At 52.2% G+C, this 57,671-nt stretch carries 47 protein-coding genes (2 of these 47 cut by a window edge); 19 read left to right on the top strand and 28 right to left on the bottom strand.

The genetic code is table 11. The annotated features are described in order from the left end of the window. On the top strand, positions 1-453 hold the 3' portion of the coding sequence (locus tag FHD02_RS09615) for a DUF2057 family protein (protein ID WP_137361072.1). The gene continues 210 nt to the left of window position 1, outside the view; only the last 453 of its 663 coding nucleotides appear in the window; its start codon lies off the left edge, out of view; it ends in the stop codon at positions 451-453. Positions 454-546: 93 nt separating this feature from the next. Then, on the top strand, positions 547-1,005 hold the full coding sequence (mgsA, locus tag FHD02_RS09610) for a methylglyoxal synthase (RefSeq protein WP_137361073.1): 459 nt from the start codon (positions 547-549) through the stop codon (positions 1,003-1,005). A gap of 32 nt (positions 1,006-1,037) precedes the next feature. On the opposite strand, the gene helD is transcribed toward mgsA, so the two are convergent. Continuing rightward, entirely contained in the window at positions 1,038-3,092 is a 2,055-nt protein-coding gene (gene helD / locus FHD02_RS09605) for a DNA helicase IV (protein WP_220393830.1), read from the bottom strand. A gap of 125 nt (positions 3,093-3,217) precedes the next feature. Between helD and FHD02_RS09600 the strand changes: the two genes are divergently transcribed. Together FHD02_RS09600 and yccS are read left to right on the top strand one after the other, a co-directional pair. Beyond that, on the top strand, positions 3,218-3,664 hold the full coding sequence (locus FHD02_RS09600) for a YccF domain-containing protein (RefSeq protein WP_038639436.1): 447 nt from the start codon (positions 3,218-3,220) through the stop codon (positions 3,662-3,664). Positions 3,665-3,682: 18 nt separating this feature from the next. Next, positions 3,683-5,836: a YccS family putative transporter gene (yccS, locus tag FHD02_RS09595; RefSeq protein WP_137361075.1), complete on the top strand. Its 2,154-nt coding sequence runs from the start codon at positions 3,683-3,685 to the stop codon at positions 5,834-5,836. Here yccS and FHD02_RS09590 read toward each other — a convergent pair. Further along, complete coding sequence (locus tag FHD02_RS09590; protein ID WP_137361076.1) at positions 5,814-6,428, bottom strand: TfoX/Sxy family DNA transformation protein; 615 nt, start codon at positions 6,426-6,428, stop codon at positions 5,814-5,816. The two genes, yccS and FHD02_RS09590, sit on opposite strands and share 23 nt — an antisense overlap. A gap of 216 nt (positions 6,429-6,644) precedes the next feature. Here FHD02_RS09590 and sulA point away from each other — a divergent pair, with 216 nt between their 5' ends. After that, positions 6,645-7,154, top strand: coding sequence for an SOS-induced cell division inhibitor SulA (sulA, locus tag FHD02_RS09585; RefSeq protein WP_137361077.1), 510 nt, complete (start codon positions 6,645-6,647; stop codon positions 7,152-7,154). Positions 7,155-7,511: 357 nt separating this feature from the next. Beyond that, positions 7,512-8,558, top strand: coding sequence for a porin OmpA (ompA, locus tag FHD02_RS09580; RefSeq protein WP_137370497.1), 1,047 nt, complete (start codon positions 7,512-7,514; stop codon positions 8,556-8,558). Positions 8,559-8,655: 97 nt separating this feature from the next. On the opposite strand, the gene matP is transcribed toward ompA, so the two are convergent. Beyond that, the gene (gene matP, locus FHD02_RS09575; protein WP_042314187.1) at positions 8,656-9,108 is read right to left on the bottom strand and encodes a macrodomain Ter protein MatP; all 453 of its coding nucleotides are present in this window, start codon (positions 9,106-9,108) and stop codon (positions 8,656-8,658) included. Between the two features lie 185 nt (positions 9,109-9,293). On the opposite strand from matP, the gene FHD02_RS09570 reads away from it, so the two are divergent. Both FHD02_RS09570 and fabA read left to right on the top strand, forming a co-directional pair. Then, positions 9,294-11,054, top strand: coding sequence for a Lon protease family protein (locus tag FHD02_RS09570; RefSeq protein WP_137370464.1), 1,761 nt, complete (start codon positions 9,294-9,296; stop codon positions 11,052-11,054). A gap of 68 nt (positions 11,055-11,122) precedes the next feature. Further along, entirely contained in the window at positions 11,123-11,641 is a 519-nt protein-coding gene (gene fabA / locus FHD02_RS09565) for a bifunctional 3-hydroxydecanoyl-ACP dehydratase/trans-2-decenoyl-ACP isomerase (RefSeq protein WP_003035875.1), read from the top strand. A 115-nt stretch (positions 11,642-11,756) separates the two neighbouring features. On the opposite strand, the gene rmf is transcribed toward fabA, so the two are convergent. From rmf to rlmKL, 6 genes are all read right to left on the bottom strand, one after another. After that, a complete protein-coding gene (gene rmf / locus FHD02_RS09560; RefSeq protein WP_003035871.1) occupies positions 11,757-11,924 on the bottom strand; it encodes a ribosome modulation factor in 168 nt (55 codons plus the stop codon). A gap of 246 nt (positions 11,925-12,170) precedes the next feature. Further along, positions 12,171-12,734: a membrane integrity-associated transporter subunit PqiC gene (gene pqiC / locus FHD02_RS09555; protein ID WP_137370463.1), complete on the bottom strand. Its 564-nt coding sequence runs from the start codon at positions 12,732-12,734 to the stop codon at positions 12,171-12,173. After that, positions 12,731-14,371 (bottom strand): intermembrane transport protein PqiB, encoded by a 1,641-nt coding sequence (pqiB, locus tag FHD02_RS09550; RefSeq protein WP_042314193.1) that lies wholly within the window; start codon positions 14,369-14,371, stop codon positions 12,731-12,733. The genes pqiC and pqiB overlap by 4 nt, the downstream gene beginning before the upstream one ends. 4 nt (positions 14,372-14,375) lie before the next feature. Continuing rightward, the gene (gene pqiA / locus FHD02_RS09545; RefSeq protein ID WP_061381846.1) at positions 14,376-15,629 is read right to left on the bottom strand and encodes a membrane integrity-associated transporter subunit PqiA; all 1,254 of its coding nucleotides are present in this window, start codon (positions 15,627-15,629) and stop codon (positions 14,376-14,378) included. Between the two features lie 15 nt (positions 15,630-15,644). Continuing rightward, positions 15,645-17,552 (bottom strand): ABC transporter ATP-binding protein, encoded by a 1,908-nt coding sequence (locus tag FHD02_RS09540; RefSeq protein WP_042314196.1) that lies wholly within the window; start codon positions 17,550-17,552, stop codon positions 15,645-15,647. A gap of 12 nt (positions 17,553-17,564) precedes the next feature. Then, the gene (gene rlmKL, locus FHD02_RS09535; RefSeq protein ID WP_061381847.1) at positions 17,565-19,673 is read right to left on the bottom strand and encodes a bifunctional 23S rRNA (guanine(2069)-N(7))-methyltransferase RlmK/23S rRNA (guanine(2445)-N(2))-methyltransferase RlmL; all 2,109 of its coding nucleotides are present in this window, start codon (positions 19,671-19,673) and stop codon (positions 17,565-17,567) included. Positions 19,674-19,771: 98 nt separating this feature from the next. Between rlmKL and FHD02_RS09530 the strand changes: the two genes are divergently transcribed. Next, on the top strand, positions 19,772-20,878 hold the full coding sequence (locus tag FHD02_RS09530) for a YcbX family protein (RefSeq protein ID WP_137361081.1): 1,107 nt from the start codon (positions 19,772-19,774) through the stop codon (positions 20,876-20,878). On the opposite strand, the gene zapC is transcribed toward FHD02_RS09530, so the two are convergent. Together zapC and pyrD are read right to left on the bottom strand one after the other, a co-directional pair. Continuing rightward, on the bottom strand, positions 20,875-21,417 hold the full coding sequence (zapC, locus tag FHD02_RS09525) for a cell division protein ZapC (protein WP_042314201.1): 543 nt from the start codon (positions 21,415-21,417) through the stop codon (positions 20,875-20,877). The two genes, FHD02_RS09530 and zapC, sit on opposite strands and share 4 nt — an antisense overlap. Before the next feature lie 165 nt (positions 21,418-21,582). Beyond that, positions 21,583-22,593, bottom strand: a complete 1,011-nt coding sequence (gene pyrD, locus FHD02_RS09520; protein WP_061381849.1) for a quinone-dependent dihydroorotate dehydrogenase — start codon at positions 22,591-22,593, stop codon at positions 21,583-21,585. A gap of 242 nt (positions 22,594-22,835) precedes the next feature. On the opposite strand from pyrD, the gene ssuE reads away from it, so the two are divergent. The 5 genes from ssuE to ssuB are packed head-to-tail and all read left to right on the top strand — an operon-like array spanning position 22,836 to position 27,087. Then, positions 22,836-23,411, top strand: coding sequence for an NADPH-dependent FMN reductase (gene ssuE / locus FHD02_RS09515; RefSeq protein WP_042309410.1), 576 nt, complete (start codon positions 22,836-22,838; stop codon positions 23,409-23,411). After that, the gene (locus FHD02_RS09510) at positions 23,404-24,378 is read left to right on the top strand and encodes a sulfonate ABC transporter substrate-binding protein (RefSeq protein ID WP_137370462.1); all 975 of its coding nucleotides are present in this window, start codon (positions 23,404-23,406) and stop codon (positions 24,376-24,378) included. The genes ssuE and FHD02_RS09510 overlap by 8 nt, the downstream gene beginning before the upstream one ends. Beyond that, entirely contained in the window at positions 24,375-25,520 is a 1,146-nt protein-coding gene (gene ssuD, locus FHD02_RS09505) for an FMNH2-dependent alkanesulfonate monooxygenase (RefSeq protein ID WP_220393829.1), read from the top strand. Before FHD02_RS09510 ends, ssuD begins: the two co-directional genes overlap by 4 nt. 11 nt (positions 25,521-25,531) lie before the next feature. Then, a complete protein-coding gene (gene ssuC / locus FHD02_RS09500; protein ID WP_220393828.1) occupies positions 25,532-26,323 on the top strand; it encodes an aliphatic sulfonate ABC transporter permease SsuC in 792 nt (263 codons plus the stop codon). Then, a complete protein-coding gene (gene ssuB / locus FHD02_RS09495) occupies positions 26,320-27,087 on the top strand; it encodes an aliphatic sulfonates ABC transporter ATP-binding protein (protein WP_087857551.1) in 768 nt (255 codons plus the stop codon). The genes ssuC and ssuB overlap by 4 nt, the downstream gene beginning before the upstream one ends. Positions 27,088-27,183: 96 nt before the next feature. On the opposite strand, the gene pepN is transcribed toward ssuB, so the two are convergent. Next, positions 27,184-29,796: an aminopeptidase N gene (pepN, locus tag FHD02_RS09490; protein WP_220393827.1), complete on the bottom strand. Its 2,613-nt coding sequence runs from the start codon at positions 29,794-29,796 to the stop codon at positions 27,184-27,186. Positions 29,797-30,061: 265 nt separating this feature from the next. Here pepN and pncB point away from each other — a divergent pair, with 265 nt between their 5' ends. The 4 genes from pncB to aspC all read left to right on the top strand — a co-directional run bounded on the left by pncB (position 30,062) and on the right by aspC (position 35,884). Next, a complete protein-coding gene (pncB, locus tag FHD02_RS09485; RefSeq protein ID WP_042309421.1) occupies positions 30,062-31,264 on the top strand; it encodes a nicotinate phosphoribosyltransferase in 1,203 nt (400 codons plus the stop codon). Between the two features lie 166 nt (positions 31,265-31,430). Further along, entirely contained in the window at positions 31,431-32,831 is a 1,401-nt protein-coding gene (asnS, locus tag FHD02_RS09480) for an asparagine--tRNA ligase (RefSeq protein ID WP_038639361.1), read from the top strand. Positions 32,832-33,436: 605 nt separating this feature from the next. Next, positions 33,437-34,510 carry a porin OmpF gene (ompF, locus tag FHD02_RS09475; RefSeq protein ID WP_087857554.1) on the top strand — a complete coding sequence of 358 codons (1,074 nt, stop codon included), beginning with the start codon at positions 33,437-33,439 and terminating at the stop codon, positions 34,508-34,510. Positions 34,511-34,693: 183 nt separating this feature from the next. Further along, positions 34,694-35,884, top strand: coding sequence for an aspartate transaminase (aspC, locus tag FHD02_RS09470; RefSeq protein WP_137359943.1), 1,191 nt, complete (start codon positions 34,694-34,696; stop codon positions 35,882-35,884). Between the two features lie 52 nt (positions 35,885-35,936). Here the strand turns inward: aspC and FHD02_RS09465 are convergent, their stop codons facing one another. The 7 genes from FHD02_RS09465 to cmoM form a co-directional block, all read right to left on the bottom strand. Then, positions 35,937-36,584 (bottom strand): MBL fold metallo-hydrolase, encoded by a 648-nt coding sequence (locus FHD02_RS09465; protein WP_137359942.1) that lies wholly within the window; start codon positions 36,582-36,584, stop codon positions 35,937-35,939. Positions 36,585-36,612: 28 nt separating this feature from the next. After that, complete coding sequence (locus tag FHD02_RS09460) at positions 36,613-37,161, bottom strand: YcbK family protein (RefSeq protein WP_003831948.1); 549 nt, start codon at positions 37,159-37,161, stop codon at positions 36,613-36,615. Positions 37,162-37,338: 177 nt separating this feature from the next. Continuing rightward, positions 37,339-39,090, bottom strand: a complete 1,752-nt coding sequence (ldtD, locus tag FHD02_RS09455) for a L,D-transpeptidase (RefSeq protein ID WP_137370458.1) — start codon at positions 39,088-39,090, stop codon at positions 37,339-37,341. 261 nt (positions 39,091-39,351) lie between these two features. After that, entirely contained in the window at positions 39,352-43,812 is a 4,461-nt protein-coding gene (gene mukB / locus FHD02_RS09450) for a chromosome partition protein MukB (RefSeq protein ID WP_220393826.1), read from the bottom strand. Continuing rightward, a complete protein-coding gene (mukE, locus tag FHD02_RS09445; RefSeq protein ID WP_042309434.1) occupies positions 43,812-44,516 on the bottom strand; it encodes a chromosome partition protein MukE in 705 nt (234 codons plus the stop codon). Before mukE ends, mukB begins: the two co-directional genes overlap by 1 nt. Further along, positions 44,497-45,819, bottom strand: a complete 1,323-nt coding sequence (gene mukF / locus FHD02_RS09440) for a chromosome partition protein MukF (RefSeq protein ID WP_137359938.1) — start codon at positions 45,817-45,819, stop codon at positions 44,497-44,499. Before mukF ends, mukE begins: the two co-directional genes overlap by 20 nt. Next, complete coding sequence (gene cmoM / locus FHD02_RS09435) at positions 45,812-46,615, bottom strand: tRNA uridine 5-oxyacetic acid(34) methyltransferase CmoM (protein ID WP_042309438.1); 804 nt, start codon at positions 46,613-46,615, stop codon at positions 45,812-45,814. Before cmoM ends, mukF begins: the two co-directional genes overlap by 8 nt. 135 nt (positions 46,616-46,750) lie before the next feature. On the opposite strand from cmoM, the gene elyC reads away from it, so the two are divergent. After that, positions 46,751-47,515, top strand: coding sequence for an envelope biogenesis factor ElyC (gene elyC, locus FHD02_RS09430; protein ID WP_137359937.1), 765 nt, complete (start codon positions 46,751-46,753; stop codon positions 47,513-47,515). Positions 47,516-47,573: 58 nt separating this feature from the next. Here elyC and FHD02_RS09425 read toward each other — a convergent pair whose 3' ends face one another. The 9 genes from FHD02_RS09425 to rpsA form a co-directional block, all read right to left on the bottom strand. Beyond that, positions 47,574-48,467 (bottom strand): YcbJ family phosphotransferase, encoded by an 894-nt coding sequence (locus FHD02_RS09425; protein ID WP_137359936.1) that lies wholly within the window; start codon positions 48,465-48,467, stop codon positions 47,574-47,576. Positions 48,468-48,632: 165 nt separating this feature from the next. Then, positions 48,633-49,379, bottom strand: a complete 747-nt coding sequence (kdsB, locus tag FHD02_RS09420) for a 3-deoxy-manno-octulosonate cytidylyltransferase (RefSeq protein WP_042309444.1) — start codon at positions 49,377-49,379, stop codon at positions 48,633-48,635. Continuing rightward, positions 49,376-49,558, bottom strand: coding sequence for a protein YcaR (gene ycaR, locus FHD02_RS09415; RefSeq protein WP_003035793.1), 183 nt, complete (start codon positions 49,556-49,558; stop codon positions 49,376-49,378). Before ycaR ends, kdsB begins: the two co-directional genes overlap by 4 nt. A gap of 108 nt (positions 49,559-49,666) precedes the next feature. Beyond that, a complete protein-coding gene (locus FHD02_RS09410; RefSeq protein ID WP_220393825.1) occupies positions 49,667-50,842 on the bottom strand; it encodes a winged helix-turn-helix domain-containing protein in 1,176 nt (391 codons plus the stop codon). A 41-nt stretch (positions 50,843-50,883) separates the two neighbouring features. After that, positions 50,884-51,861 carry a tetraacyldisaccharide 4'-kinase gene (lpxK, locus tag FHD02_RS09405; protein WP_137359934.1) on the bottom strand — a complete coding sequence of 326 codons (978 nt, stop codon included), beginning with the start codon at positions 51,859-51,861 and terminating at the stop codon, positions 50,884-50,886. Continuing rightward, on the bottom strand, positions 51,858-53,606 hold the full coding sequence (gene msbA, locus FHD02_RS09400; protein WP_042309449.1) for a lipid A ABC transporter ATP-binding protein/permease MsbA: 1,749 nt from the start codon (positions 53,604-53,606) through the stop codon (positions 51,858-51,860). Before msbA ends, lpxK begins: the two co-directional genes overlap by 4 nt. Before the next feature lie 36 nt (positions 53,607-53,642). Beyond that, positions 53,643-55,907 (bottom strand): ComEC family protein, encoded by a 2,265-nt coding sequence (locus tag FHD02_RS09395; protein WP_137359933.1) that lies wholly within the window; start codon positions 55,905-55,907, stop codon positions 53,643-53,645. A gap of 205 nt (positions 55,908-56,112) precedes the next feature. Continuing rightward, on the bottom strand, positions 56,113-56,397 hold the full coding sequence (ihfB, locus tag FHD02_RS09390; RefSeq protein WP_003035780.1) for an integration host factor subunit beta: 285 nt from the start codon (positions 56,395-56,397) through the stop codon (positions 56,113-56,115). Between the two features lie 159 nt (positions 56,398-56,556). Continuing rightward, positions 56,557-57,671, bottom strand: the 3' portion of a protein-coding gene (gene rpsA / locus FHD02_RS09385) for a 30S ribosomal protein S1 (RefSeq protein WP_003035776.1). Its footprint extends 559 nt past the window's final position; only the last 1,115 of its 1,674 coding nucleotides appear in the window; its start codon lies off the right edge, out of view — the gene reads right to left on this strand; its stop codon occupies positions 56,557-56,559.

Genomic DNA, 57,671 nt, shown 5'->3' with positions numbered 1-57,671 from the left:
AGCCACGAAGAACGTCTGTATATTTCCCCTCCGTTGGTTATCAGCTTTGATACTCAGCTCGTCAGCCAGGTTAATTTTCATCTTCCTCGTCTCAACAATGAGCGGGATGCCTCACATTTCGATGATGCACCTCGTGTGGAACTGCTGGATGGGGACGCCATGCCTATCCCCGTTAAGCTGGATATTCTGTCAATCACCTCGACGGCGAAAACCGTGGATTATGAAATGGAAACTGAGCGCTATAACAAAGCGGCTAAACATGCGTCATTGCCACAATTCGCCACCATGATGGCCGACGACAGCTCGCTGCTTTCTGGGGTGTCTGAACTGGATCGGGTGCCGCCTCAGTCGCAAACGCTGACCGAGCAACGATTAAAATTTTGGTTTGAGCAGGCCGACGCCCAAACGCGAAGTAACTTTCTGCAGTGGGCCCAGAAACAGCCTTCTTCATGACATTTATGTTCCCATACGCATTTTTTTTGTCTTTCTCTTGCAGCGTCAAGTGCTTCCAGTACTCTGTAACAAGGTTAACTTGGGAGCTGTACTATGGAATTAACGACTCGCGCATTGCCAGCGCGTAAGCATATTGCGCTGGTGGCACACGATCACTGTAAAAAGATGTTGATGAGCTGGGTGGAACGCCACCAGCCGTTGCTGGAAAAACACGTTCTGTATGCCACGGGAACAACAGGCAACTTAATTCAACGCGCGACAGGAATGGACGTCAACGCGATGCTGAGCGGTCCAATGGGGGGCGACCAGCAGGTGGGTGCGCTGATTTCAGAAGGGAAAATAGATGTGCTGATCTTCTTCTGGGATCCGCTCAACGCCGTTCCCCACGATCCTGATGTCAAAGCCCTGCTGCGCCTGGCCACAGTCTGGAACATTCCGGTCGCCACCAACGTGTCGACCGCCGATTTTATTATCCAGTCGCCAAACTTCAACGATGCGACGGACATACTAATTCCGGATTACGCCCGTTATCTGGCAGAACGCCTCAAATAATGCCCAGGCAGGCGGCAACTACCGCCTGCGTTTCAGGGTTTCCTCGTTACGGGTACATCCAGTCGCTTAAGCTCATCAACAAAACACGATGGTGTTTCTTTATTGAACAGCAACCACACCCGGTGACGTGCGCGCGTTAGTGCCACATACAGCAGCCTTCGCTCTTCGGCATCCGGAAAATCTTCAACCGGCGGGAGCAACGCCTCTTCCATAATCGACTCGCGGGCTGGCGCAGGAAAGCCATCATTACCCTCATGAAGACCGACGACAATAACGTAGTCCGCTTGCTGCCCTTTACTGGCATGGATAGTCATAAAATCCAGCTGTAGCTTAGGCCAGCGGGTAGCCGCTTTCTCCAGATTGGCCGGTTTCAGATGATGGTATCGCGCCAGGACCAGAATTCTCTCTTCTGTTTTCACAAAACCCGACAGTTTATCCAACAGCAGATCCAACTGGTTTTCATCAAGCAAGGTGACGGCTTTTTTATCCCCTGTCATCAGGCTGTTGAGCGGTTTCGTAAGCTGATGAGGATTCTGCTGGATAAACTGATTTGCGACCTCGCCAATACGGCTATTGAAACGGTAAGTCGTATCCAGATTACAGCGATCGCCCTCGCCAAAGTTTTGCTGGAACGCGGTGGTCAGAGATAGTTGCGCCCCGCTAAACCGGTAAATGGCCTGCCAGTCATCGCCTACGGAAAACAGCGTAGTCTGCGAGTTTTGCTTGCGTAGCGCGGCCAACAAGGCGGCACGCTGAGGAGAAATATCCTGAAATTCATCGACCAGAATATGCTTCCAGGGACTAATAAACCGCCCTTTTTCCAGAATAACAATGGCCTGATGGATTAACCCGGAAAAATCGACGGCATTCTCGTCCTTCAGGGCGCTCTTCCAGGCTTTGAGCAGGGGCGCCATGAGCTTTATGCGTTTACTGAACAGGTCGCGGATCTCCTCCGGGGCATTGGCAATCATCTCCGCCTGCGCTCCGCCATGCATACGCATCAGGCTAACCCAGCGATCGAGCCGGGAGGCCAAACGCCGCTGTAATTTTTCGTCGTCCCAGAAGTTACCTTCAGGTACAGACCACTGCATCTCTTCTTCTAACCACTGTCGCCAACCTTTGGCCTGCGCTTTTTTCTCGCTGCACTGCTGACGCCAGGTAGTAATGAAGAGTTTGCTGCGCGCAACGGCGTCATTTTCAAGCTTGCTAACTGTCGGGACTTTTTTGCTGCCCTGCGAAATGATATGCAGCGCCAGTGAATGAAACGTCCGCGCGGTGACCTCGTCCGTATGCAGACGTTCACGGATGCGATCATCCATCTCCTGAGCTGCTTTACGACCGAACGCCAGCAACAGAATTTGTTCAGCCGCCGCTTCGCCTCGCGCTAACAACCAACCCGCACGAGCGACAAGAACCGATGTTTTGCCGCTTCCCGCCCCTGCAAGCACCAATAATGCTTGCTCACCATTCACTACCGCGCGCGCCTGGGCAGGGTTCAGCGGCGAAGATTCAATGTGCTGGAAAAACTCGGCATGCTCCGCCAGCATCGCATCGGTATATGCCTGATTGTGCTGTAAACGACAGGCCTCAATATCCTGCAACCATGCCTGGCATTGGCGTAACGCCTCCCGGCAATTTTCAAATTCTTCCAGCCGCTTCACCGGTAGCGGCAATGCAGCAAAGGCACGGAGGATCTGCTGTTGCAATCCTGAGGTTTGGCTACGCGTCAGCCATTTATTTTCACTTGTCCGGGATGCAATCGCATCCAACTGCTGCTGTAAAACCCCCGCAGCAACGTCACTCATTTCCTGGCTCCACTGTTGCCAGAGCGCATTTAAATGATGATGGAAGCGCTGGGTTTCCGCCCACTCTGTACCGTGAAGGCGAACCACCTTTTCATCCGGGAGTACAAACTCCAGCTCGCCCCATACCAGGCCGCGTTTGCAATGAATAGCCAGCAACTGATTGAAGGGAATAAGATACTCGTGACGATCGCCGGAAACTTTAATCCCGGCATTGAGAATAACGGCCCGATCGTAAGGGTGTTGTGCCAGACGTTTTCCAAGAGAAGTTGCTTTCAGTTCCATAAGACTCAAGCGGATCCACACGAAGAGGTTTGCTTATCAGTGTAACCGCCAGAGAAAACGTGCTCCAGCCCAAAAAAACGTTACAATTGCCGAATTCACAGAAAACCAGAGTTAACCGAGGGTTTATGCGTACTGTTCTGAATATTTTAAATTTTGTGCTGGGTGGGTTCGCCACCACCCTGGCCTGGTTATTGGCTACGCTGGTCAGTATTGTGCTTATTTTTACATTACCCTTGACCCGTTCGTGCTGGGAAATAACCCGACTCTCGCTGTTTCCCTATGGCAACGAAGCGATTCATGTCGATGAACTTAATCCGGCAGGGAAAAACGTGCTTCTTAATACCGGTGGCACATTGCTCAATATTTTCTGGCTGATTTTCTTCGGTTGGTGGCTGTGCCTGATGCACATTGTCTCCGGTATTGCCCAGTGCATTTCGATTATTGGTATTCCGGTGGGCATCGCGAACTTTAAAATCGCTGCTATTGCGCTCTGGCCGGTGGGTCGTCGGGTGGTTTCAGTCGAAGTTGCCCGCGCTGCGCGTGAAGCCAATGCGCGCCGTCGCTTTGAATAATCAGGACTGATGGCCTTTATGTTAAGTCCACTGCTTAAACGCTATACCTGGAACAGCACCTGGCTGTACTACGTGAGAATTTTTATCGCGCTTTGTGGCACCACAGCGCTGCCCTGGTGGCTGGGCGATGTTAAGCTGACCATCCCGCTCACGCTGGGTATGGTCGCTGCCGCGCTGACCGATCTGGACGATCGTCTCGCTGGCCGGCTGCGCAATTTGATCATCACGCTGATCTGCTTTTTTATTGCCTCGGCCTCTGTCGAACTGCTCTTCCCATGGCCATGGCTGTTTGCCATTGGATTAACGCTTTCCACCAGCGGCTTCATTCTGCTGGGGGGGTTAGGCCAGCGCTATGCAACCATCGCTTTTGGTGCGTTGTTGATTGCCATTTATACCATGCTGGGAACGTCGCTTTACGATCAGTGGTATCAGCAGCCGATCCTGTTGCTCGCTGGTGCTATCTGGTACAACCTTCTGACGCTGACCGGGCATCTCCTGTTCCCCATCCGCCCACTACAGGACAACCTTGCGCGTAGCTACGAACAGTTAGCGCACTACCTGGAACTGAAATCACGCCTTTTTGATCCCGACATTGAAGATGAAAGCCAGGCACCGTTATATGATTTGGCCCTCGCTAATGGGCAATTGATGGCGACGCTAAACCAGACCAAAGTATCGTTACTGACTCGCCTGCGCGGTGACCGCGGACAGCGCGGAACGCGTCGAACGCTACATTACTATTTTGTAGCGCAGGATATTCACGAACGCGCCAGCTCCTCACATATTCAGTATCAAACGCTACGCGACCATTTCCGTCACAGCGACGTAATGTTTCGCTTCCAGCGCTTAATGTCGATGCAGGGGCAAGCCTGTACCCAGTTGTCCCGCTGTATTTTATTACGTACGCCTTACCAGCACGATCCGCACTTTGAGCGCGTCTTCACGCATATAGATGCCGCCCTGGAGCGTATGCGTGCGAGCGGTGCGCCTGCAGACCTGCTCAACACGCTGGGATTTTTGCTCTCAAACCTGCGAGCTATCGACGCCCAACTGGCCACCATCGAGTCAGAACAGGCCCAGGTACTCTCGCGTAATGAGTCTGAAAATCAGCTCGCCGATGACAGTCCGCATGGGTTCAGCGATATCTGGTTACGCCTGAGCCGTAATTTTACGCCTGAGTCAGCCCTGTTTCGCCATGCCGTGCGCATGTCGCTGGTGCTTTGTGTCGGCTATGCCATCATCCAGATTACCGGGATGAACCACGGGTACTGGATCCTGCTGACCAGTCTGTTTGTCTGTCAGCCAAACTACAACGCCACCCGACATCGCCTGGCGCTAAGGATTATCGGCACATTGGTAGGGATCGCCATTGGTTTGCCTATTCTGTGGTTCGTTCCCTCTCTGGAAGGTCAGTTGATACTTTTGGTGATCACTGGCGTACTGTTTTTTGCCTTTCGCAACGTCCAGTATGCACACGCCACGATGTTTATCACGCTGCTGGTATTGCTGTGCTTTAATCTGCTCGGTGAAGGTTTCGAAGTGGCGCTGCCGCGCGTCATCGATACGCTGATTGGGTGTGCCATCGCTTGGGCAGCCGTCAGTTTTATCTGGCCAGACTGGCGTTTTCGTAACCTGCCGCGTGTCATTGAGCGGGCCACTGACGCAAACTGTCGTTACCTCGATGCTATTCTTGAACAATATCATCAGGGTCGTGATAATCGTATGGCATACCGTATCGCCCGTCGTGACGCGCACAATCGTGATGCAGAGCTTGCCTCCGTGGTGTCGAACATGTCGAGTGAACCGGATGTCACGGCCCAAACGCGAGAAACAGCGTTTCGCTTACTGTGCCTCAATCATACGTTTACCAGCTACATTTCCGCCCTTGGCGCACATCGCGAACAGTTAACCAACCCGGAGGTTCTGGCGTTACTGGATGATGCCGTCTGCTATGTTGATGACGCGCTTCACTATCAACCCGCAGACGAACAGCGCGTCTACCAGGCGCTGGAGGGGCTGAAGCATCGAATTCAGCATATTGAGCCACGTCCGGATAGTAAAGAACCGCTTGTTATACAGCAAGTTGGGCTATTGATCGCCCTGCTCCCGGAAATCCGGCGCTTACAACAGCAAATTGCTGTGTTGCCTTCTAATACCCCGGTTCCGGCGTAAGAGAACTGACCCACTCCACCAGCTCCTGGCGACGGACCGCCGGGAGCGCAGCTTCATGCACACCATCGACCGCGCCTTCAAGGGCATAAAGTATTTTTACCGTCAGGGCTGGATTATTTTGCCGCAGTTTCAGCCAACACATTTGGGCGCCCAACGATCGCAATGTTCCCTCATCTTTAATTCCTGCCTCATTTAAAAGCGTCTCCAGATGAAACGTCATATTTGGTAGTTCCCGCAGACGATGTTGAGCAAAGCGACTCTGTTTTTCCTTAACTGCTGCATCCAGCGAATATCGTGATAGCGACACCAGCTGTGGCTGGTTTTGCCACAGCGCATCATTCACCTGATAGTAGTTAAGTACCACCGGGCGCCCGCGCTTTATAAATGTCAGCCAGACAGGCGGATTTTTTACACAGTACTGTACGCTCTGCTCGCAGGCCCGAAGATATAACTCACCGCTGGCGACCATCGCAAAGACCGTATCCCCAACCGTCAAACTGTAGCTGCCAAACAGTGAGCGATAATGAATGGTTCCCAGAGATGCCAGATATTCTTGTGATTTATAGATCTTTGCATAAGAAAGTTCTTTCATAAAAATCCTTTTAAATCATAACGTAAGCAAATGATTTTCAGTAGCAGATCCGTTAATGACGAAAATAGGCAACTTATTCGCATGGGGCAAGATGAATTTTATTTTTCCCGTAACTACGACTAAAAATTGCGAACCTGTTTCCGAAAATAAGGTTGATCTTTGTTGATAGCAGGGTTACTGTATATCCATACAGTAACTCACAGGGCTGGATTGATTATGTACACTTCAGGCTATGCAAATCGTTCTTCGTCGTTCTCTTCCACATCAAGCAGCATTGCGCGCATTTCATCAGAGAACGCAACCGCTGGGCTTATCAGTGAAGTAGTCTATCGCGAAGACCAGCCCATGATGACGCAACTACTGCTGCTTCCTCTGCTGCAACAGTTAGGGCAGCAATCACGCTGGCAGCTGTGGCTGACGCCCCAGCAAAAATTAAGCCGGGAGTGGGTGCAGTCAGCCGGCCTGCCATTGACAAAAGTGATGCAGATTAACCAACTCTCCCCCTGCAATACGCTGGAATCGATGATCCGTGCGCTGCGCACAGGTAATTACAGCGTCGTTATCGGCTGGCTGGCAGAAGAATTAACGGAAGATGAGCATGCCGAACTGGTAAAAGCGGCTAATGAAGGAAATGCTATGGGATTTATCATGCGTCCTGTTTGCGCACAGTCACTTGCGGGGAGACAGCATTCCGGACTAAAAATTCACTCGAATTTGTATCATTGAGTAAAATTAGGATTTATCCTGGATTTTTTTTTCATGCTTCAATTTGCCTTTGAGGTTTAATGCGTTTTTCATCCGAACGCCTGTCTGAAGCGGTTTTCAGGAAATCATCAGTGCGTTTATTAATCCATAAATGTTAAATATTATGTATACAAGCCTTTTTTTTTCATATGCCTGACGGACTTCACACTTGTAAGTTTCCAACTACGTTGTAGACTTTACATCGCCAGGGGTGCTCGGCATAAGCCGCAGATATCGGTAGAGTAACTATTGAACTGGTCCCCGGGTGAAGGATTTAACCGTGTTATCTCTCTTCGGAGATATTCATGGCGAATTTTGGATGATAACGAGGCGCAAAAAATGAAAAAGACAGCTATCGCAATTGCAGTGGCACTGGCTGGTTTCGCTACCGTGGCGCAGGCCGCTCCGAAAGATAATACCTGGTACACTGGTGCTAAATTGGGCTGGTCTCAGTTCCATGATGTTGGCAACAACCAGATCAACAACAACGGACCGACCCACGAAAACCAACTGGGTGCTGGTGCGTTCGGTGGTTACCAGGTTAACCCGTACGTAGGTTTCGAAATGGGTTATGACTGGTTAGGCCGTATGCCGTACAAAGGCAGCGAGCAGAATGGCGCTTTCAAAGCTCAGGGCGTTCAGCTGACCGCTAAACTGGGTTACCCAATCACTGACGATCTGGACGTTTATACCCGTCTGGGTGGTATGGTTTGGCGTGCAGACGCTAAAAACAACGAAGGCTTCAAAGACCACGACACTGGTGTATCCCCAGTATTCGCTGGTGGCGTAGAGTATGCAATTACTCCTGAAATCGCTACCCGTCTGGAATACCAGTGGACCAACAACATCGGTGACGCGAACACCGTTGGCGGTCGCCCGGATAACGGTCTGTTAAGCGTTGGTGTTTCTTACCGTTTCGGCCAGCAGGAAGAAGCAGCTCCAGTAGTTGTTGCTCCGGCTCCGGCTCCTGAAGTACAGACCAAGCACTTCACTCTGAAGTCTGACGTTCTGTTCAACTTCAACAAAGCAACTCTGAAACCAGAAGGCCAGCAGGCTCTGGACCAGATGTACAGCCAGCTGAGCAACCTGGATCCGAAAGACGGTTCCGTAGTGGTTCTGGGCTTCACTGACCGCATCGGTTCTGACGCTTACAACCAGGGTCTGTCCGAGAAACGTGCTCAGTCCGTTGTTGATTACCTGATCTCTAAAGGTATTCCTTCTGACAAAATCTCTGCACGTGGCATGGGCGAATCTAACCCGGTTACTGGCAACACCTGTGACAACGTGAAAGCTCGCGCTGCACTGATCGACTGCCTGGCTCCGGATCGTCGTGTTGAGATCGAAGTTAAAGGTATCAAAGACGTTGTAACTCAGCCTCAGGCTTAAGTTATCGTCTTATAAAAAAACCCCGCATCGCGGGGTTTTTTTTATCTGTGTTTTAATCAAAGCACACTACTACGTCACCCATTAAACCACCCTGCCACTACTCTTTTCCCAGCAGTGCCTGTAAATCCTGTTTTAAGGTTGACATTTTATTCGCGTACTTCTCTTTATGCTCCGCATCTTCAATCAGTTGCACAATGGTTTCAGAAAGCGTTTTACCACGCCGCTGGGCAAGGCCTGCTAAGCGTTGCCAAACCATGAATTCCAGATCGATAGATTTCTTTCGTGTATGCTGATGCTCAGCATTAAAATGCCGCTTGCGCCTCGCCCGTATGGTCTGTTTCATACGATTGAGTAGCGCAGGGTTCATGTGTTCTTCAATCCAGGTATTGACCCGAACCGGTTCATTTTCGAGGGTTAGCAATAAATCAACGGCTTCTTTGGCAGCGCTGGCCTCTACGTAACGGGTTATTAATTCCCCCTCACGATGCTTCTTCACCAGGTACTTCCACTTCCAGCCGCTTTCAAGATTTTCAAGTTGTTGATATTTCATTGCGATCTCAATGTTACCGTGTAACTCTTATCAGAATATCAGCTTTTTGAGCAACTGAAGAAAAGAATATCCAGCCTGTGAACTGCCGCGCGTCATCACTTCCGTTTCGCGGTGCTTTCCAGGTGTGTAGTGATGAGGGTTACGGTATAATCTCGTTTTTAACAACAGACTAAAAAACATCAACTTTGACCATTACGAAACTTGCATGGCGTGATCTGGTTCCTGATACCGACAGTTATCAGGAAGTATTTGCACAGCCGCACGTCACTGACGACACCGATACCTTACTTAGTGATACTCAGCCACGTTTACAATTCGCGCTAGAGCAGCTTCTGCAGCACTGGACGACGTCCTCGTTCATGCTGGTAAAAGCACCGGAAGAGCTTGAATACCTTAACCTTATTGCAACTGCTGCACATACACTGCACACGGACGCAGGACGCCTGACTGGGGGTCATTATGATATCGCTGGTCACACTATCCGCTATCGTACAGCGGAAAAAGCAGAAGACAATTTTGCGACGTTAACTCAGGTGGTCAACGCTGACTGGGTTGAAGCCGAGCAACTGTTTGGCTGTCTGCGTCAGTTCAATGGCGATATTTCCCTGCAACCAGGTCTGGTGCATCAGGCGAATGGTGGGGTGTTGGTTATCTCATTACGCACTCTGCTGGCCCAACCGCTGTTGTGGATGCGCCTGAAAGCCATTGTCAGCCACGAGCGCTTTGACTGGGTAGCTTTTGATGAGTCTCGCCCATTGCCTGTTTCCGTTCCGCCGATGCCGCTTAAACTAAAAGTGATTTTAGTCGGGGAGCGTGAATCACTGGCAGATTTTCAGGACATGGAGCCAGAACTGGCTGAGCAGGCCATCTACAGCGAATTTGAAGACAACCTACAGATAGTCGATGCCGAAACCATGACACAGTGGTGCCAGTGGGTAACGCATACCGCCACGCGCAACAATTTGCCCTACCCCGCGCCTGATGCCTGGCAGGTTCTAATCCGCGAAGCTGTGCGCTATACCGGCGAACAGGATACGTTGCCGCTTAACCCCTTGTGGATCATCCGACAGTTCAAAGAAGTGGCCTCGCTATGCGAGAGCGAAACCTGCACAGCGGAACAGTTCAGCCTGATGCTGGCGCAGCGCGAATGGCGGGAAGGATTCCTGGCCGAACGTATGCAGGATGAGATCCTGCAAGAGCAAATCCTTATTGAAACGGAAGGCGAGCGAATTGGTCAGATCAACGCCCTGTCGGTCATTGAGTTTCCGGGTCATCCTCGCGCGTTTGGAGAACCATCACGTATCAGCTGCGTGGTGCATATTGGCGATGGCGAATTCACAGATATTGAGCGCAAAGCCGAGCTGGGAGGAAATATTCATGCCAAGGGGATGATGATTATGCAGGCGTTCCTGATGTCTGAACTCCAACTGGAACAGCAAATTCCCTTCTCGGCCTCGCTGACCTTTGAACAATCATACAGCGAAGTTGATGGTGACAGCGCGTCCATGGCGGAATTGTGCGCATTGATTAGCGCCCTCGCCGACGTCCCTGTGAATCAAAGCATCGCCATTACGGGTTCTGTCGATCAATTTGGTCGGGCACAACCTGTCGGCGGTCTTAACGAGAAAATTGAAGGTTTCTTCGCCATCTGCCAGCAGCGTGAGCTGACAGGTACTCAGGGCGTTATCATTCCATCAGCTAATGTCAGACACCTGAGTCTGCAACCGGCCCTGCTACAGGCCATAGAAGAAGAAAAATTCACTATCTGGGCGGTGGACGATGTAACCGATGCATTGCCGCTATTACTAAATCTGGTGTGGGATGGCGAAGGCCAGACAACGCTGATGCAAACCATCCAGGAACGTATTGCGACAGCAACGCAACAGGAAGGCCGTCATCGTTTTCCATGGCCGCTACGTTGGTTGAACTGGATTATTCCGAACTGATCGGACTTGTTCAGCGTACACGTGTTAGCTATCCTGCGTGCTTCAATAAAATAAGGCTTACAGAGAACATGGTAGATAAACGCGAATCCTATACAAAAGAAGACCTTCTTGCCTCTGGTCGCGGTGAGCTGTTTGGCGCAAAAGGCCCACAACTGCCTGCACCAAGCATGCTGATGATGGACCGTGTCATTAAGATGACCGAAACCGGTGGCAACTTTGACAAAGGTTATGTTGAAGCTGAACTGGATATCAACCCGGACCTGTGGTTCTTCGGATGCCACTTCATCGGCGATCCGGTAATGCCAGGCTGCCTGGGTCTGGATGCCATGTGGCAGTTAGTTGGATTCTATCTCGGCTGGCTGGGCGGCGAAGGTAAAGGCCGCGCGCTGGGTGTAGGCGAAGTGAAATTCACCGGTCAGGTTCTGCCGACCGCGAAGAAAGTTACTTACCGCATTCACTTCAAACGCATCGTTAACCGTCGCCTGATCATGGGCCTGGCTGATGGTGAAGTGCTGGTTGATGGTCGTCTGATCTACACCGCAAACGATCTGAAAGTAGGCCTTTTCCAGGACACTTCCGCGTTCTAATTGCAGACATCAGGCGTTGCGTCGTTGTCGGATGACAGCGTAAGCGCCTTATCCGTTCTGCAAAAAAGGCGAAACCTCCGCTCTGCGGAGGTTTCTTTTATCTAAAGAGACAGAATCAGGCCATTAAAACCCTATCCCCCATGGCTTCTCGCCAGCCTCCCAGCCAGTATGATCTCTGATTCAGCGTCTGATAGGGACACATTTCTTTTGAGCGTCCGGCAATGCCGGCCTGATATCCACGTTGATGTGCCCGTTCCAGGCGATCTCGTTTTTGTCTCTTCATGCCTCGTTTCCCTCATCTTTAGTTCTGGTGGAAAAGAAAACAGTGATTACTAAGTGTGCAATCACACTAAACGAATACCCCTAAACATCAGACTCGTCAATGCGCAAAATTCACGCCAGTGTCATATTTGTGAGCTACCCGCTAAATCATTTGTACAAAAATAATCAGTCATAACAGTTATCTTCACGCAAAAAAAACCGCCCCGGGCAATGAACCAGGGGCGGTATAATTTACAATTATTTAAGCTTAAGGAATGCGTTTCAGCTCTTGAGCAATTGCCGTCGCTTCCTGACTCCAGGCGTTGGCCAGAACTTTTACCATCTCATCGTAGCCGTCCTTGGTCTGCACAGCTTCGATGTGGAATGGGCGTTTGATCAACTGCCCCTGGTGATTCAGTAGCCATTCGCCGCTCACGATAACCTTCCCATCGTACCTACCGTGGAAGCCGGTTACAGTGACGTTCAACGTATCCTGCGTACTTCCCAGTGGCTGCGAAGCGACAACCCAGCCAGGTAATTGCATACTGAGGTTCGTCACCAGCGTATTGCGCAATTGCTGATCTAAAGGACTGGCCCAGAGATTATTATTCGCTATCACATATTGCACATCGCTGGTCTGGTAAACCACCCCATTACCCGCCAGATAGTCCGGCACCGCAATCTGCTCAACCCACAGCAGACGGTTACCCTGATTGGCGGAGCTCTGGACGCCACCTTGCGCGATAGGAAGCTGATAATAGCTTTTATTTTCTCCGCTGGAGCTGCATGACGCCAGCCAGACCGCCATCATCACCACTAGCCACTTTTTCATTGTTTCGCCCTCTTCGGCTCTGGATCTTTTTTGTCCTTCGCTTCAAATACCAGCGCATTGCTCTTATCGTTCAACGTTTTCAGTACTGGTTGCAGTTCGCGCAGTACCTGATCAAGACGCTGCATATCCGCCACCATCTTGTTGTAGGCGGCAGATCCTGGCTGGAAGCCCTGCATGCTACGATTAAGTTCACGCAACGTATTTTGCATATCTGCCGGAAGATCCTGCATTGACTGACTGGACGTGATCTTATTCATGTTATCCAGCGTAGTTTGCAAATGCTTCATCGTACGCTGGCTTTCTGACAACGTATTGGTCGCCTGCTCAATCATCGGGTTCAACGGCAGATTATTAATCTTATCCAGCGCTTCCATTAGACGTTGCTGGATCTGCGCCAAACCGCCACTCACCGTCGGGATAATCTGGTAACCATTAAATTCGCGCACGCCGGTAATCGGCGGTTCTTTCGGGTAGAAGTCGAGATCAACATACAGCGCGCCGGTCACCAGGTTCCCGGTTTTCAGTGATGCGCGTAATCCACGTTTGAGCAATTGCTCCAGATGAGCGCCAACATCAGTGTCCTCGCCCAGCTGTGCTTTCAGGCGTTCTGGTTCGATACGTACCAGCACTGGAATACGATAATCATTGTTAAATACCTGACGCATATTCGGTGAGAAGAAAGGTACTTTGCTTACCGTCCCCAAACGAATACCGCGGAACTCCAGCGGTGCGCCTGGCTGCAAACCACGAATCGAATCCTTAAAGAACATCAGGTAATCAATATGATCCGTATACAGGGAATCCTGAATACTTTTTTGATCGTCATAAAGATTAAACGCGGACTGTTGCCCAACCGGTTCACCTTGTTCTAAGCCTTCTGGCACATCAAAACTTACGCCACCACCAAACAGCGTGGAGAGCGATCCCATTTCTACGCGCATACCTGCAGAGGTAAGATCCACGGCGATCCCGCTGTCTTTCCAGAAACGTACATTGCTGGTCACCAGACGATCGTTAGGCGCATTGATGAAGAGCTGGTAACTGATAGTACGTTTTTGCGCATCAAAGGTACTGGTCTCAACCGAACCCACGCGATAACCACGGAACAATACCGGATCGCCCGGACTTAATTGACCGGCTTTTTTGCTGTCCAGTATCACGCGGATCCCTTTCGCATCTGGCGGTGCCAGCGGCGGTGAGTCCAGTAGTTGGTAATTTTCTAGCTTATTCCCTTTATTGCCGGGCTGCAGTTCAATATATGCCCCGGACAATAGCGTGCCCAGGCCGCTGATACCTTCACGTCCAACCTGCGGCTTAACAACCCAAAAAACAGAGTCTTTATGCAGCAGCTTTTCCATTCCGGAGTTAAGGCGAGCTTTAATCTCCACATGAGTCAAATCATCCGTCAGAGTGGCGCTCTCGACGATACCCACATCGACGCTGCGGCTTTTAATCGTCGTTTTGCCCCCTTCAATCCCTTCGGCATTGGTGGTAATCAGCGTGACTTCCGGCCCTTGATGGCTGTAATGATAAAACAGGACCCATGCGCCAATGAGCGCAGTAACGATTGGGAATATCCACACGGGCGACCAGTTTTTCACCTTCTGCACTTTGGCTTCCCCACTTTTAGATTCCATGCTGTCAGGACTCCTCATGATCTGGTTCTGGTTCACGGTCCCACGACAGACGCGGATCAAATGTCATCGCAGAAAACATTGTCATAATGACGACTAAAGCAAACATCAAAGCACCCATTGCAGGATAAATGTTCATTAACCCTCCCATACGCACCAGCGCAGAGAGTACCGCAATCACAAAAACGTCGATCATTGACCAGCGACCGACAAATTCCACCACTTCATAAATCAAGTGCATACGTTCACTGTCACGTTTGCCGTGCCCCTTGGCATCCCAACATAGCCAGGCAATGGCAATCATTTTCAACGTCGGCACCATAATACTGGCGATAAAGATAACCGCCGCCACCGGATAAGAGCCTTCGCTCCAGATCAAAACCACACCTTCAAGAATCGTTGACGGTAACCTGGAACCGAGCAAATCGGTGATCATAATCGGCAGGATGTTGGCAGGAAGATAAAGCATGATTGACGTGAACAATAACGCCAGCGTCCATTGCAAACTGTTTTTACGACGCACGTAGCCTTTGGTCTCGCAGCGTGGGCACACCCGTTCGTCAGCAGGAAGAATCGCGGTGCAGCAGGAACAAGAACGCAGCCCCTGCCGGATACCGGGCACGCCTGGCTTTAATTCCTGCTTAATGACAGGCATTGGCGCAATATCATCCCACAGCCAACGGCGGTCAACGCACTGGAACGCCCGTAGCTGTAGAACACAAAAGAAACACCATGGGATGAAACTGCTGCCCACGCCGATATCACCATACGCCATCAGCTTAACGAAACTGACCAGCACTCCAGCGAGGAAGATTTCCGCCATCCCCCAGCTTTTCAACTGAAACAGGACGCGCGCCAGTCGGGCCTTTAGCCAGCCGGGCATTTCGGCCCGGTTCACCAGCAGCAGAATGGTCAGTAAACAAAACGCGGGAACCAACTGGACGAATAATAAAAAAAACGTGCCGAGGCTGGCGTAATCTTCTGAGAAAAGCACGCTGGGGATTTCCAGCAACGTCACTTCGCTGCTTACCCCTGCGACGTTCATATTCACAAAAGGGAAGAGGTTTGATAAAAGCAGCATGAACAGCGCTGCTAAAACATAGGCAGTAGGACGCTGCCTTGGCGCGTCCCACTCAACCGTTAACGTAGTGCCACATCGTGGACATGCCGCTTTCTGACCATGCTCCAGGCGCGGTAACGCCACCAGCATGTCACACTGCGAGCACAAAATATGCTTCGCGGCATGGTGATGTTCGCACATATGTGCTCCTTTAAATTATGCGCCATTCTTCAAAGATTCAAGATACTCCCAGCGCTCAAAGGCTTGCTCAAGTTCTTGTTCCGCTTCGTTCAGATTAGCTAAAACCTGTTGCGTTTGCTCGTGCGGCTGACTGAAAAAAGTGGCGTCAGCAACCTGAGCTTGTAATGTTTCCAGCTTAGCTTCCAGTTCTTCAAGCAATGCCGGGAGCTGCTCTAGTTCGCGCTGCAGTTTATAGCTTAGTTTGCTCGTGCCACGTTTGACAATTTCTGCTTTAGGAGCAACAGCTTCCTCTGTTTTTTTCACAACGGGCTGTTTAAACGCCACATGCTGCGATTGCTGGCTGCGCGCGTCATGGTAACCGCCGACATAACGACCAATTTTACCACCGCCTTCGAAGATCCAGCATTCCGTAACGGTATTATCCACAAACTGACGGTCATGGCTCACCAGCAGTACGGTGCCCTGATAGCTGTCAATCAGCTCTTCAAGCAGTTCCAGCGTTTCGACGTCAAGATCGTTCGTTGGTTCATCGAGAATTAAAAGATTACTGGGTTTCAGGAACAAACGCGCCAACAACAGGCGGTTTCGTTCTCCGCCGGAGAGCGCGCGTACTGGCGTCATCGCCCGTTTTGGATGGAACAGGAAGTCCTGCAGGTAGCCCAACACATGGCGGGGTTTACCGTTAACCATCACCTCTTGCTTACCTTCGGCCAGATTGTCCATCACGGTTTTATCCGGATCCAGTTCAGCACGGTGCTGATCGAAATAAGCCACTTCCAGCTTGGTCCCAACATGAATGCGTCCACTGTCTGCCTGCAGTTGGCCTAGCATCAGTTTGAGCAGCGTCGTCTTACCGCAACCGTTAGGGCCAATTAACGCAATTTTGTCGCTGCGCTGCACCTGCGCGGAGAAATCTTTTACCAGTTGCTTACCATCAACCTGATAATCCACATTCTCCATTTCGAAGACAATCTTGCCCGAACGGCTCGCCTCTTCAACCTGCATCTTCGCCGTGCCCATCACTTCGCGACGCTCCCCGCGCTCGCGACGCATCGCTTTCAGGGCGCGAACACGGCCTTCGTTACGGGTACGACGTGCTTTGATACCCTGGCGGATCCAAACTTCTTCCTGCGCCAGCTTGCGATCAAACTCCGCGTTTTGTAACTCTTCTACCCGCAGCGCTTCTTCTTTCTCCAGCAGATACTGATCGTAGTTCCCCGGATAGGTCACCAACTTTCCGCGGTCAAGATCGACAATACGCGTCGCCATATTGCGAATAAACGAACGGTCGTGGGAAATGAAAATAATTGTCCCGTTGAAGGATTTCAGGAACCCTTCCAGCCAGTCGATTGTTTCAATGTCCAGGTGGTTCGTCGGTTCATCCAGCAGCAGTACGCGCGGATTACTCACCAACGCACGGCCCAGCGCCGCTTTACGCAGCCAACCACCAGACAGCGACGAAAGCGCGGCGTTAGGATCCAGCCCCAGTTGCGCCAACACTTCATTAATGCGACTTTCGAGCTGCCACAGATTGTGGTGATCGAGCATTTCCTGAACCCGCGCCATCTCATTCAGATTTCTGTCGCTCGGATCGGTCATTACCAGGCGCGAAATATCGTGGTAACGCTTCAAGTATTCAGCCTGTTCCTCAATACCTTCGGCAACGAAGTCATACACGCTGCCCTCGACGTTACGCGGCGGATCCTGTTGCAGACGCGCGACGACCAGATCCTGCTCATAAATAATACGCCCGTCGTCAAGACCCTGTTCACGGTTCAGGATCTTCATCAGCGTCGATTTACCCGCGCCGTTACGGCCTACCAGACAGACGCGTTCGTTATCCTCGATATGCAGTTCCGCATTATCAAGAAGGGGCGCATCGCTGAACGATAGCCATGCACCATGCATACTGATCAATGACATTTACTTATCCTTTCAGGCTGCGGTAATCAGCCAGCAATTGTGGATCTGACGGTTACGGGCAAAGTCCTGGGAAAGCGTTTTTTGGGTAATTTCTTGTGCTTTTAATCCCAGTTCAGCCAGCCCCTCGAGATCCATACGGAATCCACGTTTGTTGTTGGAGAACATGATCGTCCCGTCTTTACGTAACAGACGTTTTAGATCTTTCATCAACGCCAGATGATCGCGCTGCACATCAAACGAGTCTTCCATGCGTTTAGAGTTAGAGAACGTTGGCGGATCGATGAATATCAGATCGAACTGTTCATTGGCATCGCGCAGCCAGCCCAGACAATCGGCCTGAATTAAACGGTGAGCGCGACCGCTCAGGCCGTTCAGACGCAGGTTGCGTTCAGCCCATTCCAGGTAGGTACGTGACATATCAACCGTCGTGGTGCTCCGCGCACCGCCCAGTCCGGCATGAACGCTGGCGCTACCGGTGTAGGAGAACAGATTGAGGAAATCCTTACCTTTACTCATCTGACCCAACATGCGACGCGCAATGCGGTGATCGAGGAACAAACCGGTATCAAGATAGTCAGTCAGGTTCACCCACAGGCGCGCGTTGTACTCACTTACCTCAATGAATTCACCCTTCTCATTCATCTTCTGATACTGGTTTTTCCCTTTTTGACGCTCACGGGTTTTCAGCACCAGTTTATTCGGGGCAATCTCCAGTACTGAGAGCGTAGCGGCAATGATATCGAACAGGCGTTGACGCGCTTTCTGCGCATCGACCGTTTTCGGCGGCGCGTATTCCTGCACCACGACCCAGTCACCGTAACGGTCCACTGCTACGTTGTATTCCGGCAGGTCGGCATCGTACAGGCGGTAGCATTCAATACCTTCCTGACGCGCCCATTTTTCCAGCTTCTTAATATTCTTACGCAGGCGGTTGGCATAATCTTCTGCGACCGTAGCAGGCTTACTGTCGGTGCTAGTTTCTGCAACGTGATAGTTCTTCTGTACGCAATCCAGCGGACCATTTTTCGCTTTAAACTGCTTATCGGCACGTAATTGCAGGCTGCTGAGCAAATCCGGCGAGGCGCTAAACAGGGACAGATTCCAGCCGCCAAACTGGTTTTTCATTGTGCGCCCCAGCAGGCTGTGCAAGGCAATCAGCGCCGGTTCGCTATCCAGGCGTTCGCCGTATGGCGGGTTGCTGATAACCGTCCCGTACGGTCCTTTCGGTAACGGGTTGCTCAGTTTGGCCACATCTTTGACTTCAAACGTCATCAGATCAGCAATTCCGGCGCGACGGGCGTTACTGCGGGCTTTTTCAATTACGCGAGCATCGCTGTCAGATCCATAGAAGTGCGAGGTGTAGTCTGCGAGACCCTTACGCGCGCGCACCTGCGCTTCGGCTTTAACCTCTTGCCACACAGCGTCATCGTGCTGCGCCCAACCGCTGAACCCCCAATATCCACGGTGCAGACCTGGCGCACGATCGGTTGCCCACATTGCCGCTTCAATCAGCAGCGTACCGGAGCCACACATCGGATCGAGTAACGGCGTGCCCGGTTGCCAGCCTGAACGCATCACAATGGCGGCAGCCAGCGTTTCTTTAATCGGCGCCTGACCTGCGCGATCGCGATACCCACGCTGATGCAGGCCATCACCGCTCAGATCGAGCGCAATACTGGCGGTATCTTTATTCAGCCACACGTTGATGCGCAGATCCGGAGATTCCCGATCCACATTCGGACGCGGCAGATTTTTACGGGTAAAGGCGTCGACAATCGCATCCTTCACCTTCAGCGCCCCGTACTGGCTATTACGAATAGTTTCGTTCAGGCCACTAAAATGCACCGCAAATGTAGCGCCCGGATTAAATATCTCTGTCCAGTCGATTGCCTGAACACCGAGGTACAGATCAAGATCGCTGTAGACCTTGCACTCTCCCATCGGCAGGATAATGCGCGAGGCCAGGCGGCTCCACATCAGGCTCTGGTAAACAAGCCGCGTGTCGCCCTTAAAATGGACCCCACCCTGAACGACCTGACACTCCAGCGCGCCGAGGTTTTCCAGTTCAGTTTTTAACAGCTCTTCCAGCCCGCGGGCCGTACTGGCAAACAGAGAATTCATAATGTCACTTTTACTCCGAGAAAATTGCTGCGCATTATAGCTAATATGGGCGGTATGTCATAAAGTTGAAGGCTTATTTTCGCTCGAGGGGCTGTACAGTGGTCACGTTAACCCGACTTTTTATTCATCCGGTTAAATCAATGCGCGGTATTGGGCTTACCCACGCTCTGGCAGACGTTAGTGGTCTCGCCTTTGATCGCATTTTTATGATTACCGAACCCGACGGGACGTTCATTACCGCCCGACAGTTCCCACAGATGGTGCGTTTTACCCCTTCCCCTTTCCACGATGGATTGCATCTTACGGCGCCAGACGGCAGCAGCGCGCTTGTGCGATTTGCCGACTTCGCCCTGCAGGATGCGCCGACAGAAGTGTGGGGCAACCATTTTACCGCGCGTATTGCGCCAGCGGCTATCAACCAGTGGCTGAGCGGTTTTTTCTCCCGTGACGTGCAGCTTCGCTGGGTTGGTCCGCAGCTGACACGCCGTGTGAAGCGCCGCGATGATGTTCCTTTATCCTTTGCCGATGGTTATCCCTACCTTTTAACTAACGAAGCGTCATTGCGCGATTTGCAGCAGCGCTGCCCGGCAAGCGTAAAAATGGAACAGTTCCGCCCCAATCTGGTGGTTTCAGGTGCTGCCGCCTGGGAAGAAGATACCTGGAAAGTGATCCGCATTGGCGAGGTTATTTTTGACGTGGCTAAACCTTGTAGCCGCTGCATTTTCACTACCGTCAGCCCTGAGAAAGGTCAGAAGCATCCGTCCGGCGAACCGCTGGCCACGCTGCAAAGCTTTCGCACTGCAACGGATAACGGCGATGTCGATTTTGGTCAGAATCTCATTGCGCGTAACAGTGGCGTGGTTCGCGTCGGCGACGAGGTTGAAATTCTGTCCACCGGTCCGGCCAGAGTATATGGCGCGGCAGAAACCGATGATACTGCCCCGGTGCAACAACCCGATGCCACGGTGCTTATCGAGTGGCAGGGACAGACCTTTCGCGGAAATAATCAGCAGGTATTGCTTGAACAGCTGGAAAACCAGGGTATCCGGGTTCCCTACTCATGTCGGGCGGGAATTTGCGGATGCTGTCGAATTCGGCTGGTAGAAGGCGAAGTGAGCCCGCTGAAAAAATCAGCGATGGGAGATGACGGGACGATTCTGTGCTGTAGTTGTGTGCCCAAAACGGCAATCAGGCTGGAAAGTTAAACCGCCTGCTCAAGGCTGAAACTGTCAACCATTGTCTGCGGTTTCAGTCTGTCATTCATGATTTTAATTGCGTCGCCAAGCTGCATGGTGCGCCCGGCAATCACCACGCCCGGTTGTGCCAGCAGACAAAGCGCGGCGTTTTCACCCGGTTCAACCACTAACAGGTTTACCTGCTCATCGGTATCGCTTAAATCGACACAGGCAGCGTCCCCAACCACTGGCGTCCAGTTAATGCCGTGGGCGACAAAGTGCCAGCTTTTTGGCATCTGCGGCTTAAGATAACGAATAGCCACCAGCGCATTGAGCACCAGTTCCGCTTTTTGTTCTTTCGCTAAATCCAGGTAGCGGCATTTTTCTTCAAAGGAAAAATAAAGCGCGGCGTCATCAACGCAAAATCCGGAAGGAGAAAATGCATCAGGAGTGAGCATTTTACGAGCAAAACGCGAACGGAATAACATACCATTGGCTAAATCGAGCATCATACGATCGTGCTCTTCATCATAATACCAGCGCCAGTTATCGTCGGGTTTAATTCGCATCAGTTTCTCTCCTTTCCTTAATCATCGCCATTACGACAGTATCCTTTTGCCGCTTCGTTTATTGCCCTAATAATAAAAGCTCAGAATGTTTAAATAAGCAACAGTAAAGGAATATAAAACAACCAGGGCTAGAAATAAAGCCCTGGATTGTGATTAAGGTAGCATTCAGATATTGCTGACGATTTCTTTAATCAATGGTGGACCTTTAAAAATAAAGCCCGAATAAATCTGTACCAGGGTAGCGCCAGCGGCTATTTTCTCACGCGCGGCGATGACCGAGTCGATACCGCCAACACCAATAATCGGCAACTGACCATTTAATTCCTGAGACAACTGGCGAATAATTTCTGTACTTTTTAATTGTAACGGACGACCGCTCAACCCACCCATTTGATCGCAATTTTTCATTCCCTGTACGAGAGAACGATCGAGAGTGGTGTTAGTTGCAATTACGCCATCAATATTATGACGAACTAAACTGTCGGCGACCTGGATCAGTTCTTCGACGGAAAGATCCGGCGCGATCTTTACGGCCACCGGAACATATTTATGGTGGATCGCTTGCAGATCGTTTTGCTTATTTTTAATTGCCGTTAGCAGATCGTCCAGCGCTTCACCGTATTGCAGCGTGCGTAATCCCGGCGTATTCGGTGAAGAGATATTAATCGCGATATAACCGGCATAAGCATAGACTTTTTCCATACAAATCAGATAGTCATCTTTGCCGTTTTCTACCGGAGTATCTTTATTCTTACCAATATTAATGCCGAGAATGCCGTCAAAATGTGATTTCTTAACGTTCTCTACCAGGTTATCAACACCCAGGTTATTGAATCCCATGCGGTTGATCAAACCTTCCGCATCCACCAGACGGAACAGACGTGGTTTATCGTTCCCGGGCTGGGGACGTGGCGTCACGGTACCAATCTCAATTGAACCGAATCCCATCGCACCGAGCGCATCAATGCACTCCCCGTCTTTATCCAGTCCGGCAGCAAGCCCGAGCGGATTTTTAAACGTCAGCCCCATACAGGTAACCGGTTTTGCGGGTACTTTCTGGCGGACAAGCGCTTCGAGCGGCGTGCCGGTAATGCGACGTAACTGCTGGAATGTCAATTCATGAGCGCGCTCAGGATCGAGCTGGAAAAGGGCTTTACGAACGAAGGGGTAGTACATGAACTCTCCTGGATTCCCGGTGTGCAAACCGGGGGCGTATTATGTGCGATCACGAGCAAAAAGGGAATTGACCTGCGGCAATAAATAGCAATCGTTTTCCTGCTTCAGCCGTTTTATTCACTTTTCAACTTTTCTATGCCGTATAAATCATTTCGATAAACAAAATCTCTCTGCCAGACTGCACAAATTGTTATCAATGTTAAATAAAAGCGAACAATTGGTTATAAGGGGAGATTGAAATTATGCGCGTCATTACTCTGGCGGGAAGCCCACGCTTCCCCTCTCGCTCCAGCGCGTTACTGGAATACGCCCGAGAAAAACTGAACAGCCAGGATGTCGAAGTCTGTCACTGGAATCTGCACAACTTTGCCCCAGAAGACCTGATTTATGCGCGCTTCGACAGCCCGGCGCTGAAAACCTTTGTCGAACAACTACACGACGCCGACGGATTGATTGTGGCAACACCAGTCTACAAAGCAGCTTACTCCGGTGCGTTGAAAACGTTGCTCGACCTGCTTCCCGAACGTGCACTGGAAGGCAAAGTGGTTTTGCCACTGGCAACAGGCGGTACCGTTGCGCATTTACTGGCCGTTGATTACGCACTTAAGCCGGTGCTGAGCGCGTTAAAAGCCCAGGAAATCCTGCACGGTGTTTTTGCTGATGATTCACAGGTGATTGATTATCAACATAAACCGCAGTTTACGCCCAACCTGCAACTGCGTCTGGACAATGCGCTCGACACCTTCTGGCTGGCGTTGCATCGTCGCGACGTCCAACTCCCTCAATTGAATGCTCTGCGAGGTGCCGCCCATGCTTAATCTGCTCAAACGTCACACGCCTTGGCTGGCGTTGACCGGATTGCTGTCACTTTCAACGCTCGCCCATGCCGCAGAGTCTGCACCAGACGCGCTGCGCATAGGCTACCAGAAAGGGAGCGTCAGCATGGTGCTGGCTAAAAGCCATCAGCTACTGGAGAAACGCTACCCGCAGACCAAAATCTCGTGGATTGAGTTCCCGGCAGGGCCGCAAATGCTGGAAGCACTCAATATTGGCAGTATTGATCTCGGCAGTACCGGTGACATTCCACCGATTTTCGCCCAGGCCGCTGGAGCCGATCTGGTTTACGTTGGCGTCGAGCCGCCCAAACCAAAAGCCGAAGTGATTCTGGTGCCCAAAAACAGCCCGATCCAGAGCGTGGCGCAGCTCAAAGGGCATAAAGTCGCCTTCCAGAAAGGTTCCAGCGCCCACAATTTACTGCTGCGAGCCTTACAACAGGCCGGGCTGAAATTTACCGATATTCAACCAACATATCTGACACCCGCAGATGCCAGAGCAGCCTTCCAGCAAGGTAACGTTGATGCGTGGGCTATCTGGGATCCTTACTATTCCGCCGCGTTGCTGCAGGGGGATGTGCGCGTGCTAAAAGACGGCTCAGATCTCAAACAGACCGGCTCCTTTTATCTCGCCGCGCGTCCTTATGCCGAGAAAAATGGGGCATTTGTGCTTGGCGTGCTGGATACCTTTAGCCAGGCCGATGCGTTAACCCTCAGCCAGCGCCAACAAAGTATTACCCTGCTGGCCAAAACCATGGGGCTGCCAGAGCCGGTGATTGCGTCTTATCTTGATCACCGGCCGCCAACGACCATCTCGCCCGTCAGCACCTCTGTTGCCGCTCTGCAACAACAAACCGCCGATCTGTTTTATGACAATCGTCTGGTGCCGAAAAAAATCGATATTCGCCAGCGTATCTGGCAACCCACTCAGCAGACAGGAGCAAAATTATGAGTCTGAACATGTTCTGGTTTTTACCTACCCACGGCGACGGTCATTATCTGGGAACGGAAGAAGGCTCGCGTCCGGTCGATCACGGCTATCTGCAGCAAATCGCACAGGCCGCCGATCGTCTGGGATTTACCGGCGTGTTGATCCCAACCGGTCGCTCCTGTGAAGATGCCTGGCTGGTAGCCGCCTCGATGATCCCCGTTACCCAGCGGCTCAAGTTTCTGGTCGCGCTGCGTCCAAGCGTAACATCGCCAACGGTTGCCGCGCGCCAGGCAGCAACGCTCGACAGACTCTCTAACGGCCGGGCGCTGTTTAACCTGGTGACCGGTAGCGATCCACAGGAGTTGGCTGGCGACGGCGTGTTTCTTGATCATACCGAGCGCTATGAAGCTTCTGCTGAATTCACCCAGATCTGGCGTCGGCTGTTACAGGGGGAAACTGTCGATTTCAACGGCAAACATATGCACGTCCGCGGCGCGAAGCTGTTTTTTCCTCCCGTACAACAACCCTGGCCGCCACTTTATTTCGGTGGTTCTTCCGATGTCGCGCAAGACCTGGCTGCCGAGCAGGTTGATCTCTATCTGACCTGGGGCGAGCCGCCTGAACAGGTGAAAGAGAAGATTGAGCAAGTACGGGCCAAAGCGACAGCGCTTGGACGTAAGATCCGCTTTGGTATTCGTTTGCATGTGATCGTGCGGGAGACGACGGATGAAGCGTGGCAGGCAGCGGAACGTCTGATTTCTCATCTTGATGACGACACGATTGCCAAAGCTCAGGCCGCCTTCTCAAGAACGGATTCGGTTGGCCAGCAGCGGATGGCCGTGCTGCATAACGGTAAACGCGACAAACTGGAGATTAGCCCAAACCTGTGGGCTGGCGTTGGACTGGTGCGTGGCGGCGCCGGGACCGCGCTGGTCGGTGACGGTCCTACCGTCGCGGCGCGTATCAACGAGTATGCCGCGCTGGGTATCGACAGCTTTGTGCTGTCGGGGTATCCGCATCTGGAAGAGGCGTACAAAGTTGGCGAGCTACTGTTCCCGCATCTGGATGTATCGATCCCTGAAATTCCACAGCCACAGCGTCTGCACCAACAAGGCGAAGCGGTGGCTAACGAATTTATTCCTCGTAAGGTCGCGCAAAGCTAAGGAGCACGCTGATGACAACACCGAAAAACAGGTGGTTATTGCGCCTTGCACCCTGGTTTCTGCTGGTAGGTCTGGTGGCGTTCTGGCAGATAGCCTCGTCAATGGGCTGGCTATCCACCCGCATCCTGCCCTCCCCGGAGGGCGTGGTCGAAGCCTTCTGGACGCTCTCCGCCAGCGGCGAGCTTTGGCAGCATCTGGCGATCAGCTCCTGGCGCGCGCTGATCGGATTCTCGATCGGTGGATCGTTAGGTTTGATGCTGGGACTCATTAGCGGTCTTTCACGCTGGGGGGAACGCCTGTTGGATACGTCGGTACAGATGCTGCGTAACGTCCCCCATCTGGCGCTGATCCCGCTGGTGATTTTGTGGTTCGGCATTGATGAATCCGCCAAAATCTTTCTCGTCGCCTTGGGCACTCTGTTCCCGATTTACATCAACACCTGGCACGGGATCCGCAATATCGATCGCGGCCTGGTGGAGATGGCGCGCAGCTATGGGTTGTCCGGCTTTTCACTGTTTATCCATGTGATCCTCCCCGGTGCCCTGCCCTCGATTATGGTTGGCGTACGTTTTGCTCTCGGCCTGATGTGGCTGACGCTGATCGTTGCGGAGACTATTTCAGCCAATGCCGGCATTGGTTATCTGGCGATGAATGCCCGAGAATTTCTGCAAACCGACGTGGTGGTAGTGGCCATCATTCTCTATGCCCTGCTCGGCAAACTTGCCGATGTCAGCGCCCAACTGCTGGAGCGGATCTGGCTGCGCTGGAACCCGGCTTACCATGTGAAGGAGGCTACTGTATGAATACCGCTCGCTTGAATCAGGGTACGCCGCTTTTGCTGAGCGCCGTGACCAAACAATACGCCGCCAATACGGTGCTGAATCAATTAGATCTGCATATTCCGGCAGGGCAATTTGTTGCCGTAGTGGGCCGCAGCGGCGGTGGCAAAAGTACCTTACTGCGGCTGCTGGCTGGGCTGGAATCGCCCACTTCAGGCGCATTACTTGCCGGAACCACCCCGCTGGCAGAGATTCAGGATGATACGCGCATGATGTTTCAGGATGCGCGCCTGCTGCCATGGAAAACGGTTATCGATAACGTTGGTCTGGGGCTGAAAGGTCAATGGCGCGATGCGGCCCGTAATGCGTTGGCCGCTGTTGGCCTCGAAAACCGGGCACAGGAGTGGCCTGCCGCCCTGTCTGGGGGGCAAAAACAGCGCGTGGCCCTGGCGCGGGCATTAATTCACCGCCCTGGCCTGCTGTTACTGGATGAACCGCTCGGCGCGCTGGATGCGTTAACCCGTCTTGAGATGCAGGATCTGATCGTCTCGCTATGGCAGGACCACGGCTTTACGGTGCTGCTGGTGACGCACGATGTCAGTGAGGCCGTCGCAATGGCAGACCGCGTGCTATTGATCGAAGAGGGTAAAATCGGGCTGGATCTGACGGTGGATATTCAGCGCCCCCGCCGTTTGGGATCGGTGCGGTTAGCCGAGCTGGAAGCGGAAGTGTTGAACCGGGTGATGAAACGCGGCGAGACGGAACAACCGATCCGTCGACATGGATAAACACTCAGAAAACAAGGCCCGGTAGCGCTTACCGGGCCTTTTGCCGGATGACGGCGTTACCGCCTTATCCGGCCTACTAAACTACAGGTCAACGTTTCAGGCTAACGCTTTGTCAATCTTCTCAAACAGATCGCCGGAGAGATTCTCGAGGCCTTTCAACTGTTCCAGCGCCGCACGCATCTTCGCCTGACGTTTGGCATCATAACGTTTTAAACGAATCAACGGCTCAATCAGACGTGACGCCACCTGCGGATTGCGGCTGTTCAGTTCAGTCAGCATGTCGACCAGGAACTGATAGCCGCTGCCATCTTCCGCATGGAAAGCCGCCGGGTTGCTGCCCGCAAAAGCACCAATCAGCGAACGGATGCGGTTCGGATTACTCATACTGAAGGAACGATGCTTCAGCAGACCGCGTACCGTTTCCAGCACGTTTCTCGCCGGGCTGGTGGATTGCAGGATAAACCATTTATCCATCACCAGACCGTCATGATGCCACTTATCGTCATACTCCTGCATCAATGCGTCGCGGCATGGCAGTTGCGCCGCCACAGCAGCGGACAGCGCCGCCAGGGCGTCAGTCATATTGTTCGCTTCACGGTACTGCTTGCTGACCAGCGTGTCAGCCAGATGGGTTTCGCCAAAGGCCAGGAAGCGCAGGCAGGCATTGCGCAGCGTTCGTTTGCCAATATCAGCATGCTCAACGCGGTACTCGTCAAGATGATTAGCGTTATAGATGGCGAGGAATTCATCCGCCAGTTCAGCCGCCAGAGTGCGGGTCAATGCTTCGCGAACCTCCGTTATCGCCACAGGATCAATGATGTCGAACAGTTCGGCAATTTCATTCACCGAAGGCAACGTCAGGATTTCTGCCGCCAGCGCCGGATCGATTTTCTCATCCAACAGAATCGCGCGGAAAGCATCGGCCACATGTACCGGCAGCGACAGCGGCTGTCCCTGCTGATGACGGGCAACGTTGAGCTTAATATAGGTCGCCAGCAGACTTTGCGCCGCATCCCAACGCGAGAAATCGTTACGCGCGTGACGCATCAGGAAGGTTAGTTGCTGATCGCTCCATTTGTATTCCAGTTTTACCGGTGCGGAGAATTCGCACAGCAGTGCCGGAACCGGCTGGAAGTAGACGTTATCAAAGACAAACGTCTGTTCTGCCTGGGTCACGTTGAGCACGGCATTCACCGGATGCCCGCCTTTTTGTAGCGGGATCACTTTCCCTTCGTTGTCATACAACTCGAGGGCGAAAGGAATATGCAGCGGTTGTTTCTCGGCCTGATCCGGCGTGGCTGGCGTACGCTGACTGATGGTCAGCGTGTATTGTTCCGTTGACGGATTGTAGTCATCACGCACGGTCAGAATCGGCGTACCGGACTGACTGTACCAGCGACGGAAATGCGAGAGGTCGACGTTGGACGCATCTTCCATCGCCTGCACAAAATCATCACAGGTAGCAGCGCTGCCGTCATGACGCTCAAAGTACAGCTGCATCCCTTTCTGGAAGTTAGCCTCACCCAGCAGGGTGTGGATCATACGAATGACTTCAGCGCCCTTTTCGTACACGGTCAGGGTATAGAAGTTGTTCATTTCGATGACCATATCCGGACGGATAGGGTGCGCCATCGGACTGGCGTCTTCGGCAAACTGCAAGCCGCGCATGGTACGTACATTGCTGATACGGTTTACCGCGCGTGAGCCGAGATCGGAACTGAACTCCTGATCGCGGAACACGGTTAAACCTTCTTTCAGGCTCAACTGGAACCAGTCGCGACAGGTCACACGGTTGCCGGTCCAGTTATGGAAATATTCGTGACCAATAACGCGTTCAATATCGAGATAGTCTTTGTCGGTGGCCGTATCGGTGCGGGCCAGCACATATTTGGAGTTAAAGATGTTCAGACCTTTATTCTCCATCGCGCCCATATTGAAGAAGTCGACGGCGACAATCATATAGATGTCGAGGTCATACTCGAGGCCGAAACGCTCCTCATCCCATTTCATGGAGTTTTTCAGCGAGGTCATTGCCCACGGCGCACGGTCCAGATTGCCGCGATCGACATACAGTTCCAGCGCCACTTCACGTCCTGAGCGGGTGGTAAAGGTGTCACGCAGGACGTCGAAATCACCGGCTACCAGCGCAAACAGATAGCACGGTTTCGGGAACGGATCCTGCCACTGCACCCAGTGACGACCGTTTTCCAGTTCACCCTGCGCCACGCGATTGCCGTTAGAGAGCAGGAACGGATATTGGGTTTTATCGGCGATAATTTTGGTGGTAAAACGCGCCAGAACATCGGGTCTGTCGAGATACCAGGTAATATGGCGGAACCCTTCTGCTTCACACTGGGTGCACAGCGCATCGCCAGACTTATACAGTCCTTCCAGCGCGGTATTGGCCGCCGGGCTAATTTCATTCACAATACGCAGCGTAAAACGTTCCGGCAACTGACTGATGACCAGAGCGCCCTCTTCTTCTTTATACTCTGTCCACGGCTCGTCGTTCACGTGGATTGACACCAGGGTCAGATCTTCGCCATCCAGGCGCAGCGGCGCACTGGACGCACCATGACGGACAGCCTGGCTCACGGCGGTGACCACGGTTTTTTCAGCATCCAGGTCAAAGGTCAAGTCAATATCAGTAATCTGGTAATCCGGCGCACGATAGTCGTGACGGTATTTGGCTTGTGGCTGTTGTGTCATAAAAAACCTTTAGCATCTTTGGTAGAGTCTCGGCTTCAGTCTATTCCTGTTGCGTAAATCGCGCTACGCAGAATGTTCATCTTTTCAGGCACAAACACCCTTTTTGCTACATTTTCATAACACGCGGCACGAATTGCCCTCGACCAGAAAGACAGCTTATGGTGTGATCGGGGTTCAATAAATCGCTAAACAGGGTATACTCCAGCGGTTTTCTTAGTTGTTTATTGTACTAAACGCTCCCGTGAGAGGATGCTACTGCGCACCTATGACACAATTCGCTTCTCCTGTTCTGCACTCGCTGCTGGATACAGACGCTTATAAGTTGCATATGCAGCAAGCCGTTTTTCACCACTACTATGATGTACAAGTAGCGGCTGAATTTCGTTGCCGTGGCGATGACCTGCTCGGTATTTACGCTGATGCTATTCGTGAGCAGGTGAATGCTATGCAGCACCTGCGGCTGCAGGAGGACGAGTACCAGTGGCTCTCCGGCCTGCCTTTCTTTAAAGCTGATTACCTCGCCTGGTTACGCGATTTCCGTTATAAGCCGGAACAAGTTTGCGTCACCAACGATAACGGTAAGCTGAACATCCGCTTAACCGGTCCATGGCGTGAAGTGATCATGTGGGAAGTCCCGCTGCTGGCGGTTATCAGCGAACTGGTGCACCGTTACCGTTCGCCCGAATCAGGCGTTCCACAGGCACTCAATGAGCTGGAAAGCAAACTAGTCGAATTCTCTGCTTTAACGAAAGATGTCGATATGTCCCGCTTCCATCTGATGGATTTCGGTACGCGCCGTCGTTTTTCACGCGAAGTACAGCAGGCCATTGTTAAACGCCTGCAGCAAGAATCCTGGTTTGTCGGCACCAGCAACTACGATCTCGCCCGCCGTCTGTCATTAACCCCGATGGGTACACAGGCGCATGAGTGGTTCCAGGCTCATCAGCAAATCAGCCCAGAGCTTGCCACCAGCCAGCGTGTTGCGCTGGCCGCATGGTTAAATGAATATCCTGACCAACTCGGGATTGCACTGACCGACTGCATCACCATGGACGCATTTTTACGCGACTTTGGCGTCGAGTTTGCGACCCGTTACCAGGGCTTACGTCACGACTCAGGCGATCCGGTAGAATGGGGTGAAAAAGCCATTGCCCATTATGAAAAACTGGGGATTGATCCGCTGAGCAAAACGCTGGTGTTCTCAGATAACCTCGATCTGAAAAAAGCGATTGAGCTCTACCGCCACTTCTCTTCTCGCGTACAGTTGAGTTTTGGCATTGGTACAAGGCTAACGTGTGATATTCCGCAGGTTAAGCCGCTCAATATTGTTATCAAGCTGGTGGAATGTAACGGCAAACCGGTAGCGAAGTTATCTGACAGCCCCGGTAAAACCATCTGCCACGATAAAGCGTTTGTTCGTGCGTTGCGCAAAGCTTTCGATTTGCCGCATATTAAAAAAGCCAGTTAATCTTCACAGGGAGCCACATCGGCTCCCTTTTCGCGTTTATTTCCGAAATCTTTCACTCCAGCAACGAATTCTGCTTGTCTGATTGCAGATGCCAGGTAACATAGGTATCCCCCCCATTACGGGTGGACATGTGTTTATATATCCGACTATTAACAGAGAGAATATTATGAGCGTTGTGCCTGTAGCCGACGTACTCCAGGGCCGCGTAGCCGTTGACAGCGAAGTCACCGTGCGCGGATGGGTGCGTACCCGCCGAGATTCAAAAGCTGGCATCTCCTTCCTCGCCGTTTATGACGGTTCCTGCTTTGATCCTGTACAGGCCGTCATCAATAATTCTCTGCCCAATTACAATCAGGACGTATTGCGCCTGACAACGGGCTGTTCAGTTATCGTAACGGGTAAAGTCGTTGCGTCGCCTGGACAGGGACAGAGCTTTGAAATTCAGGCCACTGAGGTTGAAGTCGCGGGCTGGGTTGAAGATCCTGACACCTACCCAATGGCGGCCAAGCGTCACAGCATTGAGTATCTGCGTGAAGTCGCGCATATGCGTCCGCGTACCAACATGATTGGTGCGGTAGCGCGTGTACGTCATACGCTGGCGCAAGCACTGCATCGTTTTTTCCACGAGCAGGGTTTCTTTTGGGTATCCACGCCGCTGATCACCGCTTCCGATACGGAAGGCGCTGGTGAGATGTTCCGTGTTTCTACGCTGGATCTGGAAAACCTGCCGCGTAACGATCAGGGAAAAGTCGACTTCGATAAGGACTTCTTCGGTAAAGAAGCCTTCCTGACCGTTTCTGGTCAGTTGAACGGCGAAACCTACGCCTGCGCCCTGTCCAAAATTTATACCTTTGGCCCGACGTTCCGTGCAGAAAACTCTAACACCAGCCGTCACCTGGCAGAGTTCTGGATGCTGGAGCCAGAAGTGGCTTTCGCCAATCTGGACGACGTGGCAGGCCTCGCTGAAGCCATGCTGAAGTATGCTTTCAAGGCCGTACTGGCAGAGCGTGCGGATGATATGAAATTCTTCGCTGAACGCGTAGACAAAGACGCGATTTCACGCCTGGAACGTTTCATTGACGCCGACTTCGCGCAGGTGGACTACACCGACGCGGTAAGCATTCTCGAAAAATGCGGCAAACAGTTTGAAAACCCGGTTTACTGGGGTGTGGATCTCTCTTCCGAGCACGAACGTTATCTTGCTGAAGAGCACTTTAAAGCGCCGGTCGTGGTTAAAAACTACCCGAAAGATATCAAAGCGTTTTATATGCGCCTTAACGAAGACGGTAAAACCGTTGCGGCAATGGACGTACTGGCTCCGGGAATCGGTGAAATCATCGGTGGTTCTCAGCGTGAAGAGCGTCTGGACGTGCTGGATGCCCGTATGCTGGAGATGGGTCTGAATAAAGAAGATTACTGGTGGTATCGCGACCTGCGCCGCTACGGTACCGTTCCGCATTCCGGCTTCGGCTTAGGCTTCGAGCGTCTGATTGCCTACGTTACTGGCGTGCAGAACGTCCGTGATGTCATTCCGTTCCCGCGTACTCCGCGTAACGCCAGCTTCTAAAACTGAATTTTTAATCCAAAGGCCAGCATTCATTGCTGGCCTTTTTTGTAACCGCGCCACGTTACAGGGATCCCCATAACACGTTAAATACAACCCTTCACCTCCCCTCTTCCTGTTACGTAATATTTCACAGCAACACATTCGAACAAAAAATAATCAGCAGTTTTATTGTGGATTAGCATTTTCTGATTAAATAGTACATTTTTTAACCTTTCGCATGGCTGTCCAGATGTCCATAAATCACCTTCAGTTAAATCAGTTCTTTTAGTCATAGCGAAGAAAAAGCGGTCTTAGCAAAATTAAATATAAGAAAATCATATAAATAGAAATAACAGGGGTGATTTTTAGCGCAGAGACATCTGAAGTTTGAAGTTGTTCACAAAGTTGCATAAAAATAACGTTTTGTTACACATTTTTTCTTTTTGAAACCAAATCTTTATATTTGTAGCACTTTGAGAGTAGCGAAACGATAGTTTGAATGGAAAGATGCCTGTCAGACACATAAAGACACCAAACTCTCATCAATAGTTCCGTAAATTTTAATTGACGGAATTTATTGGCGGCAGTGGCAGGTGTCATATAAAAACCGATGAGGGTAATAAATAATGATGAAGCGCAATATTCTGGCAGTGGTTATCCCTGCTCTGCTGGTAGCCGGGGCAGCTAACGCTGCAGAAGTTTATAACAAAGATGGCAACAAAGTAGACATTTACGGTAAAGCTGTGGGTCTGCACTATTTTTCCAAGAACAACGGTGATAACGCCTACGCGCCTAACGGCGATCAGACCTATGCCCGTCTTGGTTTCAAAGGGGAAACTCAGATTAACGACCAACTGACCGGTTACGGCCAGTGGGAATACCAGTTCAGCGGCAATAACCCAGAAGGCGGTGACGATGCCCAGAAAGGCAACAAAACCCGTCTGGCGTTCGCCGGTCTGAAATTCGGCGACGCGGGCTCCTTCGACTACGGTCGTAACTACGGCGTCGTATACGATGCGCTGGGTTACACCGATATGCTGCCAGAATTCGGTGGTGATACCGCTGCTTCTGACCAGTTCTTCTCCCAGCGTAACGGCGGTCTCGCAACCTACCGTAACTCCAACTTCTTCGGTCTGGTTGAAGGCCTGAACTTCGCCGTTCAGTACCTGGGCAAAAATGAGCGTGATGACGCGCGTCGCTCTAACGGTGATGGTGTTGGCGGCTCAGTAAGCTACGAAATGGATGGCTTCGGTATCGTGGGTGCTTATGGCGCAGCTGACCGCACCAACGCGCAAGAAACGCTGACCTACGGTCGCGGTGCAAAAGCTGAGCAGTGGGCTGCTGGCGTGAAATATGATGCGAACAACATCTACCTGGCGGCGAACTACAGCGAAACCCGTAACGCTACCCGTATCTCTAACGGTTATGCCAACAAAACTGAAGACGTGCTGTTGGTTGCCCAGTATCAGTTCGACTTCGGCCTGCGTCCGTCCCTCGCCTATACCAAATCTAAAGGTAAGGACATTGAAGGCATCGGTGACGTAGATCTGGTGAACTACTTCGAAGTGGGTGCGACTTACTACTTCAACAAAAACATGTCCACCTATGTTGATTACATCATCAACCAGATCGATTCTGACAACAAACTGGGCGTAGGCTCTGACGACACCGTCGCAGTAGGTATCGTTTACCAGTTCTAATAGCAGACCTCTTTGTTAAATGCCTAAAAAACAGGACTTCGGTCCTGTTTTTTTATCTCTGCTAGCGGATTCTTGCGTCTTAAAAAAACACCTCAGCTTTTCGTCAGTAACGGTTGGCATTTTGTAAATCTACCGTTAACCTGATAGCGGACTTCCCTTCTGTAATCACTATGGAACCTCGTCATGTTTGAGAACATTACCGCCGCTCCTGCCGACCCTATTTTGGGTCTGGCTGATTTGTTTCGTGCCGATGACCGCCCAGGAAAAATAAACCTCGGGATCGGTGTATATAAAGATGAGACAGGCAAAACGCCGGTACTGACCAGCGTTAAAAAAGCCGAGCAATATATACTGGAAAATGAAACCACCAAAAACTACCTTGGCATTGACGGTATTCCAGAGTTTGGTCGCTGCACTCAGGAATTACTGTTTGGTAAAGAGAGTTCGCTTATCAACGACAAACGCGCACGTACAGCACAGACCCCTGGTGGTACTGGCGCACTGCGTGTAGCAGCTGATTTCCTGGCAAAAAACACCTCGGCTAAACGCGTTTGGGTGAGCAATCCAAGCTGGCCGAACCATAAGAGCGTCTTTAACTCTGCCGGTCTGGAAGTTCGTGAATACAATTATTACGATGCGGCAAACCACTCTTTAGACTTTGATGCGATGCTGGCAAGCCTCAGCGAAGCGCAGGCCGGCGACGTGGTGTTATTCCACGGCTGCTGCCATAACCCAACCGGTATCGATCCTACGCTGGAGCAGTGGCAAACGCTGGCTCAGCTTTCCGTCGATAAAGGTTGGTTGCCGCTGTTTGACTTCGCCTACCAGGGTTTTGCCCGTGGTCTGGAAGAAGATGCGGAAGGTCTGCGCGCATTCGCGGCACTGCACAAAGAGCTGATCGTCGCCAGCTCCTACTCCAAGAACTTTGGTTTGTACAATGAGCGCGTAGGCGCCTGTACGTTGGTTGCAGCCGATGCTGAAATCGTTGACCGCGCGTTTAGCCAGATGAAATCAGCCATTCGTGCTAACTATTCCAACCCGCCGGCACACGGCGCATCCGTAGTCGCTACGATTTTGAGCAACGACGCGCTGCGCGCCATCTGGGAACAAGAGCTGACTGATATGCGCCAACGCATTCAGCGCATGCGTTTACTGTTCGTGAATACGCTGCAGGAGAAAGGTGCAAGCCGCGACTTCAGCTTTATCATCAAACAGAACGGCATGTTCTCATTCAGCGGCCTGACCAAAGAGCAGGTTCTACGCCTGCGTGAAGAGTTTGGTGTCTATGCCGTCGCTTCCGGACGTGTAAACGTAGCCGGAATGACGCCAGATAACATGGCGCCGCTGTGCGAAGCGATTGTCGCAGTACTGTAATCAATAGCGCACAAAAAAGGCCGCAATCGCGGCCTTTAATTTATCTGCGGTTTTACCAGACAGGCATTTCATCCTGCAGAAACGGGTTATGTAACCGTTCGTGGCCCAGCGTAGAAAGTGGACCGTGGCCCGGAATAAACGTCACGTCATCGCCCAGCGGCAACAGTTTACGTTTAATCGAATCGATCAATTGACTGTGATCGCCGCGCGGGAAATCACTGCGCCCTACGCCACCTTTGAAAATCACGTCACCCGAAATCAGTAACTTTGACTGCTCATCAAAGAAGACCACATGCCCCGGCGTGTGACCGGGACAATGGAGCACCTGTAATATGACATTACCCACGCTTACCCGATCGCCTTCATTTAACCAGCGATCGGGCATCAGCGGCTCACAATCTCCCAGGCCAAACATCCGGCTCTGAGCAGGCAAGCCCTGTAACCAGAACTCATCTTCTTTTTCCGGGCCAATAACCGGTACACCATAATGCTGTGCCAGTTCAGCCGCCGCCCCTACGTGGTCAAGATGACCATGGGTAAGCAGGATCTGCATAAGCGTCAGACCGCTGGCATCCACTTCCTGTTTGATTTTCTCGGCATCGCCGCCGGGATCGACCAGCGCGGCCAGACGAGTCTGCTCACACCAGATTAACGAGCAGTTCTGGGCAAATGCAGTGACCGGAATAATACGATAGTTCATACAGCTCCTGTTTCATTAAGCTTACGGATCACCAGTGCCGTGCAGGTCCGGTGTCAATATGCACAAAGTTACTGCTGGGGTAGTATCCTACACCACCTGCGCGCATAGATAACGCAGCTTTGCGAATATTACTTAATGCGATGCCTTCAATATGGAAATCCATAGCCTGGCCTTTCGTGTGGTAGCTTTTCTTAGCGACACCACGGCTGCGCGCACGGAGTTCATTATTGGTATCGATTGAGCGATAGCCAGAGATCAGCTGTACGGGTTTACGCGTGCCCAGCAGACCCTGCAGACGGAAGAGTTGGTCAAACAATCCCGGGTCAATGGATTTCACTTTATTGGCCCGAAAATCACGGAAAAAGTGGTTAAGTTTTGCTAATTCGTCCTGAATATAGCCCCTGCCATCAAAAAACTCTGCTTTTATTGACTCACCGGTATGCAGGTTATTCAGAGTCAATATACGCGGACGTGGGGTGGAGAGTGTGGCAAACGCAGGCGTAGGCAGGATGGCAGCGCCGAGGGCAATGCCACCAAGCGCCAGCAGTTTGCGGCGATTAGCGTCAAATTTGTCCATGGTATTAAGGTCTACAAGGTCAATGTTATCGTATGTATGCTCTAGCGCACGCGGGAAACCTTATCTGGCTAAGTAGTCCACGTCAAGGCTCCCAACCCCAGGAAATACGGGGCTTGCAGCCATTTAGCCCCATTTCCAACATAACTTACGACAATCATTTTCCTCGAACTGCTTCATTTATCTGATTAATTGTTCGGCTTTTGACACAATTTGTGCGCTGGATCGCGCTGTCAGATCGTAATTGTAAATATCTGTACGATACTGCGTCCGCCCATCCGCCCCCACAAACGCGGTCAGGTAGTAAAGATTGACCGGAATATTCTGACGAATATTCACGTACCGCGTATCCCCTTGCTTCAGGGCGTCCGAGATGCGCGAATCATTCCAGCCCGCATCCTGTAGCAGCATATTCGCCAGCTCAGATGCCTTATTCACACGCACGCAGCCTGAGCTAAGCGCCCGCGTATCTTTCTGGAACAGGTTGTGGTTTGGCGTATCGTGCAGATAAATAGCATCTGAACTCGGCATATTAAATTTATAACGGCCGAGCGAGTTACGCGCGCCCGGCGCCTGTTGGAAGCGGAACGGCAGATTCGATGCGGTGATGGTCGCCCAGTCAACCTGCCATGGATCTATCGTCTCTTTGCTATTCCAGCCGCGCATTACGGTATAGCCGTGACGCTCAAGGTATCCCGGGTCATTCCACACCTTAGGCAGAATATCTTTACGTGCCAGCGTCGGCGGTACGTTCCACGGTGGGTTAACGACCACATTATTCAGCGCACTGCTCATCATCGGCGTTTTGCGATCGGGACGCCCGACAATAACGCGTGAGGCTAGCACCTGATTGCCGTTCTGATAATAAACCAGCGAGTAGGCAGGAATATTCACCATGATACCGGTAGACAAATCACTCGGAAGCAGGCGCAAACGCTGAATATTCAACGCCAGCACACCTGCACGCTGAGCGGGCGTTACGTTCAGCCAGTCACGCGTTGCGGGTCCAATGGCGCCATCGGCCCCCAACCCCTGCCACGTCTGGAAACGCTTCACCGCCGCAACCAGTTCACTGCCGTAAGCGCTACGCCCTTCTTTAGCAGCCGTACTGACGACTGATTCAAGCATCCCGGTGCGGCGTAAGATTTCACGCAACGCGGGGATATCGTTACTCCACTCGCCAGGACGCAGCGTCGCGGTACTGGTTAACTGCGGCCAGGGACGCGTATCGCTCACCAGTTTTAACAACGATTCATGCATGGCTGCATACTGCGGATGCTGAGGCGCCAGGCCGGTAATAAACGACGTCAGTTGCCCATTATCCAGCGCCACCTGCCATTGGTTGATCACGGAAATCGGCGGAGTTGCCAGCGCATAGGGCTTATCACTGTAGAGCCAGCGATTACCTTTGACGGGGATATTTGCGATAAAGTGCAGATATCCCATCAGGGCATCAGAAAGCACGATGTCTCGCGCCTGACCCGTTACCGCCGGGTCGGTAAGCAATGCGACCCAGGTGGTAAATTGCGGCTGAAATCCGGCAATCGCCACCTCGGCTAACTGTTGCTGAAACGCTTTTACCGCATCTCGATTTTCCCACATCGGTTTCATTTCGCGAGCGGCATACAGCAATTCCAACTGGCTCATATAAACCGGCGTGAAGCCCGCGGGAAGTTGAGATTGTAATTTGGCGCGAGTGCTATCGACAGACACGCCCTCCGGCAGCGGTTGAATACCCGCCATGATAGCAGTCGCGGAAGATTGAACCTGCGGTTGCGGTAACGCTGTTGGCTGTTCACTGACGGACGCTGAGCTGTCGCCAGGGATCATTTCAGGCTCATCGGCCTGCGCATTGAACAGTGGAGCGAATGTTACGGCCAGGCACAAACTAATTGCCGACAGCCGACGACCACACATTTTATTAAGCAACATCCCTTGCCCCCTGTTTTCTTTATCATACTTTGAGTAGCCAGGCCGTATGCATTCCCCTTATGTTTTGCTGGGGTCGGACCTGTAAAACGCCAATACACGCTGAAGTATGACGAGCAAGCCTGCCACGAGTTAGGCTTACCTTTAGTATATAAACATCAAATAGTTTTTGCCTAACCTAATGTAAAGAAGTCTAAAGAAATTACACCAGGCATTATGTGCTTTTCAGAAAAGAAGAAGGCGGCTATTTAGCCGCCTTCTTACTTAACTTGCCTGCGAGGAAGCGTCTTCAGTTCCTGGCAGTGGCTCAGGTAACTGCGGGGCAAACCCACGCAGACCCACCACGTGAACGTGCTCGGTGTTCTGGAAGACTTTACGCACCAGTTTGTAGGTGGTGCCTTTCTCCGGGCTGATGTTTTCCGGCGCAGCGATAATCAGCTGCATCTGCAAACGCTCGCACAGTTCAAACAGGGTCGCGATAGAGCGGGCATCAAGTCGCGCAGCTTCATCAAGGAACAGCAGACGACAAGGCGAGATATCTTTCCCGCGCAGTCTGCGACCTTCATCTTCCCAGCTTTGTACAACCATCACCAGGATCGACATCCCGGTCCCGATCGCCTCACCGGTTGACAGTGCGCCAGATTCAGCACGCAGCCAGCCGTCTGAACCACGGTTAACCTCAACTTCCATTTCCAGATAGTTACGGTAGTCCAGCAGCTCTTCACCAATGGTTTGCGGCGTGCGTTGCCCCATATCAATCTGCGGATTCAGACGCTGATACAGCTTCGCCAGCGCTTCAGAGAAGGTCAGACGGTTGCTGTTAAACAGATCCTGATGCTGTTCATGCTGCTCGGAAAGTACGTCCAGCAAGGTGGCGTGGGTTTCACGCACGTTGACGTTCAGACGAACGCTATTTACCTGGCCAAACGATACGCTTTGCAGACCCTGGTTCAACATACGGATACGGTTTTGTTCGCGCTGAATCGTCTTACGAATGATGTTCGCCACGCTGCGGGAGCTGATCGCCAACTTCTGTTCACGCGAGGTTAATTCTTCCGTCAGACGGCTCAGTTCGATCTCCATCTGTTCAATCGCTTCCACCGGATCGTCGGTGCGAATAATATCCTGACGAATACGTTCACGCAGATGTTGATAAACCGCGACAAAGAACTGAATTTTACGTTCCGGGCGCTTCGGATCTTCAGACATGCGCAACACATCACGCAGGTGTTCGTTATCCGCCACCGCCAGACGCAGCGCGCCCAACGCCTTATCCGACATCGAACGCAGTTCATCGCCAGAAAGATACGCCAGCTCGCGACGGTGCAGACGGCGTTCAACGCCATTGTCTTTCACCATGCGCATGACCGCACACCAGCCGGCTTTCGCGGTGACCACCTGTTCGCGCATCTCAAAATAATCGCGTTCCAGTTTGCGCAATTTGCGAGTCAGGTTATCCATCTCCGCTTCGCAGAAGGTCAGCGCTTTTTCCAGTTGGTTACGGCGCGCACGGTTGTTACTGAGCTGCGCATGCAGTTCATCACGACGGATACGGGCACGCTCTTCCGCGCCGCTGTCAGCACGAACGCCGATATCCTGCAGTTCACGTTGTAAATCGTTGAGCAGTTCTTTTTTAGTGTCATAGGAGCTTTTCAGCGACGCCATGACCTGGTTGTACTGGCTTAACTGCGCGGCGTGGCTGCGCAGCGCTTCACGAGCGCGGGTACGTTCAGCTTCCGCCTGTTCCAGACGCTGGCGCAGTTTTTCGTTCAGATCGCTGTTTCCGCTCAGCATTTCGGCTGAATCGGAATAGCTAAAGTGCGCCCGGCGTTGTACGACCTCAGTCAGCGCAAACGCCTGCTGACGCGCATCACGCTGCATCTGCTGGGAATACGCGTAATCTTCCTTCAGTTGTTCAAACTGCTCAGGGTCATTTTGCAGAACCGAGACCATCGGTTCCAGTTTGGCTAACTGATTACCGTGCTGCTGCACAAAACGCGCCGCTTCCTGAGCTTCATCCAGACGCTCGCGAATTTCGTCCACGCGATCGGCCAGCGTGTCATCGGCCAGCAGATTTAAACGCGGCAGCAGGCGGTTCAGCGCAGAAACCCCCTCTTTCGCCTGTTCAAACTGCATACGGCTTTGCTGGTTATCATTTTCATGATTGGTCAGCGCACGCTCCAGCTCAACGCGGCGGCTGTTCAACTGACGAATTTCCGCTTCTGGATCGGCTTCAAACGCCACCGACAAATGGCTGCCGATAAAGCGGCTGAACGCCTGATGCAGGCGCTGGGTTTTCTGGACGTCAAAAGAGAGCGTGGCAAAACGTTCAGACAGCCCTTCACGCTCGGCATGCAGGGTTTCGATACGGCTTTCGCGCGCCGCACGACCAAAAATCGGCACCGTCGGGAAGCGGGAATAACGCCACTGACGTTCGGCGGTTTTCACCACCACCGCTTTTTCCAGCTCATCAACGCTGAAAACACTGTCATCAAACGACTGCGGATCCCCTTCGATAAAATAGAGATCTTCCGGACAATCCGTCAGGCCTTCAAGTTGTTCGGTAATCAGCGACAGATCCGGCACCACGATAGCATGGCGCGATGGACCGTACAGCGCGGAGAAGTACGGCGCATCTTCAAGGCTAACGTCGTCATAAATTTCTGACAGCAGCACGCCACCGAAGCGTTCCGCCAGCGCGTTCAGACGTTGATCTTCCGCCCCGCCCGGCTGACTTAAACGTTCAATTTCTTCATCAACCGCGTTTTTGCGCGCGCCAACTTCATCGCGCTCAACAATGGCCTCACGCTCGCGCTCCAGCAATTGCTGCAGATATTCGGTCACGTCCTGGCTTGAAGTAAACTCTTCGCCGCACTGTTCGCTAAGTTGATTCATGCTATTTTGCGCGGCCAGCCAGACCGGTGCGCGTTTCATCAAATGCTGGATACGCGACTGCAGCTGTTCCTGTTCCTGACGCAGCGTCATTCGCTGTTCGCTGGCGGACGATACGCTGTCCGACAAAGCGGCGATGCGCGCTTCCAGCTCCTGGTGCAGCGCTTCCAGCTCATCGATATCGAACTGTTTACCCTGACGCTTGCAGAATTCCGCCAGAAGACGTTCGGCGTCTTGCTGTTCGCGCAGACGCTGTTCCAGCTCGCTGAGTCGCATACGCAACGGCTGAACCTGTTCCGCCAGGTGACGCTGCTCAACACCTTCCCGCAGCAGTTCACGCGCCACGCTCCAGGCCTCACCACGCGCCAGTGGGCCGTTGATCGCCACCACCAGCTGATAAGCCTGTTCAAACTGACTGTGCGCGGTTTGCGCCACGCTCATTTTTTGTTCCAGCGTCAACAGTTTTTCTGTAGCTTCCTGCTCTTTGGCCTGGAAGGTTTCCAGCCATTCAGCAGCGCTGTCGGCTGTCAGATCCGGTAAGTGACACAGCTCTTTGGCCCGGCTTAACGCCTGAATTGCCTGGGCATACTGGATAGCTCGCGTTTGCTGGACATCCAGCGCCTGCTGGTAATCGGCAAGCTGACTTTTCAGCTCATCCACCTCCAGCTCAGCAGCTTCCGCGCGGGCTTCGTTTTCATCCTGGCGGTCAACGGCTTCCGCGACGACCTCATTTTGTTCTTCGAGACGGATCTGTAATTCCTCGAGATCCGCTTCATAGCGTTCAATTTTTTCTTGCTGACGCAGCGCGGTTTGCACCAGGTTGAGGTGATCGCTCGCGGCCTGGTAATCAGCCTCCAGATCGCCTTCCGCGCCATTATGCTCGCCCAGCTCGCGCGCCATATCTACGTGTTTATACTGCTCAGCAGCCAACTGCTTGCGTGAGGTATGCAGTTCACGACGATATTCCAGCGCTTTATCCAGATGAATACGGCGCTCGTTGGCATGGCGCATATAATCTGCTGCCACGTAGTTGGTCGCTTCGCTGATCAAATGCTTAAACAGATCGCGGTCAGACTGGGTTACGCGAATAGCTTCCAGCGTCATGCGGTTTTCACGCAGCGCGGCTTCCATATCCTGGAACGCTTTGCGCACGCCACCGTTTTCTGGCAGCAGGTAATCACGCAGTGAGCGAGTAATGGCGCTGGAGATACCGCCATACAGCGAGGCTTCAATCAGACGATAGAATTTACTACGATCGGACGCAGAGCGCAGACGACGGGCAATGATGCCCAGATCGAACATCAGCGAGTGATAATCCGTTATCGAGTTGAACTGCTTAAACTGCACGCCTTCCATCTCATCAAGCTTCTCTTTCAGCTCAGGGAGAGACAGGACGCGCGCCTGGCGTTCATTCAGCGTTTCCGTAACCAACTGGGTGGGCTGCACCGACATCGGCAGCCCCTGAATGGCAAACGGCTTGATATCCACTTTACGATCGCGACCGGCAACCTGTTGCAGACGAACGCCGACAACCACTCGCTGATGGCGGGAGTTGAGGACGTCAAGCATTGAGTAACAGACACCCGCTTTGAGCTTACCGTGCAGACCTTTGTCACGTGAACCGCTGGTCGCACCGGCTTCGGTGGTATTACGGAAATGCAGCAGGGTTAAATCCGGGATGAGCGCCGTAACAAATGCCGCCATGGTCGTGGATTTACCCGCACCGTTACCACCGGACAGCGTGGTAACCAGTTCATCCAGGTCGAACGTACGGGCAAAAAAACCATTCCAGTTAATCAGCGTAAGTGAGCGAAATTTACCGCGTTCAATCATTATTCTTCTTCTCCACTGTCCGGCTGATTCTCTTCGGGCTCATCGTTAAGCTGCAGGCGGTTTTCGACCGGCATCGCTTCGCCATCACGAATTAAGCGACGCTGGGCTTCACGCGGATCGTCACCGCTGCGCACGTCCGCGCCAAAGCGGAAGACCGATTCCGTAATACGGAATTTGCTGCTGTCGTGGCCCAGAAACCACACCATACCTAAGCGACGCAGACGGTTTAGCGAAGAACGTACCTTTTCCTGTAGCTTCTGACGGTCAACGTCCGAACCGGTTGAACGATTGTTCACCAGCTTCAGCAGTTTCGCTTCGTCCGCCAGCGTCAATAGCTCGTCGTACAACTCTTGTTGGGTAAAAATCCCTTCATTCGCCAGGCGTTCCGGGCTGAGATAGAGATAGCAAAGAATTTTACCCACCATCATATCCAGTTCGGACAGAACCGAACGCGGAATGAGCGTCGTTGAACGCGGGCGAAGATAGAAGAATCCTTCCGGCGCGCGGATCAGTTCCACGTTATAGCGGCTGTAAAATTCTTCAAAATACTCCTGAAAATCCATCAGGAAGGCATGATTATCCAGTTCATCCAGGCCGATATGTCGGCCCGAACGTAAGGCGCTATCCAGCGCCGGAAATAACGGATTCGCCAGCGCCTGCGCCAGCTTTACCGGCATCACTTGTTCAATATTTGTCAATGACATGCGCCTGTACCTTGGCTCCGTAATCATTAATCGGCTGCCATTTGGCTGGCAGTCCGGTGAAATCTGCTTGCGCTACGCCAAGACGTACCGCCTGATCGATAACAATACGCGCGACGTCGAAGTGACGCGCACGTGGATATTGCGCCAGATACTCGCGCACTACCAAACCGAGATCCAGTGGCGTTTGTCTGGATTTGTAGATAGCCAACTGTTCTTCGATAATCGCCGCCAGTTGCTCACGGATCTCGTTAAATTCTTCATATTCCAGATCTGTCGGAAGCTCACCGGTGACCTCTTCGTCACGCAGGACCATCTCTTCATCACGCATATCCAGCAGACGGTCGGCGTTGGCATAAGTCAGCGCCCACGGATCGTCAAAATAAGTCTGCACGGACTGGCGCAAACGCTGGGCAAAGACGCGGTTTTTATCCATATCAATCGCGGTACGGATAAACTTATGCACGTGACGATCGTAACCGATCCACAAATCAATAGACTGCTGACCCCAGCTGATAATGCGGTCGAGTTTGCTTTGTAAGTCAAACACCAGCCTGTCGACAAAATGCAAATCGTCATGCGTCATCGTGGCATCCTGGATGCGTAACAGGTTTGCCTGTAGCTTATCGCCAGCCGCTTCCAACGTATCCTGCAGTTCGCGCAGCGTCCCGGAAGTTTCAGAAAGCAGCAGTTCACAGCTGGAAATCGCCGCCCGCCAGTCTTTATTCAGCAACTGCGCGATATCGTCTTTCACTTGCTGCTGCTGTTCATCCATGATGCGCTGGGTGAGATCGATACTGTCAAAAATCTCCGCCACCGAATATTTCAGTGGCGCATAAACATTGCGATGCCAGTGGAACTCATCGCCACCTTCCTCTGCCGCATCCGCCGCGCGCTTCAATTCACCGGCCACAATCGACAACTGCATAGAAAGACGCAGTGTAGAGAATTCGCGTTGACGAATATAATAATCGGTGATGCCAATGCCGAGCGGCGTCAAACGATAAATCGCGTTTCCTTCTGCCTGCTCGCTGGTAAAGCGGTTCAGCAGACGTTGACGCACCATATCGTTGATCGCGTTGTTCGCGCGTACGCCAATGGTTTCGCTGGTTTGCTCAAACGCATCACTCACATGGCGGAACGCATCCACCAGCTCACCTTCACTCATCTCGCCGTCAAGTCGCTCGCCGTTCAGAGTGGCGACCGCCAGCAGGAACGAAAGTCTGTCTACCGGCAGAGAGATGGAGAAGTCATTTTTTCTGGCCCAGGCAACCAGTTCGGGGACTGTCTGGGAAAATTCACTCATAGGTTATCCTTGCATCTGCGGCTCGGGCCGGACTTTTAATCGCGGTGACATGAATATAGCGCCCAAGGCTGATATACGGTTCCTGGCGGCAATAGCGCGTTTCTAACTCAAGTAACATTTCGTAGTCGTCATGCTGTTTATGCTTATCCCGCAGATAATCATGAAACACACGGACGCCGGTTTTACTCGTTATCTGCCAACCGATCTCTTCCAGCCACTGGTAAACCTGCCCCGGATCGCGTGGGTAGTCCGGTGAAAGCGTACGCTTTTTACGTTTCGGCATCCCCACCTGCACATAGTCAAAGTTCCCTGCGACCATGTTATGCATCAACAGACCGTTAGCATTGTAGAACATTAACGACAGCGCGCCGCCGGGACGCAATACTGACCACAGCGTCTGTAATACGCTGACGGGATCCGTCACCCATTCCAGCACAGCATGAAACAATATCAGATCAACCGGGGTTTCCAAATGCGCAGTAACGTCCTGAGCGGCGCATTGTATAAAATGCATGTTTCCGCTCACACCTTTTGCCTCTGCCGCCTGTTTCGCACGGGCGATCATTTCGCCTGACAGATCGCATAATGTCACGAAGTGCCCACGTTGTGCCATCTTGATGGCCGTTTGCCCTTCACCACCGCCGGCATCCAGAATGTGCAATTTTTGCTCACCGAATGTCGCTAATAATCGATCCAAATCCTGCCAAAGGATAGCCTGTCTTAATTGACCTTTGGTGGTGCCGTAAATGTTACGGGAAAACTTCTCTGCAATGTCATCAAAATTGCGATCCCGCATCGGGCTCTCCACATGCTGGCTTTAGGGTGACTAAGTAAAACCGCTATTTTGTCACACCCACGCCGAGAATGAACCTTCCTGGTGTAATATCCCTGCAGATCCCCTGCTGTATGGTTAAAAAAGGAACCAAAAAGGATGCTTTTTACGCTGAAGAAAGTGATTGGCGGTATGATGCTGCCGCTTCCGCTGATGCTAACGATGATGGGTATTGGCCTGGCGCTGGTCTGGTTTAGCCGCTTTCAAAAAACAGGGAAAGTGTGTATCAGCCTGAGTTGGCTGGCGCTATTACTCCTGAGCTTGCAACCCGTCGCCGACAGCTTGCTGAAACCTATTGAGGATAGCTATCCCACCTGGCAGGATACGCAAAAAGTAGAATATGTTGTGGTGCTGGGCGGAGGATATACCTGGAACCCACAGTGGGCGCCGAGCTCAAACCTGATTAGCAATAGCCTTCCACGCTTGAATGAAGGTATTCGCCTATGGCGCGCGAATCCAGGGTCGAAGCTTATCTTTACCGGTGCCGCCGCAAAAACGAATAACGTTAGTACCGCGGAAGCTGGCGCCCGCGTAGCACAGTCGCTGGGGGTGCCGCCGGGTGACATCATCACGCTGGATCAACCCAAAGATACTGAAGAAGAAGCAGTGGCAGTAAAGCAGGCCATCGGCAACGCACCGTTTCTGCTGGTGACCTCCGCGTCGCACTTACCGCGTGCCATGATTTTCTTCCAGCAGGCCGGGCTACACCCGCTGCCAGCACCTGCCAATCAGTTAGCGATTGATTCCCCGCTTAATCCATGGGAGCGGGCAATTCCCTCGCCCGTCTGGTTAATGCACAGCGATCGTGTCGGATACGAAACGCTGGGACGCATCTGGCAGTGGCTGAAAGGAACGGAACATTGACAGAAATGTTGCCTCTTATCAGGCCTACAGATTCAGCGCAGAATTCCAGGCCGGATAGTCAGGCGAGCCACGGCAGCAGTGATTTTGTCGCCAGATCAAAGTTGGCACGATTAAAGCGTCCGGTATTGACCAGTTGCGCCACCTCATCCCATAACACATACAACCAGCGCCGCCAGATGAATGACTCCGCCACTGGCGCGCGTTGCAGATATTGCCAAAGCAGGCTCTCCGCCAGCGCATTGTCCATTAAGCGGAACAATTCATATTCTCTTGGCGCCCATAGCATCAAGCCCGGTCCCACCATCGCCAGAAGCTGATCGCTACGAGCATCTTTGAGCATGCTGCGTAAACTGAAATTGCCGTGGATCAGCACGCAGTTATCATTAAATCCGGCAAATAAGTCGGGTAAACATTCACGGGTGCGGAACAGAATCCGCTTGTCCTGCATCGTCAGCCCAGTATTGTTGAACTGATTCAACGTGCTCCACAATACCTCGACACGCTGGCGATACCAGGACGGCCAGATATTCTCTTGCGTGTTATCCACCGCTCCCACGCAGCCGCGGCTATCCTGCCGATGCCATGACAGCAACCCTTCTACGATTTGATCTTTTAAATGTTCCCAGCGCTCGGGCGTTCGGGCAGGCGCTTCCACCGGCACGCCGCGTAGACGCTCAAGCAAGAGCACATCAGGACCGGGATGCTCCTCATGCGTTAAGACGCCATAAATGACCGGCATACGTACCGTGCCACTGCGCGCCAGCATGGAGGTTTTCCATGCCAGCTGCTGCGCCATCCCCGGCGTGGTGAAACTTCTCGCCATCAGCGGCATCGGATTGCCCTGACTGTCGTACAATGACCACAGAGCGGTATCCACTTTTTCATTCACGCATTCAATACGACTGAGTTTTTCACCCAGCAGATGGCTGAGTTCGGCACGCAACTGTTCCATTTCAGATTGCCCTCATAAAAGCTACTGCTTTCATAATGAGCGTCGCGCAGACAGATGTCACCCGGATGAGATCAATTGATGAAAAGAAAAGCACAGGGAAAACGTAACGATACGACACTCCTCCCAAAAATACGCGGCATCATGGGGGGAGTGCCATGAGAAAAACTAACGCATTTCGGCGCGAACGCGCTCAAGATCCTCGGCAGTGTCTACGCCAGTACCCGGTACTTCTTTAGCGACGGCCACGTGAATTTTTTCGCCGTACCACAGCACACGCAGTTGCTCCAGCATTTCAATATGCTCAAGCGGGCTGGGCTGCCAGTTAACATAGCGGCGAATAAAACCGGCGCGATAACCGTAAATCCCCAGATGACGCAGGAAGGTATCGCCTACCGTTTCCAGGCTTTTGGCAAAACGGTCACGATCCCAGGGGATGGTTGCGCGTGAAAAATAGAGCGCATAGCCTTCGTTGTCCAGAACGACTTTAACCGCATTCGGATTAAATGCTTCTTCCGCACTATGAATGGGAGCCGCAAGGGTCGCCATGCCAACCTGGCGTTGCGCCAGATTTTCGGCCACCTGACGAATAATGACCGCTGGGATCATCGGCTCATCACCCTGAACGTTCACAATAACGGTATCATCGCTAAAGCCACATTTCTCGACGACTTCCGCCAGACGCTCGGTACCCGACTGGTGATCGGCCCGGGTCATGCAAACTTCCCCTCCCACCGCTTCTACCGCACGAGCGACATCTTCATGATCGGTGGCAACGATAATGCGCTCAGCGCCAGATTCACGCGCACGCTCCAGCACATGCACGATCATCGGCTTGCCGTTGATATCCAGCAGCGGCTTGCCCGGCAAACGTGTAGACGCATAACGCGCAGGAATAATGACCACAAAACTCATGATTTACTCTCATCCGCAGTCAGAACGCGGGCTTCAGTTTCCAGTAAAACGGGAATGCCATCACGCAGTGGGAAAGCAAGGTTATCCAGTTTACAAATCAGTTCCTGTTTTTCCTGGTTAAACCAGAGTTTGCCATTGCATACCGGGCAGGCAATGATTTCAAGCAGACGATGATCCATAGTTCCTCCAGATGGACCGGATTGTGAATCCGTAAATATTAACATAATCGCTTAACGGGCTGGGGCTATTTCCCAACCATGACGTGCGCCAGCAAATAAACCTTCAGGTTAGCGCCCCAGCGTCACGCGCGTTGCCTGCTGCCAACGGGCAAAATCATCAATCGCCTGGAACAACCCTTTTTGCAAAGTAACGCCAGGTTTGACCCCATCCTGTAACCATAGCGAAATCACCTCCAGCACACCTGTTTTACGGTGCATTTTGGCATCCATCCGCCCCACTAACTGTCCACGATGCAGCAACGGCAGGACAAAATAACCGTACTGACGTTTCGTTGCTGGCGTATAACATTCCAGCCGATAGCTAAAATCGAATAGCTGCTCTGCCCGTTTGCGATCCCAGACCACCGGATCAAACGGTGATAAAACCGTGCTATGCGTTGCCGTTAATTTCCCCCCCAGTGCCTGCTCAAGCTGCGGTTGAAGATCGCTATGCAACCACAGGGTTCCCAGCCCTTCAACGTCGACCGGGATAATTTGTTGCTGCTCCTTGCGCACATCACACCAGTTTTTTAACTCCGGGCGCTTCAGGCGATAGTAGTCTGCCAGCCACTGTTCGCGAAAAATCCCCAGACTACGGGCGCTGTTATCCAGCATGATAATTTCGGCTTCCTCTTGTGAAAGCCTGTCACGTTCATCATCCCAGTGCGGCATGACGCGATGGGTTAAATCATAGACTCGCTGGAAATTACGCCGCTCCACCACCATCACTTTCCCGGCAGTAAACAGTCCTTCAAGGTGTCGCTTATGCGGCTTCCATTCCCACCAGCCGTTGGCTCCCTTACGGGGATGTTCAAAATCGACTGAGCGTACCGGCCCGTTATGGTGGATATGCTGGAGCAACTGCTCAATCTCATGGGCATGTTCTGTCATCCACGCCGCTTTATATTTCCAGCCCATCTTCTCCGGCGTCAGCATGCGGTGGCGTATCAGCATAAAGTCACTGCGCGGCATAAAGCAGGCCTCGTGCGCCCAGTACTCCATCAGCTCACCCTGCCGTAGCGAGTCATCCAGCCATTGCGGGGAATAATCACCCAATCGACTGAACAGCACCAGGTAAGGACTACGCGCCACAATATTAATGGTATCGATTTGCAATAAAGACATGCGCGAAATGGTGGCAAGAATATCGGCAGGAGATGCCTGGCGGCGTGTTTTTTTCAGCAGCCCTTGGACGGCAAGATGAAGATGACGAGCATCCGTCAGAGAAAGGTGCGGCAACGACATTTATGACCTCATAAATGATTCGCTGCCGCAGCTTGAATCCGTTAGCGAGTCAGCGAGATTAAGCTATCCAGCAACATATCAGGCCGTTCGCCTGACAAATGTGCGTCCACGGGTAAATACCACCAGTTATCATCAGCAAATGCGCGGCATTTAACCGCATCTTTTTCCGTCATCACCAGCGTTTGCCCTGCGTCTGAAAACGCACTGACGTCACTGTAGGTCAGAGATTGATGATCTGCCAGCGCAATACATTTTTGTGGTTTGGCTCCGCACGCTTCAAGCGTGGCAAAAAAACGGGGCGGATGGCCAATACCCGCCATGGCAACAATATTGCTTAGCTTTGCCACATCACGACGTTCACCCGTGCGTAAATTAACGGCCAGCCCTGGTTCAAGTCGCATGGGGATTTCCCCCGGCTGCGGACTGCCACCGTTAACGATTGTCGCATCCACCGATTTAAGCCGACCTGCGCGTTCCCGCATTGGACCGGCCGGAAGCCACCAGCCATTGCCAAACCGACGTTCGCCGTCAATCACCACGATTTCAACATCTCGCGCCAGACGATAATGCTGTAGACCATCGTCCGTCACAATAATCTGCACATCATGATGCGCCAAAATGGCTTTTACCGCATCCGCTCTGTTCGGAGAGACCGCTACAGGCACGCCTGTACGCTGGTAGATGAGCACTGGTTCATCGCCCGCTTCTGCAGTCGTAGTATCTATTGTCAACAACAGCGGGTAAGCCGCGGCTTTTCCACCATAACCACGAGAAACCACGCCCACGCGGATACCACGTTGTTGTAGTCGTTCAACCAGCCAAATCACCACCGGCGTTTTACCGTTCCCGCCTGCGGTAAGGTTTCCCACTACGACTACTGGTACCGGCGCACGCCATGCGCGCTTGAGTCCAAGTTTGTAGCATAAGCGGATCCCCCCACTCACCAGACCATACAGCCAGGAGAGTGGAAGTAATAAGCGCCACAGCGGCGATTCACCAGACCAGATACGTGCGATCATTGACCAAATTGCATTTTGTGTAATTGCGCATACACGCCGCGTTGCTCAATCAGCTCGTTATGGGTTCCGCGCTCAACAATCACCCCGTCTTCCACCACGATGATTTCGTCCGCCTGCTCAATGGTAGAAAGACGGTGTGCAATGACCAGAGAAGTACGGTTTTTCTGTAGCTCATCCAGTGCAGCCTGAATCGCGCGTTCAGATTCAGTATCAAGAGCCGACGTAGCTTCATCAAGGATCAGGATCGGACTGTCACGCAGTAAGGCACGGGCGATAGCGATACGTTGACGCTGTCCGCCGGAAAGCAATACGCCGTTTTCACCAATCACCGTATCCAGACCATTATCCATCTTATTGATGAAATCCATGGCATAGGCCATCTGCGCCGCTTTTTCAATCTGCTCACGGCTGTATAAATCGGTACGCGCGTAGGCGATGTTATTCGCGACCGTATCGTTAAACAGGTGCACATTCTGCGAAACCAAAGCAACCTGATCGCGCAGGGATGCCAGGGTATATTCGCGCAGATCGTGTCCGTCCATCAGAATCTGCCCTTCATCGATATCGTAGAAGCGCGTGATCAGACTGGCGATGGTAGATTTACCTGAACCCGAACGACCAACCAGAGCGACGGTTTTACCCGCCGGAATATTCAGGTTGATGTTACGCAGCGCAGGGACTTCACGTCCCGGATAAGTAAAGGTCACATTGCGGAATTCCAGATCGCCGGTAGCGCGTTCGATAACGCGTTTACCTTCGTCTTTCTCCTGTTCGCTATCCAGAATCGTGAATAAGGTCTGGCATGCCGCCATACCACGCTGGAACTGCGCGTTGACGTTAGTTAGCGATTTCAACGGACGCATCAGCGCGATCATTGACGAGAAGACAACGGTAATGGTCCCTGCCGTCAGGTTTTCCATGACGCTTGGGAAACTGGCTGCATATAACACGAAGGCCAGAGCCAGAGACGCAATCAACTGGATGATAGGATCGGAGATAGAAGAGGCGGAAACCATCTTCATACCCTGTAAACGCATCTTGTTGCTGACTTTATCAAAGCGTTTAGTTTCGACTTCCTGCCCACCAAAAATCAGAACTTCTTTGTGGCCTTTCAGCATCTGCTCCGCACTGGTCGTAACCTGCCCCATGGTGTTTTGCATGTTTTTACTGATGCTACGAAAGCGCTTAGAAACCACACGAATCGCCACTGATACAATTGGCGCCAGTACTATCAGAATCAATGACAGCTGCCAGCTGTAATAGAACATCATGATGAACAGGCCAATAATTGAGGCCCCTTCACGTACCACGGTGATCAGCGCGCCGGAAGACGATGACGCTACCTGCTCTGAATCATAGGTAATACGTGACAGCAACGTACCTGTAGACTGTTTATCGAAAAAGGAGACTGGCATGCCCATCATGTGACCAAACAGGCGACGGCGCATGGTCATAACCACTTTGCCCGACACCCATGAGATACAATAGCTGGAGACATAGCTGGTTAAACCACGAACTATCATCAGCCCAATGACCACCAGCGGCATCCACAGCAGCACCGAGCGGTCAGTTTTACCAAAACCATCATCCAGTAATGGCTTGAGGAGCGATAACATGAAGGTATCGCTGGCCGCGTTAAGGACTAACGCTATACCCGCCACGATCAGACCCGATTTAAAAGGCGCTATGGTTGGCCATAGTCGGCGAAACGTCTGCCACGTAGAGAGATCTTTATCGTTATGCATTCAAAAAACCAGCATTTGTTAGAATAGCCGCATATTCTACCCGTTATCCTCCGACACGCCAAACCACTGATGATACCAACGGGGTAAAATCTGATCCCGCATGCTGCGCATTTGCCAGGTTTGTGGGTAAAAATCCAGCGTAATCTGCCCCTGATGTGGCGTGTCAAGCCATTGATAATCTTGTTGCCGATAGCGCCGCTTCACCTTCAAGGATGGCAGTCGCCAGGCATTGTAACGGGATGCCGAGGCCAACGCCGCCTGTCCGCCAACACGCTGAATCAGCGCCAGTGATGACGAAGTATTGCTGCCATGGTGTGGAACCTGCATAACGGTTGACTGCAGATGCGACCAGTAGTGACTTAGCATTTTTTGTTCAGCGGGAGACTCAATATCACCGGTCAGAAGAATACTCTGGTATCCGTCATCGACTTTAACCACGCAGGATTGGTTATTCCCCCGCGCTTTATTTCCGCGCAGGGGCCAGTGTGCACTGAACGTTAATCCTTGCCATTGCCAGCGTTCCCCGCGAAAACACGGGAGATGACCTTTCCAGCCTAGTGGGCTTCTTATCCATAAGAATGGCCACGCTTGTTGCAGCGAGCGCAACCCACCCCGGTGATCCATATGCTCGTGGCTTAAAATTATCCCTTCTGGCTTGAGGTTGTGCCAGCGTAACCAGGGAATGATCAATTGCTGCGCGCTATCTCCCTCAGGCCATGCCAGACCCGTATCATATAGAATCGCTTTCCCATTGCGGGCGATCACCATCGCCAGTCCCTGCCCGACGTCCAGCATATGCACTTGCCATGCATCCGTGCGTGGCGCCCGCCAGAGCGGTTCACTCAGCAAAAATAGCACTGTGAAACAAAGCATCGGTAGAGTACGCCAGGCATTCAGTCGCCATGCGATGAGCATCAGCCCAGGTGCCAATGCAAGCCATTGCCAGCGAGCATCTATATTGATCCAGCCCTGAGGCAGAGCATTAAGTCCCCAAAATAACAGCGCCAGAGAGCGATCGGCTAAATACCACAGTCCCGATTCCAGCCCTCCCAGACTGGTTAAATGCACCAGCATGCCGGCTAATATCAGCGGTACGGAAACAAACGTGACCAGCGGTACGGCAAATAAATTAGCCACCAATGAAGTCAGGCTGATGCCGTGAAACATCGAAATTTGCACAGGCAGAAGCAGAATCGTGATCCCCAGTTGCAGATGCGCTAGGGCCAGCAGTATGCGTCCAATGCGAGAGAGAGACCAGGCAGGTAAAGGTACCCACTGATACCAGAATATCAGCGCCGCGACGGCAAAAGCAGATAACCACAGACTCTGTGACAGAATAGCGAGAGGATCCGCCACCACGATGGCTGCGAGACAACAGACCCAGACCGACCATCCGCTCCACTGCCTGCCGCTTAGCTTCAGCGCCCCCCAGACCATCAGCGCGACTATCGTGCGCAATGCAGGAGGCTGAAGCCCCGTTAACCAGGCATAGAATGTCGCACAGATAATCCCGCCAACCAACGGAACCTGCCAGCAAATCCATTTGGTTGGCATAAAAAATTGTCCACCGCGAATCAGTCCTCCCGCCAGAAGTGCGGCAAACGCAATATGCAGCCCGGAGATAGCCATCAAATGCGCCGTGCCGGTATCACGCATAATGGCTTTTACCTCTTGTGACACGGACAGGCGCTCCCCCATTCCCAGACCCAGTATGACCTGCTGCCAGGGATAGTTGGCGAGCTGGATTTTCAACGAAGAGAGATACTTCGAACGTAAGCTACATTGTGGCGCGATGACCGAAGCCTGCAAGAACCGTCCCGTCAGCGGCTGATGCTGTGCTAACGCATAACGTTGACTGTCAAATCCCCCCTCGTTCAATTGGCCGTGTACGGCGCGAACTTTAAGCGTCATCGCCCATGTCTGGCCCGCGCAAACGTCGCCGGGCAGGTACTGCCCATACAGAACAATTCCTTGCGCTGGAAAGATTCGCCGCCCCTGCAGGTGCGTGATCTGACCGTAGTGCGTAGTCATATTGTCGGTTCCGGTTATGCGCACGATTGCCTGCTGATTTTTAGCAGGAAGCGTATTACCCGCCCAAAGCGCATCTTTCGCCGCCATTATTCCCCAAAGAAAAAACAGCACGGTTAATCCGGCGAGACGCATATGTTTGTGGGGAAAAAGACAGAGCAGGCATGCCAGACAAAATACAACGCCGATGCTCAGCATTTCAGGCAGCGCGGGTAATAGCATCAGAGGGAGAATGCCGCACAATGCACACGTACTCACCGTTGTTATTTTCATCAATACCTCCCTGTTGCGGGAAGTGTGCAGTAATACTCAACGGTTGTCTGGCGACAATTTACTGTTATACGGCACGCGTTCCGCTGATATTTAGCAGCGGATGTAACGTGCGAATTAACTGGGATGAGGATTCCAGTATGAACCTGCAGAAATGAAAAAAGCACCCATACAGGTGCTTTTCTCGGCGTTAAGTCTCGCTAAAAACTTAACCGTAAATATTGGCGCGATCGCGCAGTTCTTTACCTGGTTTAAAGTGCGGAACGTATTTCCCTTCCAGATCCACTTTATCGCCGGTCTTCGGATTACGTCCGGTGCGAGGTGCGCGGTAATGCAAAGAGAAGCTGCCGAAACCGCGGATTTCAATACGCTCGCCCTGCGCAAGAGTCGAGGCCATATGTTCCAGCATCTCTTTTACTGCATCTTCAACCGCTTTCGCGGGAATATGAGGTTGCTGGGTTGCAAGTCTTTCAATCAATTCTGACTTGGTCATGATTCCTCCGGTTCCTTAAAGGCATAATTAGCTGCTGCATTGATTAAGGGCGGCCGTAGCCGCCCTTTGTCATTGATTACAGGACGAATCCTGTAATCTGTCAAGCTACTCGTCACCCTTTGTGCTGTTAACGGCACAAAGGATTTAGAGAACTCGATATTACTCGCCTTTAGCTGCTTTGAAAGCTTCAGCCATTGCGTTGTTAGAGAAGTTTGCATCTTCCTGTTTGTTAACAGTCGCGATTGCATCTTTCTCATCAGCTTCGTCTTTAGCACGAACAGACAGGCTGATTGCACGGTTCTTACGATCAACGCCGGTGAATTTAGCTTCAACGTCGTCGCCTACGCTCAGAACCAGAGTTGCATCTTCAACGCGGTCACGGGAAGCTTCAGAAGCGCGCAGGTAACCTTCAACGCCGTCAGCCAGTTCTACGGTTGCGCCTTTGGCGTCAACTGCAGTGACTTTACCGTTTACGATTGCGCCTTTCTTGTTCAGTGCAACCCAGTTGTTGAACGGATCTTCTGCGAGCTGTTTAACGCCCAGAGAGATACGCTCACGCTCTGCGTCAACCTGCAGAACAACTGCTGCGATTTCGTCGCCTTTTTTGTATTCACGTACTGCTTCTTCGCCTGCAACATTCCAGGAGATGTCAGACAGGTGAACCAGGCCGTCGATGCCGCCGTCCAGGCCGATGAAGATACCGAAGTCAGTGATAGACTTGATTTTACCTTCAACACGGTCGCCCTTGTTGTGGGTTTCCGCGAACTGCTGCCATGGGTTGTTTTTGCACTGCTTCAGACCCAGGGAGATACGACGACGTTCTTCGTCGATATCCAGAACCATAACTTCCACTACATCGCCAACGTTAACAACTTTGGACGGGTGGATGTTTTTGTTGGTCCAATCCATTTCGGAAACGTGAACCAGGCCTTCAACGCCTTCTTCGATTTCAACGAAGCAGCCGTAGTCGGTCAGGTTGGTCACGCGACCGGTCAGTTTGGTACCTTCCGGATAACGCTTAGCGATAGCTACCCATGGATCTTCGCCCAGCTGTTTCAGGCCCAGAGATACACGAGTACGCTCGCGGTCGAACTTCAGCACTTTAACAGTGATTTCGTCGCCAACGTTTACGATTTCGCTCGGATGCTTAACGCGTTTCCATGCCATGTCGGTGATGTGCAGCAGGCCGTCAACGCCACCCAGATCAACGAATGCACCGTAGTCAGTGAGGTTCTTAACGATACCTTTAACTTCCATGCCTTCCTGCAGGTTTT

It is taken from the genome of Citrobacter sp. EC_71, from assembly GCF_019584005.1.
GTDB lineage: Bacteria > Pseudomonadota > Gammaproteobacteria > Enterobacterales > Enterobacteriaceae > Citrobacter > Citrobacter werkmanii.
The sequence above is the reverse complement of the archived record's forward strand: the minus strand, read 5'-3'. Positions and strand labels throughout refer to the sequence as shown.

Excerpts from the sequence above, each read along its gene's own strand:
- FHD02_RS09600 (WP_038639436.1), top strand. The coding sequence starts at position 3,218 with ATGCGTACTGTTCTGAATATTTTAAATTTTGTGCTGGGTGGGTTCGCC.
- mukE (WP_042309434.1), bottom strand. The coding sequence starts at position 44,516 with ATGTCATTGACAAATATTGAACAAGTGATGCCGGTAAAGCTGGCGCAG.
- mgsA (WP_137361073.1), top strand. The coding sequence starts at position 547 with ATGGAATTAACGACTCGCGCATTGCCAGCGCGTAAGCATATTGCGCTG.
- FHD02_RS09465 (WP_137359942.1), bottom strand. The coding sequence starts at position 36,584 with ATGAACTATCGTATTATTCCGGTCACTGCATTTGCCCAGAACTGCTCG.
- FHD02_RS09540 (WP_042314196.1), bottom strand. The coding sequence starts at position 17,552 with ATGTCATTGATCAGTATGCATGGTGCATGGCTATCGTTCAGCGATGCG.
- asnS (WP_038639361.1), top strand. The coding sequence starts at position 31,431 with ATGAGCGTTGTGCCTGTAGCCGACGTACTCCAGGGCCGCGTAGCCGTT.
- pyrD (WP_061381849.1), bottom strand. The coding sequence starts at position 22,593 with ATGTACTACCCCTTCGTTCGTAAAGCCCTTTTCCAGCTCGATCCTGAG.
- ompF (WP_087857554.1), top strand. The coding sequence starts at position 33,437 with ATGATGAAGCGCAATATTCTGGCAGTGGTTATCCCTGCTCTGCTGGTA.
- FHD02_RS09460 (WP_003831948.1), bottom strand. The coding sequence starts at position 37,161 with ATGGACAAATTTGACGCTAATCGCCGCAAACTGCTGGCGCTTGGTGGC.
- mukF (WP_137359938.1), bottom strand. The coding sequence starts at position 45,819 with ATGAGTGAATTTTCCCAGACAGTCCCCGAACTGGTTGCCTGGGCCAGA.
- ihfB (WP_003035780.1), bottom strand. The coding sequence starts at position 56,397 with ATGACCAAGTCAGAATTGATTGAAAGACTTGCAACCCAGCAACCTCAT.
- cmoM (WP_042309438.1), bottom strand. The coding sequence starts at position 46,615 with ATGCGGGATCGCAATTTTGATGACATTGCAGAGAAGTTTTCCCGTAAC.
- pqiA (WP_061381846.1), bottom strand. The coding sequence starts at position 15,629 with ATGTGCGAACATCACCATGCCGCGAAGCATATTTTGTGCTCGCAGTGT.
- FHD02_RS09425 (WP_137359936.1), bottom strand. The coding sequence starts at position 48,467 with ATGGAACAGTTGCGTGCCGAACTCAGCCATCTGCTGGGTGAAAAACTC.
- pqiB (WP_042314193.1), bottom strand. The coding sequence starts at position 14,371 with ATGGAATCTAAAAGTGGGGAAGCCAAAGTGCAGAAGGTGAAAAACTGG.
- rmf (WP_003035871.1), bottom strand. The coding sequence starts at position 11,924 with ATGAAGAGACAAAAACGAGATCGCCTGGAACGGGCACATCAACGTGGA.
- mukB (WP_220393826.1), bottom strand. The coding sequence starts at position 43,812 with ATGATTGAACGCGGTAAATTTCGCTCACTTACGCTGATTAACTGGAAT.
- ssuC (WP_220393828.1), top strand. The coding sequence starts at position 25,532 with ATGACAACACCGAAAAACAGGTGGTTATTGCGCCTTGCACCCTGGTTT.
- helD (WP_220393830.1), bottom strand. The coding sequence starts at position 3,092 with ATGGAACTGAAAGCAACTTCTCTTGGAAAACGTCTGGCACAACACCCT.
- rlmKL (WP_061381847.1), bottom strand. The coding sequence starts at position 19,673 with ATGAATTCTCTGTTTGCCAGTACGGCCCGCGGGCTGGAAGAGCTGTTA.
- ssuD (WP_220393829.1), top strand. The coding sequence starts at position 24,375 with ATGAGTCTGAACATGTTCTGGTTTTTACCTACCCACGGCGACGGTCAT.
- kdsB (WP_042309444.1), bottom strand. The coding sequence starts at position 49,379 with ATGAGTTTTGTGGTCATTATTCCTGCGCGTTATGCGTCTACACGTTTG.
- ompA (WP_137370497.1), top strand. The coding sequence starts at position 7,512 with ATGAAAAAGACAGCTATCGCAATTGCAGTGGCACTGGCTGGTTTCGCT.
- ssuB (WP_087857551.1), top strand. The coding sequence starts at position 26,320 with ATGAATACCGCTCGCTTGAATCAGGGTACGCCGCTTTTGCTGAGCGCC.
- ssuE (WP_042309410.1), top strand. The coding sequence starts at position 22,836 with ATGCGCGTCATTACTCTGGCGGGAAGCCCACGCTTCCCCTCTCGCTCC.
- zapC (WP_042314201.1), bottom strand. The coding sequence starts at position 21,417 with ATGCGAATTAAACCCGACGATAACTGGCGCTGGTATTATGATGAAGAG.
- FHD02_RS09410 (WP_220393825.1), bottom strand. The coding sequence starts at position 50,842 with ATGTCGTTGCCGCACCTTTCTCTGACGGATGCTCGTCATCTTCATCTT.
- FHD02_RS09510 (WP_137370462.1), top strand. The coding sequence starts at position 23,404 with ATGCTTAATCTGCTCAAACGTCACACGCCTTGGCTGGCGTTGACCGGA.
- lpxK (WP_137359934.1), bottom strand. The coding sequence starts at position 51,861 with ATGATCGCACGTATCTGGTCTGGTGAATCGCCGCTGTGGCGCTTATTA.
- ycaR (WP_003035793.1), bottom strand. The coding sequence starts at position 49,558 with ATGGATCATCGTCTGCTTGAAATCATTGCCTGCCCGGTATGCAATGGC.
- pqiC (WP_137370463.1), bottom strand. The coding sequence starts at position 12,734 with ATGAAAAAGTGGCTAGTGGTGATGATGGCGGTCTGGCTGGCGTCATGC.
- fabA (WP_003035875.1), top strand. The coding sequence starts at position 11,123 with ATGGTAGATAAACGCGAATCCTATACAAAAGAAGACCTTCTTGCCTCT.
- msbA (WP_042309449.1), bottom strand. The coding sequence starts at position 53,606 with ATGCATAACGATAAAGATCTCTCTACGTGGCAGACGTTTCGCCGACTA.
- FHD02_RS09590 (WP_137361076.1), bottom strand. The coding sequence starts at position 6,428 with ATGAAAGAACTTTCTTATGCAAAGATCTATAAATCACAAGAATATCTG.
- elyC (WP_137359937.1), top strand. The coding sequence starts at position 46,751 with ATGCTTTTTACGCTGAAGAAAGTGATTGGCGGTATGATGCTGCCGCTT.
- FHD02_RS09395 (WP_137359933.1), bottom strand. The coding sequence starts at position 55,907 with ATGAAAATAACAACGGTGAGTACGTGTGCATTGTGCGGCATTCTCCCT.
- matP (WP_042314187.1), bottom strand. The coding sequence starts at position 9,108 with ATGAAATATCAACAACTTGAAAATCTTGAAAGCGGCTGGAAGTGGAAG.
- yccS (WP_137361075.1), top strand. The coding sequence starts at position 3,683 with ATGTTAAGTCCACTGCTTAAACGCTATACCTGGAACAGCACCTGGCTG.
- pepN (WP_220393827.1), bottom strand. The coding sequence starts at position 29,796 with ATGACACAACAGCCACAAGCCAAATACCGTCACGACTATCGTGCGCCG.
- ldtD (WP_137370458.1), bottom strand. The coding sequence starts at position 39,090 with ATGTTGCTTAATAAAATGTGTGGTCGTCGGCTGTCGGCAATTAGTTTG.
- sulA (WP_137361077.1), top strand. The coding sequence starts at position 6,645 with ATGTACACTTCAGGCTATGCAAATCGTTCTTCGTCGTTCTCTTCCACA.
- aspC (WP_137359943.1), top strand. The coding sequence starts at position 34,694 with ATGTTTGAGAACATTACCGCCGCTCCTGCCGACCCTATTTTGGGTCTG.
- pncB (WP_042309421.1), top strand. The coding sequence starts at position 30,062 with ATGACACAATTCGCTTCTCCTGTTCTGCACTCGCTGCTGGATACAGAC.